The 57364-nt window shown below is 68.1% G+C and carries 48 protein-coding genes and 1 pseudogene (1 of these 49 only partly in view); 21 read left to right on the top strand and 28 right to left on the bottom strand.

What is annotated here, in order from left to right:
• Both MKK65_RS10385 and MKK65_RS10390 read right to left on the bottom strand, forming a co-directional pair.
• On the bottom strand, positions 1-735 hold the 5' end (the start) of the coding sequence (locus MKK65_RS10385; protein ID WP_243957512.1) for a DEAD/DEAH box helicase. 870 nt of this gene lie to the left of the window's left edge; 735 of the gene's 1605 nt are visible here — the first part of the coding sequence; the start codon lies at positions 733-735; its stop codon lies off the left edge, out of view.
• A gap of 184 nt (positions 736-919) precedes the next feature.
• Positions 920-1270 (bottom strand): hypothetical protein, encoded by a 351-nt coding sequence (locus tag MKK65_RS10390; RefSeq protein WP_243957514.1) that lies wholly within the window; start codon positions 1268-1270, stop codon positions 920-922.
• 416 nt (positions 1271-1686) lie between these two features.
• Between MKK65_RS10390 and MKK65_RS10395 the strand changes: the two genes are divergently transcribed.
• Complete coding sequence (locus tag MKK65_RS10395) at positions 1687-2550, top strand: outer membrane protein (RefSeq protein WP_058191982.1); 864 nt, start codon at positions 1687-1689, stop codon at positions 2548-2550.
• Positions 2551-2726: 176 nt separating this feature from the next.
• The gene (locus tag MKK65_RS10400; RefSeq protein ID WP_058191981.1) at positions 2727-3215 is read left to right on the top strand and encodes a PRC-barrel domain-containing protein; all 489 of its coding nucleotides are present in this window, start codon (positions 2727-2729) and stop codon (positions 3213-3215) included.
• Between the two features lie 194 nt (positions 3216-3409).
• On the opposite strand, the gene parE is transcribed toward MKK65_RS10400, so the two are convergent.
• Positions 3410-5470 carry a DNA topoisomerase IV subunit B gene (parE, locus tag MKK65_RS10405; protein ID WP_243957515.1) on the bottom strand — a complete coding sequence of 687 codons (2061 nt, stop codon included), beginning with the start codon at positions 5468-5470 and terminating at the stop codon, positions 3410-3412.
• 342 nt (positions 5471-5812) lie between these two features.
• On the opposite strand from parE, the gene MKK65_RS10410 reads away from it, so the two are divergent.
• Positions 5813-6001, top strand: coding sequence for a hypothetical protein (locus MKK65_RS10410; RefSeq protein ID WP_243957516.1), 189 nt, complete (start codon positions 5813-5815; stop codon positions 5999-6001).
• Between the two features lie 45 nt (positions 6002-6046).
• Here MKK65_RS10410 and topA read toward each other — a convergent pair whose 3' ends face one another.
• From topA to MKK65_RS10425, 3 genes are all read right to left on the bottom strand, one after another.
• Complete coding sequence (gene topA, locus MKK65_RS10415; protein ID WP_243957517.1) at positions 6047-8734, bottom strand: type I DNA topoisomerase; 2688 nt, start codon at positions 8732-8734, stop codon at positions 6047-6049.
• Between the two features lie 356 nt (positions 8735-9090).
• Entirely contained in the window at positions 9091-10041 is a 951-nt protein-coding gene (locus tag MKK65_RS10420) for a molybdopterin-dependent oxidoreductase (RefSeq protein ID WP_243957518.1), read from the bottom strand.
• On the bottom strand, positions 10038-10901 hold the full coding sequence (locus tag MKK65_RS10425) for a cytochrome b/b6 domain-containing protein (protein WP_243957619.1): 864 nt from the start codon (positions 10899-10901) through the stop codon (positions 10038-10040). Before MKK65_RS10425 ends, MKK65_RS10420 begins: the two co-directional genes overlap by 4 nt.
• 167 nt (positions 10902-11068) lie before the next feature.
• Between MKK65_RS10425 and MKK65_RS10430 the strand changes: the two genes are divergently transcribed.
• The 3 genes from MKK65_RS10430 (at position 11069) to coaA (ending at position 13482) form a co-directional block, all read left to right on the top strand.
• Positions 11069-12016: an aspartate carbamoyltransferase catalytic subunit gene (locus tag MKK65_RS10430; RefSeq protein WP_243957519.1), complete on the top strand. Its 948-nt coding sequence runs from the start codon at positions 11069-11071 to the stop codon at positions 12014-12016.
• Between the two features lie 156 nt (positions 12017-12172).
• A complete protein-coding gene (locus tag MKK65_RS10435) occupies positions 12173-12496 on the top strand; it encodes a phosphoribosyl-ATP diphosphatase (RefSeq protein ID WP_058191976.1) in 324 nt (107 codons plus the stop codon).
• A complete protein-coding gene (gene coaA, locus MKK65_RS10440) occupies positions 12493-13482 on the top strand; it encodes a type I pantothenate kinase (RefSeq protein WP_058191975.1) in 990 nt (329 codons plus the stop codon). Before MKK65_RS10435 ends, coaA begins: the two co-directional genes overlap by 4 nt.
• 4 nt (positions 13483-13486) lie before the next feature.
• On the opposite strand, the gene thpR is transcribed toward coaA, so the two are convergent.
• Positions 13487-14026, bottom strand: coding sequence for an RNA 2',3'-cyclic phosphodiesterase (gene thpR / locus MKK65_RS10445; RefSeq protein ID WP_243957520.1), 540 nt, complete (start codon positions 14024-14026; stop codon positions 13487-13489).
• Positions 14026-14625, bottom strand: coding sequence for an arylesterase (locus MKK65_RS10450; RefSeq protein WP_243957521.1), 600 nt, complete (start codon positions 14623-14625; stop codon positions 14026-14028). The genes thpR and MKK65_RS10450 overlap by 1 nt, the downstream gene beginning before the upstream one ends.
• Positions 14626-14826: 201 nt before the next feature.
• Between MKK65_RS10450 and MKK65_RS10455 the strand changes: the two genes are divergently transcribed.
• The 4 genes from MKK65_RS10455 (at position 14827) to MKK65_RS10470 (ending at position 20190) form a co-directional block, all read left to right on the top strand.
• Positions 14827-15528, top strand: coding sequence for an ABC transporter ATP-binding protein (locus MKK65_RS10455; RefSeq protein ID WP_409565401.1), 702 nt, complete (start codon positions 14827-14829; stop codon positions 15526-15528).
• The gene (locus MKK65_RS10460) at positions 15528-18107 is read left to right on the top strand and encodes an ABC transporter permease (protein WP_243957523.1); all 2580 of its coding nucleotides are present in this window, start codon (positions 15528-15530) and stop codon (positions 18105-18107) included. The genes MKK65_RS10455 and MKK65_RS10460 overlap by 1 nt, the downstream gene beginning before the upstream one ends.
• Positions 18108-18424: 317 nt before the next feature.
• Entirely contained in the window at positions 18425-19195 is a 771-nt protein-coding gene (locus MKK65_RS10465) for a Bax inhibitor-1/YccA family protein (protein ID WP_058191972.1), read from the top strand.
• A 98-nt stretch (positions 19196-19293) separates the two neighbouring features.
• Complete coding sequence (locus MKK65_RS10470; RefSeq protein WP_243957525.1) at positions 19294-20190, top strand: dihydrodipicolinate synthase family protein; 897 nt, start codon at positions 19294-19296, stop codon at positions 20188-20190.
• Positions 20191-20195: 5 nt separating this feature from the next.
• On the opposite strand, the gene MKK65_RS10475 is transcribed toward MKK65_RS10470, so the two are convergent.
• Complete coding sequence (locus MKK65_RS10475) at positions 20196-20570, bottom strand: DUF2794 domain-containing protein (protein ID WP_243957527.1); 375 nt, start codon at positions 20568-20570, stop codon at positions 20196-20198.
• 338 nt (positions 20571-20908) lie between these two features.
• On the opposite strand from MKK65_RS10475, the gene bluB reads away from it, so the two are divergent.
• The gene (gene bluB / locus MKK65_RS10480) at positions 20909-21562 is read left to right on the top strand and encodes a 5,6-dimethylbenzimidazole synthase (RefSeq protein WP_243957529.1); all 654 of its coding nucleotides are present in this window, start codon (positions 20909-20911) and stop codon (positions 21560-21562) included.
• A gap of 150 nt (positions 21563-21712) precedes the next feature.
• Positions 21713-22222, top strand: coding sequence for a L,D-transpeptidase (locus MKK65_RS10485; RefSeq protein ID WP_243957531.1), 510 nt, complete (start codon positions 21713-21715; stop codon positions 22220-22222).
• 21 nt (positions 22223-22243) lie between these two features.
• Here the strand turns inward: MKK65_RS10485 and MKK65_RS10490 are convergent, their stop codons facing one another.
• Together MKK65_RS10490 and MKK65_RS10495 are read right to left on the bottom strand one after the other, a co-directional pair.
• Positions 22244-22552: a cupin domain-containing protein gene (locus MKK65_RS10490; protein ID WP_243957533.1), complete on the bottom strand. Its 309-nt coding sequence runs from the start codon at positions 22550-22552 to the stop codon at positions 22244-22246.
• Positions 22553-22614: 62 nt separating this feature from the next.
• Positions 22615-22836 (bottom strand): DUF1674 domain-containing protein, encoded by a 222-nt coding sequence (locus MKK65_RS10495; protein ID WP_243957535.1) that lies wholly within the window; start codon positions 22834-22836, stop codon positions 22615-22617.
• Positions 22837-22892: 56 nt separating this feature from the next.
• Between MKK65_RS10495 and MKK65_RS10500 the strand changes: the two genes are divergently transcribed.
• The 4 genes from MKK65_RS10500 (at position 22893) to MKK65_RS10515 (ending at position 27337) form a co-directional block, all read left to right on the top strand.
• Entirely contained in the window at positions 22893-24272 is a 1380-nt protein-coding gene (locus tag MKK65_RS10500; RefSeq protein ID WP_313902034.1) for an RsmB/NOP family class I SAM-dependent RNA methyltransferase, read from the top strand.
• 988 nt (positions 24273-25260) lie between these two features.
• Positions 25261-26382 carry a histidine kinase dimerization/phosphoacceptor domain -containing protein gene (locus tag MKK65_RS10505; RefSeq protein WP_058193282.1) on the top strand — a complete coding sequence of 374 codons (1122 nt, stop codon included), beginning with the start codon at positions 25261-25263 and terminating at the stop codon, positions 26380-26382.
• On the top strand, positions 26379-26828 hold the full coding sequence (locus tag MKK65_RS10510; RefSeq protein WP_243957536.1) for a response regulator: 450 nt from the start codon (positions 26379-26381) through the stop codon (positions 26826-26828). The genes MKK65_RS10505 and MKK65_RS10510 overlap by 4 nt, the downstream gene beginning before the upstream one ends.
• A 44-nt stretch (positions 26829-26872) precedes the next feature.
• Positions 26873-27337 (top strand): hypothetical protein, encoded by a 465-nt coding sequence (locus tag MKK65_RS10515; protein WP_243957537.1) that lies wholly within the window; start codon positions 26873-26875, stop codon positions 27335-27337.
• Positions 27338-27537: 200 nt separating this feature from the next.
• Here the strand turns inward: MKK65_RS10515 and fae are convergent, their stop codons facing one another.
• Both fae and MKK65_RS10525 read right to left on the bottom strand, forming a co-directional pair.
• Complete coding sequence (fae, locus tag MKK65_RS10520; protein ID WP_007560667.1) at positions 27538-28077, bottom strand: formaldehyde-activating enzyme; 540 nt, start codon at positions 28075-28077, stop codon at positions 27538-27540.
• A gap of 65 nt (positions 28078-28142) precedes the next feature.
• Positions 28143-29387 carry an NRAMP family divalent metal transporter gene (locus MKK65_RS10525; protein WP_243957538.1) on the bottom strand — a complete coding sequence of 415 codons (1245 nt, stop codon included), beginning with the start codon at positions 29385-29387 and terminating at the stop codon, positions 28143-28145.
• An 82-nt stretch (positions 29388-29469) separates the two neighbouring features.
• On the opposite strand from MKK65_RS10525, the gene MKK65_RS10530 reads away from it, so the two are divergent.
• Positions 29470-29685, top strand: coding sequence for a hypothetical protein (locus MKK65_RS10530; RefSeq protein WP_243957539.1), 216 nt, complete (start codon positions 29470-29472; stop codon positions 29683-29685).
• Between the two features lie 37 nt (positions 29686-29722).
• On the opposite strand, the gene MKK65_RS10535 is transcribed toward MKK65_RS10530, so the two are convergent.
• Positions 29723-30175 carry a hypothetical protein gene (locus MKK65_RS10535; protein WP_243957540.1) on the bottom strand — a complete coding sequence of 151 codons (453 nt, stop codon included), beginning with the start codon at positions 30173-30175 and terminating at the stop codon, positions 29723-29725.
• 171 nt (positions 30176-30346) lie between these two features.
• Entirely contained in the window at positions 30347-30844 is a 498-nt protein-coding gene (locus MKK65_RS10540) for a biliverdin-producing heme oxygenase (protein WP_243957542.1), read from the bottom strand.
• A 396-nt stretch (positions 30845-31240) separates the two neighbouring features.
• Between MKK65_RS10540 and lexA the strand changes: the two genes are divergently transcribed.
• The gene (gene lexA, locus MKK65_RS10545; RefSeq protein WP_058193289.1) at positions 31241-31960 is read left to right on the top strand and encodes a transcriptional repressor LexA; all 720 of its coding nucleotides are present in this window, start codon (positions 31241-31243) and stop codon (positions 31958-31960) included.
• Here lexA and MKK65_RS10550 read toward each other — a convergent pair.
• A pseudogene (locus MKK65_RS10550) lies at positions 31954-33375 on the bottom strand (ComEC/Rec2 family competence protein); the annotation flags it as partial. The gene lexA and the pseudogene MKK65_RS10550 sit on opposite strands and share 7 nt — an antisense overlap.
• A gap of 59 nt (positions 33376-33434) precedes the next feature.
• Here MKK65_RS10550 and MKK65_RS10555 point away from each other — a divergent pair.
• Complete coding sequence (locus tag MKK65_RS10555) at positions 33435-35210, top strand: recombinase family protein (protein WP_243957544.1); 1776 nt, start codon at positions 33435-33437, stop codon at positions 35208-35210.
• A 116-nt stretch (positions 35211-35326) separates the two neighbouring features.
• Here MKK65_RS10555 and MKK65_RS10560 read toward each other — a convergent pair whose 3' ends face one another.
• From MKK65_RS10560 to MKK65_RS10600, 9 genes are all read right to left on the bottom strand, one after another.
• Positions 35327-37939, bottom strand: a complete 2613-nt coding sequence (locus tag MKK65_RS10560) for a helicase-related protein (protein WP_409565407.1) — start codon at positions 37937-37939, stop codon at positions 35327-35329.
• 151 nt (positions 37940-38090) lie between these two features.
• Entirely contained in the window at positions 38091-41201 is a 3111-nt protein-coding gene (locus MKK65_RS10565) for an anti-phage-associated DUF1156 domain-containing protein (protein ID WP_243957548.1), read from the bottom strand.
• On the bottom strand, positions 41198-41845 hold the full coding sequence (locus MKK65_RS10570; RefSeq protein ID WP_243957550.1) for a DUF3780 domain-containing protein: 648 nt from the start codon (positions 41843-41845) through the stop codon (positions 41198-41200). The genes MKK65_RS10565 and MKK65_RS10570 overlap by 4 nt, the downstream gene beginning before the upstream one ends.
• A 10-nt stretch (positions 41846-41855) precedes the next feature.
• Positions 41856-44960: a DUF499 domain-containing protein gene (locus MKK65_RS10575; RefSeq protein WP_243957552.1), complete on the bottom strand. Its 3105-nt coding sequence runs from the start codon at positions 44958-44960 to the stop codon at positions 41856-41858.
• A 3-nt stretch (positions 44961-44963) separates the two neighbouring features.
• Entirely contained in the window at positions 44964-45227 is a 264-nt protein-coding gene (locus MKK65_RS10580; RefSeq protein WP_243957554.1) for a hypothetical protein, read from the bottom strand.
• A gap of 348 nt (positions 45228-45575) precedes the next feature.
• The gene (locus tag MKK65_RS10585) at positions 45576-46061 is read right to left on the bottom strand and encodes a hypothetical protein (RefSeq protein WP_243957556.1); all 486 of its coding nucleotides are present in this window, start codon (positions 46059-46061) and stop codon (positions 45576-45578) included.
• A 52-nt stretch (positions 46062-46113) separates the two neighbouring features.
• Positions 46114-47238, bottom strand: a complete 1125-nt coding sequence (gene mcrC, locus MKK65_RS10590) for a 5-methylcytosine-specific restriction endonuclease system specificity protein McrC (protein ID WP_313902035.1) — start codon at positions 47236-47238, stop codon at positions 46114-46116.
• Between the two features lie 3 nt (positions 47239-47241).
• Positions 47242-49464, bottom strand: a complete 2223-nt coding sequence (locus tag MKK65_RS10595) for an McrB family protein (RefSeq protein WP_243957560.1) — start codon at positions 49462-49464, stop codon at positions 47242-47244.
• A 160-nt stretch (positions 49465-49624) separates the two neighbouring features.
• Positions 49625-52666: a DEAD/DEAH box helicase gene (locus tag MKK65_RS10600; RefSeq protein WP_243957562.1), complete on the bottom strand. Its 3042-nt coding sequence runs from the start codon at positions 52664-52666 to the stop codon at positions 49625-49627.
• A 475-nt stretch (positions 52667-53141) separates the two neighbouring features.
• On the opposite strand from MKK65_RS10600, the gene MKK65_RS10605 reads away from it, so the two are divergent.
• Positions 53142-53456: a hypothetical protein gene (locus tag MKK65_RS10605; RefSeq protein WP_243957564.1), complete on the top strand. Its 315-nt coding sequence runs from the start codon at positions 53142-53144 to the stop codon at positions 53454-53456.
• On the opposite strand, the gene MKK65_RS10610 is transcribed toward MKK65_RS10605, so the two are convergent.
• The 3 genes from MKK65_RS10610 to MKK65_RS10620 form a co-directional block, all read right to left on the bottom strand.
• Complete coding sequence (locus MKK65_RS10610) at positions 53415-54665, bottom strand: relaxase/mobilization nuclease domain-containing protein (protein WP_243957566.1); 1251 nt, start codon at positions 54663-54665, stop codon at positions 53415-53417. The two genes, MKK65_RS10605 and MKK65_RS10610, sit on opposite strands and share 42 nt — an antisense overlap.
• Positions 54662-54961 carry a hypothetical protein gene (locus MKK65_RS10615; RefSeq protein ID WP_243957568.1) on the bottom strand — a complete coding sequence of 100 codons (300 nt, stop codon included), beginning with the start codon at positions 54959-54961 and terminating at the stop codon, positions 54662-54664. Before MKK65_RS10615 ends, MKK65_RS10610 begins: the two co-directional genes overlap by 4 nt.
• A gap of 98 nt (positions 54962-55059) precedes the next feature.
• Positions 55060-55572, bottom strand: coding sequence for a hypothetical protein (locus tag MKK65_RS10620; RefSeq protein ID WP_243957570.1), 513 nt, complete (start codon positions 55570-55572; stop codon positions 55060-55062).
• A gap of 759 nt (positions 55573-56331) precedes the next feature.
• On the opposite strand from MKK65_RS10620, the gene MKK65_RS10625 reads away from it, so the two are divergent.
• Entirely contained in the window at positions 56332-57273 is a 942-nt protein-coding gene (locus MKK65_RS10625) for a hypothetical protein (RefSeq protein WP_243957572.1), read from the top strand.
• The last annotated feature ends 91 nt before the right edge of the window (positions 57274-57364 follow it).

Consider the following 57364-nt stretch of genomic DNA (forward strand, 5'->3'; position numbering starts at 1 on the left):
GAGTTCGGCTTCGCCGCGGATCAGGCTGCGCAGGCGCTCGCGCTTGGCATGCCCCTCGGACCCGACCGCGACCAGCCGCTGCGTGATGGTCGACGCCGTGGAGGCCGGCCGCGCGACTTCGATCCGCTGCGGGTTGTGCAGGAACATGTCGGCCAGCCGCTCGATCTCCGGCGGCATGGTGGCCGAGAAGAACAACGTCTGCCGGGTGAACGGCACCATCTTCACGATGCGCTCGATATCGGGGATGAACCCCATGTCGAGCATGCGGTCGGCCTCGTCGATTACCAGCAACTCGACCCCGGTGAGCAGCAGCTTGCCGCGCTCGAAATGGTCGAGGAGCCGGCCCGGCGTCGCGATCAGCACGTCGGTGCCGCGGGTGAGCTTGGCGTCCTGGTCCGCGAAGGACACGCCGCCGATGATCAGCGCGACATTGAGCTTGTGGTTGGTGCCGTAGCGGTCGAAATTCTCGACCACCTGCGCCGCCAGCTCGCGGGTCGGCTCGAGGATCAGCGTGCGGGGCATCCGGGCGCGCGCGCGGCCATTCTCCAGCAGCGTCAGCATCGGCAGCGTGAACGCCGCGGTCTTGCCGGTGCCGGTCTGGGCGATGCCGAGGACGTCCCGGCGTGCCAGCACATGGGGAATGGCCTGGGCCTGGATCGGCGTCGGCTCGGTGTAACCCGCCGTCTCGACGGCTTTCAGGACTTTCTCGCTCAGTCCCAGGTCGGAAAAAGGCATCTGCGTTCAGGAACCGTTGCGCGCCCGGCCGGCGCGATGGACACCGTCGCGGCAACGGCTCGGGAGGGCTCTCATAAGGCGCACGTACGCTCCCGTGGCCGCGGGGCGCATGGGCATGTCAGTTAGGGGCTTGGCGCGGCTTGTCAATCTCGCAATGCGCGCAGCCGGGTCCCACGCACAGGGATCAGGGGTGCTGGCGGTCCAGGGCGGGCAAGAGGCAAGGATCGAGACGCGTCGCCCGCGCGGCGCCCGACGGCGTCACCGACCCGGTCGTCTCCGGATCGACCGGGAGCGCCCGACCGCCCAGGGCGAACTGGGCCGGAGCCGGATCGGTCCGGCTCAGCCGGGCGAGCTGATGCGTCGCGAAAATCGCGAACAGCCCGACAACGGCCGAGATGCGCAAAGCCCAAGCCAGCGATCCCGCGGGCCGGTCCGGCGCCCGCGCGACCCGATCCGACGATGCGGTCATATCCATCGCGATCGGGGGCCGGCGGGTCCCGAACGCTTTCTGGGTCCGCTCGGCGGGCGGGAGCATGGCCAATCCTCTCGGCCGGCCGAGGAGCCGGCGACGGGCGATACAGCTCCTTAAAGGGAACGCAGTTAACCACCGGCTTACGCGAGCCGGGACACGGATGCCCGAAGCGAACCACACTATAACCCCGCCGTCGGCGCCCGATCACGGGATCGCGATCAATGCCGATGCCGAATCGGCCAGTTCCCACGGCCGCGCGATAAAGGAGTCTGAATAATCTTCAGTCTTTATCAGAGTGACGCTGCAGCTTCTGATACACAGTTCCGCGCGCAGGACGGGAATGTGTGCGCGTAACCTTCACCTTTCGTTGACGAGATCGGGCTAGTCTCGACGAGCTTGTTGCAGGAAAGCGACAGACCCGCCGATCCAGAGCGCCTAGAAGGCAGCCGGCTCAAGCCAACCCCAGGACCTATGGCACCATGAAAAACGTTCTTCTTGCATCGACCGTTCTCGCCGGCATGACTGTCGCCGCGTCTGCGGCTGACCTGCCGCGTCGCGCTGCGCCGCCGCCGGTGTTCACGCCGGTGCCGGTGTTCACCTGGACCGGTTTCTACGTCGGCGTGAACGCCGGCTACGGCTTCGACGCCAGCAGCCGCAACACCACCAACTACGCCCTCCCGGCCGGCTCGCTGATCAATTCGCCGACCACCAACGCCATCGTCAGCGTCAACAACCGCAGCAACAACGACGGCTTCACCGGCGGCGCGCAGATCGGCTACAACTACCAGTTCACGCCGGGCTCCGGCATCGTGGTCGGCATCGAGGCTGACGCCCAGTACGTCGACTTCGCCCGCCGCGCCAACGGCACCCTGAACTACGGCGTCACGGGCAACCCGGGTGGCGCTTTCGGGTCCCGCGCCTTCGTCGCCACCAGCGGCAACGGCCTCGACTACTTCGGCACCGTGCGCGGCCGCCTCGGCTACGCCTTCGACCGGACCCTCGTGTACGCCACCGGCGGTTACGCCTATGGCTCGGGCCAGGATGACCAGAACTTCGCTGGCAACCGCTTCCGCGACAGCTTCCGCTCCGGCTACGCCGTCGGCGGCGGTCTCGAGTACGCCCTGCCCACCGACTCGTTCCTGAACTTCTTCAAGTCCTCGGCCGTGACCCTGAAGGTCGAAGGTCTGTACGTGAACCTCGACCGCCAGAAGAACACCGCCGGCGGCGTGTACTACAGCAACATCCTTGCCCCGAACGGCACCGCCTACCTCAACGGCGCCGCCGCGAACACCGAGTTCGCCGTCGTCCGCGCCGGCCTGAACTACAAGTTCGGCTCGTACTAAGACCGACCGGCGGCGCCAGCCCCGCTGGCGCCGCCCCGCTGAAGGGCCCGGCCGCAAGGTCGGGCCCTTTGCCGTTCCGAGGGCCCGGTGCGACAGGAGCGACGGGAACAGCCACCGGCACGGAGGCTTTTCACCGACGGCGCGCGGATGGCTCGGCTGCGCCGGAGCGATCCCCGATGCACAAGACCTTTCTCCTCCCGCTGGCGCTTCTTGCCTTGGGCGGGCTTCCGGCCCGGGCCCAGGACGCCAGCGTGATCGGCAACAAGACGGTGCTGCCCGGCACCGGCCCCGGCACGTCGACCGGTGGCGGTGACGGCGGCCGGCTGATGGCCGCAGCCAGCGCCGAGGCCGCAACCAAACGGCAGGGCCTGAAGCCGGCCTCCTTCATGGCCTCCAAGATGATCGGCGTCGTGGTGCGCAACCCGGCCGGCGACAATGTCGGCACGATCGACGACCTGCTGATCGCCGATGGCGGCGCCCTGAAAGCCGTGGTGCTGGATGTCGGGGGTGTCCTGGGCCTCGGCAGCAAGCGCATCGCCGTGGAGCCTGATGCCCTGGTGCTGCGGCCGGGCGGGGACCGCTTCTCCGCCGTGCTCAACATGAGCAAGGATACGGTGGCGGCCGCCCACCCCTTCGATCCGGCCAAGGCGATGGCGGCAGATTAGCTTGACCAGCACCGGACTGGATGCGGTTGCGATCCAGGCGCGCCGCTTCAAAGTCAGTCCACGATTTCCGCGCCGTCATTGCAAGCGCAGCGAAGCAACCCAGGGTAGCGTGACCTGGAAAAACGTAGCGCCAAACTGGGTTGCTTCGCTGCGCTCGCAATGACGGAGCGCAGTCCCGCGGGCGCCCCGCCGCTTCAGATATCCAGATCCGCCCCCTCGGCGAAGGCCGCGCGCTCGCTGATGAAGGCGAAGCGGGCCTCCGGCTTGTTGCCCATCAGGCGTTCCACCGTGTCGCCGGTCGATTCCCGGGCCTCGTCGAGGATCGCGACCCGCAGGAGCGTGCGCTTCTTCGGGTCCATGGTGGTTTCCTTGAGCTGGGCCGGCATCATCTCGCCCAGGCCCTTGAAGCGCCCGATCTCGACCTTGCCGCCCTTGAACACCGTCTTGGTGATCCGCTCCCGGTCGGCGTCGTCCCGCGCATAGGCCACCTTGGAGCCCTGCTGCAGCCGGTAGAGCGGCGGGATCGCCAGGTAGAGATGGCCGCGGTCGATCAGCTTGGGCATCTGCCGGTAGAAGAACGTGATCAGCAGCGACGCGATGTGGGCGCCGTCGACGTCGGCGTCCGTCATGATGATCACCTTGTCGTAGCGCAGATCCGTCTCGCGGAAGGCCGAGCCCGTACCGCAGCCGAGCGCCAGCGTCAGGTCCGAGATCAGCTGGTTGGCGCCGAGCTTGTCCCGGGAGGCCGAGGCGACGTTGAGGATCTTGCCGCGCAGGGGCAGGATCGCCTGGGTGGTCCGGTCGCGGGCCTGCTTGGCCGAGCCGCCGGCGGAATCGCCCTCGACGATGAAGATCTCCGAGCCGGCGGTGCCGGCGGCCGAGCAATCCGCCAGCTTGCCGGGCAGGCGCAGCTTGCGGGTCGCGCTCTTGCGGGCGACCTCCTTCTCCTGGCGCCGGCGCAGCCGCTCCTCGGCCCGGTCGATCACCCAGTCGAGCAGCTTGTTGGCCTGGGCCGGGGAGCCGGCGAGCCAATGGTCGAAGGCGTCGCGCACCGCCGTCTCGACGATGCGCTGGGCCTCCACGGTGGCGAGCTTGTCCTTGGTCTGGCCCTGGAATTCCGGCTCGCGGATGAACACCGAGAGCATGGACGCGCAGGTCGCCATGACGTCGTCGGTGGTCACCGCGGTCATGCGCTTGGCCTGGTTCACGCGCTCGGCGTGCTCGCGCAGGCCCCGCAGCAGCGCGACCCTTAAGCCCGCCTCGTGGGTGCCGCCCTCGGGCGTCGGGATGGTGTTGCAATAGGAATGCGAGAAGCCGTCCTCCGCGACCATCCAGGCCACCGCCCATTCGAGCGAGCCGTGGGAGCCGGGCTTGGTCACCTTCCCGGTGAACATCGCCTCGGTCACCAGATCCTTGCCCTCGATGTCCCGGGCCAGGTAGTCGCGCAGCCCGTCCGGGAACCGGTGCACCGCCTCGGCCGGCACGCCCTCGAGGCCTTCGAGCAGGGCCGGGGCGCAGCGCCAGCGGATCTCGACGCCGCCGAACAGGTAGGCCTTCGAGCGCGCCATCTTGAACAGGCGGCGCGGGTCGAACTTCAGCGAGCCGAAGATCTCGGCATCGGGATGGAACCTCACCCGGGTGCCACGCCGGTTCTGCACCCGGCCGACGAGTTCCAGCGCCCCCTGGGCATGGCCGCGCGAGAACGTCTGGCGGTAGAGGGTCTGGTTGCGGGCGACCTCGACCTCGAGGAGGTCGGACAGGGCGTTGACCACCGAGATGCCGACGCCGTGCAGGCCGCCGGAGGTCTCGTAGACCTTCGAGTCGAATTTTCCGCCCGCATGCAGCGTCGTCATGATGACTTCGAGCGCCGACTTGCCGGGGAATTTCGGGTGCGGATCCACCGGGATGCCGCGGCCGTTGTCGGTGATCACGAGGGAGCCGGATTCCTCCAGCTCGACCTCGATGAAGCTGGCATGGCCGGCCACCGCCTCGTCCATGGAATTGTCGATCACCTCGGCGAAGAGGTGATGCAGTGCCCGCTCGTCGGTGCCACCGATATACATGCCGGGCCGGCGCCGGACCGGCTCAAGCCCCTCCAGCACCTCGATGTCGGAGGCGGTGTAGCCGGCCTCGGGCTCGGCCGCCGCGATGGTCGGGACCGAAGCCGATTCCGCGAGCCGCCGCCGCGGCTCCGCCGGACGCGCGGCAGGCGGCTTCGCGCCGGGGCCGAACAGCTCGCGTGCCGGATCGCTCACGCGCGGCCTCCGCGAACGCGGCACGCTGGCCGGCTCGGTATCATGCGGACGGGTGTCGGCCGGACCGGCCTGGGAGCGTGCAGCATGCGCCTTCATCCCCGCATCATAGCGGAACAAAACAGAAACATCCAGGGCGTTCGGTGCGTCGCCGAACCGCCGTATCATCGCATGCTGCGCCGCCGCGAGCGAGGGGCGTCGCCAGTTCGGCGCGATGGAGCCGTCATCGCTACGTTGCACAATCGTGGGTTAAGGCTTTCTCAGCTGTCGCCCGGATCGGAACCGCGCGGCCCCGGCCGCGTTTGATCGGGAAAGAGCTTGACCGTGGTCCGGGAGCCGCCGTCGATGAGCAACGCCGCGATCGAGGCCCGCCGCCTCACCCTGATCCGTTTCGAGCACGCCGCCGGCACGGCGTTCGGGTGCATCGAGGAGGCGGTGTCCGTGCCGCCCGCCCGCTTTCTCGTGAACGGCCTGACCATCGCGCTGGCGACCGTCGCCACCGCCCTGGCGGCGACCATCACCTATCTGGCATAACGCGAGGACAGCGCGCCAATTCTTCGCCGGGATCGGGCGCGGCCGTCAGCCAGCGCCCGATTTCTTCGCCGGACTCTTCTTGGCCGCCGGCTTCTTCGCAGGGGCCTTCTTCGCCGCCGGCTTCTTGTCGGCCGCCGCGGCCCGCGCCGGCGCCTTCCGGGCCGAGCTCCGCTTGGCCGGCTTACCCCCGCCCGACGCCCGCTTGGCGTTCACCAGCGCGATCGCCTCGTCGAGGGTCAGGGCCTCGGAATTCATCGTCTTCGGCAACGTCGCATTGACCTCGCCATCGGTGACGTAGGGGCCATACTTGCCGGCCTTGACCACGAGGTCCCGCCCGCTCGTCTCGTCCTTGCCGAGCGGCCGCCCCGGATCGGCGGCAGCCCGGCCGCGGCCGCCGCCCTGTTCCTTGGCGACGATCAGGTCGATGGCCCGGTTGGCACCGACCTCCAGCACGTCGTCGTCCTTGCCGAGATTGGCGTAGGTCTTTCCGTGCTGCACGTAGGGCCCGAACCGGCCGAGATTGGCCAGGATCGGCTCGCCGGTCTCGGGGTGGCGTGCCACCTCGCGCGGCAGCGACAGCAGGGCGAGCGCCTTGTCCAGATCGACCGAGGAGGGCGAGAGCCCCTTCGGCAGCGAAGAGCGCTTCGGCTTCGCCACGTCCTTCTCCGTGGAGGCTTCGCCGAGCTGGACGAACGGCCCGAAACGCCCGTCGCGGATCGTCACCGGCATGCCGGTCACGGGATCGTCGCCCAGCACCCGGACGCCCGGCTGGCCGCCCTCGCCCGAGGAGCCGTCCCCGTCGCCGTCGACGCCCGAGGCCGAGAGCTGGCGGGTGTACTTGCACTCCGGGTAGTTCGAACAGCCGATGAAGGCGCCGAACTTGCCGAGCTTCAACGAGAGCTGGCCGGTGCCGCAGACCGTGCAGGTGCGCGGGTTCGCGCCGTCGCCCCGGTCGGGGAAGATGTGCGGACCGAGCAAGCCGTTGAGCGCCTCCAGCACGTCGGTGACGCGCAGTTCCTTGGTCTCCCCGATCGCCGCGGAGAAGTCCTTCCAGAAGTCGCGCAGCACCGCTCGCCAGTCGATCTCGGCGTTGGAGACCCGATCGAGCTGGCCTTCGAGGTCGGCCGTGAAATCGTACTCGACGTAGCGCCGGAAGAAGCTCTCCAAGAAGCCGGTGACGAGGCGCCCCTTGTCCTCCGGCTGCAGCCGCTTTTTTTCGATTTTGACGTACTCACGATCCCGAAGGGTCTGGAGAACGGCGGCGTAGGTCGAGGGTCGGCCGATGCCGAGCTCCTCCATGCGCTTGACCAGGCTCGCCTCGGAATAGCGCGGCGGCGGCTCGGTGAAGTGCTGGGTCGAGGTGATGCGCTCACGGGTGAGGGGATCGCCGGCCTTCATCGGGGGAAGGCGACTGCCCTCCTCGTCCTCCTCGTCGTCCTTGCCCTCCTGGTACAGGGCCAGGAAGCCGTCGAACTTCACGACCTGGCCGGTGGCGCGCAGGTCGATCCGGCGCGGGCCGACGCTCGCCGTGACGTCCACGGTGGTGCGCTCCAGCTCGGCCGATTCCATCTGGCTCGCCATGGTGCGGGTCCAGATCAGGTCGTAGAGCTTGGCCTGCTCCGGCTCGAGATGGCGCGCCACCATCTTGGGCAGGCGGCTCATATCGGTCGGCCGCACGGCCTCGTGGGCCTCCTGCGCGTTCTTGGCCTTGACGCTGTACTTGCGCGGCACGTCCGGCACGTAGCGGTCGCCGAACTCCTTGCCGATGACCTTGCGGGTGTCCTGGATCGCCTCCGGCGCCATGTCGACGCCGTCGGTCCGCATGTAGGTGATGATGCCGACCGTCTCGCCGCCGACATCGACGCCCTCGTAGAGGCGCTGCGCGACCCGCATGGTCTGCGCCGGCGCCATCCCGAGTTTTCGCGATGCTTCCTGCTGCAACGTGGAGGTGGTGAAGGGCGGCTGCGGATGGCGCTTGGCCGGCTTGGCCTCGACGCTCGCCACCTGGAAGGTCGCGAGTTCGAGGTCGCGCTTGAACGCGGCCGCCGCGTCACCGGTGCCGACATCGAGGCGCTGGATCCGCTTGCCGTCCGCCCCGACCAGGCGGGCCTCGAAGGTCGCGCCATCCGTGGTGGTGAGGGTCGCGACGAGCGACCAGTACTCGCGCGGCTTGAAGCTCTCGATCTCCATCTCGCGCTCGACCACCAGCCGCAAAGCCACCGATTGCACGCGGCCGGCCGAGCGGGCGCCGGGGAGTTTGCGCCACAGCACCGGCGAGAGGTTGAACCCGACGAGGTAGTCGAGCGCCCGGCGCGCCAGGTAGGCGTCCACCAGCGCTTGGTCGATCTCGCGCGGCTTGCGCATCGCCGCCTCGACCGAGGCCTTGGTGATGGCGTTGAACGTGACGCGCTCGACCGGGATGCCTTTGAGCGCCTTGCGGGCGTTCAGCGCCTCCAGGACGTGCCAGGAGATCGCCTCGCCCTCGCGATCCGGGTCGGTGGCCAGAATCAGCTTGTCCGCGCCCTTGCAGGCCTTGGCGATCTCGCTGACCCGGCTGGCGCCGCGGTCCGCGAGTTCCCAGACCATGTGGAAATCCTGCTCGGGATCGACCGAGCCGTCCTTGGCCGGCAGGTCGCGGATGTGCCCGAAGGAGGCGATCACCTCATAGTCGCGGCCAAGATACTTATTGATCGTCTTGGCTTTGGCCGGCGACTCGACGACGACGACTTTCATTCAGACCTCTGCCCCTCGACGGAGCCTGGGCGCGACGGACGAATTCTGTTCGAAATTCGCGTGGGACGAGTGCCCGCCGTCGGGCCGGGGCCGCGCGCCGGGGACAAGTGGGTTACGAGGGGCGGGTTGTCAAATGGCGACGGTCGCCGAACGGCCTGCCGGGCGCTGTCGTCTGCGGCGCGCGAATCCGACAGGATTGCGGATCGAAGGCGATTATCGACGACCCGGCTGGCTTGCCTCGCGCCGTCATTGCGAGCGCAGCGAAGCAAGCTAGGGAAGCGCAACACACGGGGATCGCGCGCCACACTGGGTTGCTTCGCTGCACTCGCAATGACGGCGGAGTGTCCTCGCCCGGTTCAGATCCCCGCGTACCACTCGTAGCCGCGATCTTCCCAATAACCGCCGCCGCCCTGGCCGAAGCCCGCCAGCGACTCCACCAGCTCGACCCGCATCACGTATTTGGCCTGCTTGTAGCCGAGCTGGCGCTCAACCCGCAGGCGCAGGGGCGCGCCGTTCGAGACCGGCAGCGGCTTGCCGTTGAGGTCGTAGGCCAGGATCGTCTGCGGGTTGAAGGCGTCGAACAGGTCGATGCTCTCGTAGTAGCGGATCGGCGTGCGCTTATCCTCGGGCGCCTCCGGCTCCGGCGCGCCCTGGCCCCAATCGTCCTTGGGCGCGTCAGTCGCGGTCGGCGCGCCGCCCCAATCCTCGGCGGCGGCGAGTTGGATGTAGCCGTCACGGACATGGCCCGGATGCTCCGGGCGCCACAGCGAGGCGCCGTCACCGCCCTCGAGACCGCCGCCGGCATATTCCAACGTGTCGGCGCAGTGGAACACGGCGTAGCGCGCCTGCGGCTTGAGACCGGCCCGGTTCAACAGTTCGGCGAGCGGCACCCCGGACCATTGACCGATGCAACTCCAGCCCTCGACGCAATCGTGGCGGGTCACCTGCGTACGACCCGGCAGCCCACGCAGATCCGCGAGGCTGAGTGACAGCGGCGTCTGCACCAACCCGTTGATCGTCAATTTGAAATCCGCGAATTTTTTCGCCGCCAAAGCGCGAAACTCACGGTCCGGCGGGTCGATGGTTCCGTTCGGCTTGAACCAGGGCGAGATCATCGCGGCCGGGAATTCCCGAGCCAGCGTGGTGGGCGACATGAGCAGGCGCTGGACATACAGATTGGCGTCCTCGCCGACCTTGAGGGTACGACGACCGGTCTCCGTCCCGGCGAAGCGATCGCAGCCACCGAGCAGGGCGGTTCCGGCCAAGCCGGCGCCGACGGTGAGCAACTTGCGGCGGTGCAGTGTCATCGCGCGGTCTCCTTCTCGGGACGGCCGAGGCTGAACCAGCCGGTGAGCATGCCGCGCATATTGTTGGCCAGGCCGGAGACCAGCACGAGCAACACGTGGACGACCACGAAGAGCACCAGCAGCCCGGCGGCGATGAAGTGAATGGTGCGCGCCGATTGCCGCCCGCCGAACAGGTCCGGCAGCCAGTGCCAGGCCGCATCGACCCCGGGGGACATGGCGAGCCCGGCCAGCACCATCGCGGGCAGCAGCCCCAGCACGACGACGAAATAGGTGAGCTTCTGGATGACGTTGTAGCGCTTGGCCTCCTCGCCTTCCGGGAAGCGCAGCAAGAGGTGCTCTTTCACCGAGCCGCCGAAGTCGCGGATCTGATCACCGTCCGGAATCAGGCGGCGCCGGAGCTGGCCGCTGAACAGCCCGTAGAGCAGATAGACCGCACCGTTGATCACCAGAAACCACGCGAACAGGAAATGCCAGCGTCGTCCCGTCGTGAGGTCCTGATCCGCCGGGAGGGTCGCCCAGGACGGGAAGGCGCGGTCCACGGCGGTGCCGCCCTCCCGGGACAGGCCGAGCACCCCCGTCGTGTCGAAGCTGTGCGAGCCGATCGTCACGACGCCGCGATTCGTACCGTCGCGGCCCTGCTCGCTCGTGATCGCCAAAGCGGGATCGTCGAAGGTCGAGACCGCCCCCCAGTACAGGGCCGGGTGGGCGTTGAAGATCTGCAGGCCGCTCATCAGCAGCACCAGAAGCACCACGGCATTGATCCAGTGGGCCAGCCGGATCACCACGGGGTGGCGGTAGAACCAGCGGCGCCCCGAGGCGTCGACGGTCTCCGGAGCTTCGAGCGCGGGGGCGGCGGCCAAGCTGTCAGTACTCAAGCGTGCGTCTCGCGAGGATGGCGGCGGGCGGAAGTCGCCGGATCTGGCTGATACGTGGAGCGGACGCGCAAGTTACCAACCGATGAAAAAAGGCCGCAGGGGCAGCCGCGCCTTGCCGGAACGGCGCGCCGGACCTACACCCCGGTCTCATCATGACGACCCCCGCGCCCCCGGCCTTCCCGCACCGGCACCTCCTCGGCATCGAGGGGCTGACCCGGCCCGACATCGAGGGGCTGCTCGACGCGGCCGATGCCGCCGTCGACATTTCCCGGCAGGTCGAGAAGAAGCGCACGACGCTTCGGGGCCGCACCCAGATCAACCTGTTCTTCGAGCCCTCGACCCGGACGCAATCCTCCTTCGAGCTGGCCGGCAAGCGGCTCGGCGCCGACGTGATGAACATGTCGGTGGCCTCGTCCTCGGTGAAGAAGGGCGAGACCCTGATCGACACCGCGGCGACGCTGAACGCCATGCGGCCGGACATCATCGTCGTGCGCCACGAATCGGCAGGCGCCGTGCACCTCTTGGCCCGCAAGGTCGATTGCGCCGTGGTCAATGCCGGTGACGGTGCCCACGAGCATCCGACTCAGGCCTTGCTGGATGCGCTGACGATCCGCCGCAACAAGGGCCGGATCGAGGGCCTTCAGGTGGCGATCTGCGGCGACGTCCTGCATTCGCGGGTGGCGCGGTCGAACATCATTCTGCTTCAGGCCATGGGCGCGCGGGTGCGCCTGATCGCCCCCTCGACCCTGTTGCCCGCCGGAATCACCCGCTTCGGGGTCGAGACCTTCACGGATATGCGCAAGGGCCTGGACGGTTGCGACATCGTGATGATGCTGCGCCTCCAGCGTGAGCGCATGAACGGCTCGTTCGTGCCCTCCGTGAAGGAGTATTTCCGCTATTTCGGCCTCGACGGCGAGAAGCTGGCGCTGGCCAAGCCCGACGCCCTGGTGATGCATCCGGGCCCGATGAACCGCGGTGTCGAGATTTCCTCGGAGATCGCAGACGGCGCGCAATCGCTGATCCGCGAGCAGGTCGAGATGGGGGTGGCGGTGCGTATGGCCGTGCTGGAGGCGCTGGCACGGCACCTGCCGAACGGCTGAAACCGCGACCCGAAGCGATCGAAATCAAGCATAAGTCGGACAAAGCCGGGCCGCTTTCTCACCTGCGGCTTGCCCGCGGGGCGGCCGTAGCGCAGTTTCCTGCCGAATACGGCCTCGGCCGAACCATCAGGGCCGATCTCACATGCAGACCGCTTCATGACCGCCTACACGCTCGCCGATCTCGCCAAGCTCGTCGCGAGCCGCGCCGGGACCGATCCGGAGACCTCCTACACGGCCAAGCTCCTGTCCGAGGGACCCGCCAAGGCGGCCAAGAAGCTCGGCGAGGAAGCCGTGGAGGCGGCCATCGCGGCCGTACAGGGGGACAAGACCGGCCTGCGGAACGAGGCCGCGGACGTGCTCTACCACCTCATGGTGCTGCTCCGGGCCGGGGGCGTCGAGCTCGATGCCGTCATGGCGGAGCTGGAGCGTCGCACCGCGCAGAGTGGGCTTGCCGAGAAGGCCGCGAGGCGCCCCGCGTGAACGCAGCCGCGCTGCCGGGCTCGGTCGAGGCGATCCTCGATGAATCGGACCGGCTCTCGCCCTACCGTCGCTTCAGCCGCGAGGAATGGGCCCAGCTGCGCGCCGACACGCCGCTGACGCTGAAGGCCGAGGATATCGAGCGGCTGCAATCGATCAACGACCCGATCTCGGTCGAGGAGGTGGTGGCGATCTACCTGCCGCTGTCGCGGCTGCTCTCGCTCTACGTCGCGGCGACACAGGGCCTGTTCAAGGCGACGCAGCGCTTCCTGCTGGCCGAGCGCGAGACCAAGGCCCCCTACATCATCGGGCTGGCCGGCTCGGTGGCGGTGGGCAAGTCGACCACCGCCCGCATCCTGGCCGCGCTGCTGGCCCGCTGGCCCAACACCCCGAAGGTCGACCTCGTCACCACGGACGGTTTCCTCCTGCCCAATGCCGAATTGGCCGAGCACGGCCTGATGGAGCGCAAGGGCTTTCCCGAGAGCTACGATACCGCCGCGCTGCTGCGCTTCCTCCACGACGTCAAGGCCGGCCACAAGCGTGTGACCGCGCCGCTCTACTCCCATCTGGTCTACGACCGGGTGCCCGGGGAGGAGCGGGTGGTGGAGAGCCCCGACATCCTGATCGTCGAGGGCCTGAACGTGCTCCAGCCCGCCCGCCTGCCGCGGGACGGCACCGCGATCCCGTTCGTGTCCGACTTCTTCGACTTCTCGATCTACCTCGACGGCCACGAGGACGACCTGCATCGCTGGTACGTCACCCGGTTCATGCGCCTGCGCCAGACCGCCTTCCGCGACCCCCGCTCCTACTTCCGCAAATACGCCGAGGTGCCGGAGCCCGAAGCGCTCGACATCGCCGACCGGCTCTGGACGACCATCAACCTGCCGAACCTGCGCGAGAATATTTTACCCACACGCCAGAGGGCGAGCCTGATTCTGACCAAGGGCGCGAGCCACCGGATCGAGAGCGTGGCGTTGCGGCGGCTTTAGTCCATCACACGAACGGAAACTCCGCCTCCGCCAGGTACGGCCCGCCCCCGGTCGATTCCTTGGCCGAGAACAGCGTCACCCGGTCGGCGGTGAAGGCCAGGGGCGCGAAAGCCGGAGCTTGCGAGAGGTACATCGCCACCGCCTCCGGGCTAGCCTCGCGCTTCAGGCGCGCCAAGGTGACGTGCGGGGTGAATTTTCGGCGCTCCGGCTCGACGCCGGCGCGCCGCACCAACCGCTCCTGCTCCGCCTGGAGATCGATCAGCTCCGGGCTCGGCACCACCGAGGCGTAGAGCGCCCGCGGCCGGTCGCCGCCGAAGATGCCGAGCCCGTCGAGCGTCACCGGGAAGGCGGCGCGCACCCGCATCTCGGCCATCGCCTCCAGCACGTCCTCAGCCATGGACATCGCGACATCGCCGAGGAACCGCAGCGTGACGTGGTAATCGCCGGGCTCGATCCAGCGCGCGCCCGGCAGGCCGCCCCGGTAGAGCCGCAGCGCCTCCGCGACCTCGGGTGACACGGCGAGCCCGGTGAACAGCCGCGGCATCAGCGCGACGCTCCCTCCCGGAGCTCCCCTAGAAACGTCTCGACGGTGGGGAGAATCCGGGTCGCGATGGTCTCCACGCCCTGCCGGTTCGGGTGCAACCCGTCGTCGAGGTGCTGGGCCCGGTCGCCGATGATCCCGTCGAGGAAGAACGGGTAGAGGATCAGGTCGTAGCGCTTGGCGAGGTTCGGGAAGATCGCGTCGAACCGCGCCTTGTAGTCCGGGCCGAGATTGGGCGCGGCCTGCATGCCGGTCAGCAGCACCGGGATCCCCCGGGCCTTCAGCCGCTCGATGATCGCCGCGAGCGCCCCCTCGGTGACCTTCGGGTCGGTGCCGCGCAGCATGTCGTTGGCGCCGAGTTCGAGGATCACCCCGGCGGTCCCGTCCGGCACCGACCAGTCGACCCGGTCGAGCCCGCCCGTGGCGGTATCGCCGGAGACGCCGGCATTGGCCACGGTCACGTCCGCGCCCTTGGCCTTGAGCAGGCGCTCCAGCACGGTCGGGAAGGCGGCGTCCGACGGCAGACGGTAGCCGGCGGTGAGGCTATCGCCCAGGGCGACCAGCTTGATCGGATCGCCGGGCGCCGCGTGCGTCGCTGTCATGGAAGGGACCATCAGACCCGCTAGCGCTGCGACAAACAGGGCGGCTCGCCGCGCGCGGCGGGCGCCGTCATGGCGCGGCCCCAATGCGCCCCCCATATCGCGGTGCATCAACGGCCCGTGCAGCCAAGTTCGCAGCCAAGTTCGAAGCCAAGTCAGGACCTCGCGCGCCATGCTCGTCATCGTCCACAGATCGTCCGCCCCGTGAGCCACGGCAAGGTGCTGCGCGAGCCGGCGATCGCGTTGTCCGACATCGATCTCAGCCTCGGCCGCGGCGCCGCCCGGGTCCACGTCCTGCGCGGCATCTCGCTCAGCGTCGATCGCGGCGAAGCGGTGGGGCTGGTCGGCCCCTCGGGCTCGGGCAAGTCGACCCTGCTGATGGTGATGGCCGGCCTGGAGCGACCGGATTCCGGCGGCGTCGTGATCGAGGACACCGATCTCGCCCGCCTCGACGAAGACGCGCTCGCCCGCTTCCGGGGCCGGCGCATCGGCATCGTGTTCCAGGCCTTCCACCTCGTGCCGACCATGACGGCGCTCGAGAACGTGGCGTTGCCCCTGGAACTGGCCGACCGGCCCGGCGCGCTGGAGCGGGCCCGCGCAGAGCTGGAGGCGGTCGGCCTCGGCCATCGCCTGCACCATTACCCGGCGCAGCTCTCGGGGGGCGAGCAGCAGCGCGTCGCCATCGCCCGGGCGGTCGCTCCGGATCCGGCGATCCTGGTGGCGGACGAACCCACCGGCAATCTCGACGAGGCCACCGGCCGCCAGATCGTCGACCTGCTGTTCCGGCTCAAGCGCGACCGGGGCGCCACCCTGGTCCTCGTCACCCACGACAACGGCCTCGCCCGCCTGTGCGACCGCACCGTGCGCCTGCGCTCGGGCCGGATCGAGGAGGCGGTGAGCGCCTGATGCACGGCACGGTCTCCCGCCCCGAACCTTCCCCCCGCCGCATCCCGCTCACGTTGCGCCTGGGCGTGCGCGAATTGCGCGCCGGCCTATCCGGCTTCGGGGTATTCCTCGCCTGCATCGCGCTCGGCGTCGCGGCGATCGCCGGGGTGGCATCGATCTCGCGCTCGCTCTCCGACGGCCTCGGCCGCGAGGGGCGGCGGATCCTCGGGGGCGACCTCGCCTACAATCTGATCAATCGCGAGGCGACCGACCCGGAGCGGCAGGCCCTGTCGCACGAGGGTCGGGTCGACGCGGTGGCGTCCCTGCGCGCGATGGCGGTGGCGGGCAGCGGAGACGCCGCGTTGGTCGAGCTGAAGGCCGTCGATCCCGCGACCTATCCGGCGGCCGGCGAGCTCGTCACCGAGCCGCCGGGCCGGCTCGCCGATTTGCTGGCAGCGCGGGACGGGGTGCCGGGCGCCCTGGCGGATCCGGCGCTGCTCACCCGCCTCGATGTGAAGGTCGGCGACCGAATCGCCCTGGCCGGCCATGATGTCGCGATCCGCGGCACGCTGACGTCCGAGCCCGACAAGATCGCCGGCGGCATCGGCTTCGGCCCGCGGCTGATGATCTCGGAGCCGACCCTGCGGGCAACCGGCCTGGTCCAGCCCGGCAGCCTCAACCGCTGGAGCTACCGCATCGTCCTGCCCAAGGACGCCGCCCAGGATTCCGACCTCGACGCCGCGCAGGCACGGATCCGCGCCGCGACCCCGGAGGCCGGTTGGGAAATCCGGTCGCGCAGCAACGCCGATCCACGCTTTGCCAAGAGCATCGAGCGCTTCACCCAGTTCCTGACCCTGGTGGGTCTGACCGCGCTGATCGTCGGCGGCGTCGGCGTCGGCAACGCCGTCCACGCCTTCGTGGAGCGCAAGCGGCCCTCGATCGCGACGCTCAAGAGCGTCGGCGCGCCGGGCTCGCAGGTGGTCGGCCTCTATCTCACGCAAGTGATGCTGATCGCCGGGATCGGCACGCTGATCGGGCTCACCGTCGGGGCGAGCCTGCCGTTTCTGCTGGACGCGCTGTTCTCCGCCGACCTGCCCCTGCCGCTGAACCCGACACTCGCCCCGGGTGAGTTGGCGCTCGCCGCCGCCTACGGGCTGCTCACCGCCTTCGCATTCGCGATCACGCCGCTCGGCCGCGCCCACGACGTCCCGGTCTCCGGCCTGTTCCGCGACACGGTCGATCCGGCCCGGGTCAGCCCGCGCTGGCGCTACCGGGTGTGGCTCGCCCTCAGTCTCGCGGCCCTGGTCGGCCTGTCGGTCGGCACGGCGTTCGACCGGCGGGTGGCGCTGATCTTCATCGCAGCTGCGGCCATCGCCTTCACCCTCCTGCACGGGGTGGCGCTCGGCCTGATGGCGCTGGCGCGTCGCCTGCCGCATCCGCGCTGGCCGGCGCCCCGGATGGCGCTGGCGAATCTCCACCGGCCGGGGGCGCTGACCCCCGCCATCGTCCTGTCCCTGGGCCTCGGCGTGACGCTGCTGGTCACCCTCAGCCTGATCGACGCCAATGTCCGTCGGACGATCAGCGCGACCCTGCCGGCGAAGGCGCCGAACCTGTTCTTCCTCGATATCCCATCCCGGGACGCCGCCGAGTTCCGGGCGTTCCTGGCGCGCTCGGCGCCCAACGGCAAGATCGAGGACGTGCCGATGATGCGCGGCCGGATCGTCGCCCTGAACGGCGTGCCGGCCAATAAGATCCGCCCCCCGGAGGACGCCGCCTGGGTTCTCGACGGCGACCGCGGCATCACCTACGCCGACATGGTGCCGGAGGGCTCGACCCTCACGGAGGGCGCCTGGTGGAGCCCTGAGCAGGGGGCCAAGCCCCTCGTTTCGTTCGAGGCCGAGCTTGCTCGGCAGCTCGGGCTGAAGGTCGGCGACAGCGTCACCGTCAACGTGCTCGGCCGCGACCTCACGGCGACGATCTTCAACCTGCGTCGGGTCGAATGGCGCAACCTCGGCATCAACTTTGTGATGGTGTTCTCGCCCGGCACCTTCCGGGGCGCGCCGCATTCGGACCTCGCCACCCTGTCGCTCCCGGGCGGCACCGATGCCGGCGCCGAGAACCGCATCCTGCGCGATGTGGCCAAGACGTTCCCGTCGGTGAGCGCCGTGCGGGTCAAGGACGCGCTCGACGCGATCGGCGACCTCGTCGGCCGGCTGGTCCTGGCGATCCGGGGGGCGAGCGCCGTGGCGGTGCTGGCGAGCCTGTTCGTGCTGGCCGGCGCCATCGCGGCGGGTCACCGGGCCCGGCTCTACGATGCCGTCGTTCTCAAGGTGCTCGGCGCCAGCCGTGCCCGGCTGCTCGCCGCCTACGCGATCGAGTACGCGGCTCTGGGATTGGCCACCGCCCTGTTCGGCCTCGCCGCCGGCAGCGTCGCCGGATGGGTGATCGTCGCGAAGGTCATGCACCTCGACTTCCGCCTCGACCTGTCGGGGGCGCTGATCGCGGCGAGCGCAGCGGTGGCACTGGCGATCCTGCTCGGTCTGACCGGCACATGGCGCATATTGGGACAGAAGCCGGCACCGTATCTCCGGCAGACCTAGCGCCTGGTCTTCGCAGAGCTGCGATCGGCCGCGGCGGATGGTTAAGACTTCGCGGCCGAGACATCGGACTGGCAGGATCTGGGCAACCACCAGTCGAACGGACGCCCGCGATCGCAGGAATCGCTTTTAATCCCTGACTTTATGGACAAAAATACATCGTCGAGGCCCCGAAAAGCGACGTCGCAACCGTGGCCGGGGACTTGTGTGGGCGGCGGCCGCGCAACATATTCCTGTTCGAGGTGCCAGCCTGGCGCCAGAGGTCCTGCGTGGGCCTCGCCCGAACACCACGCTGAGAGAGCCTCCGCAAGGAAACTCCCATGGCATTCGAGAACTCTCCCTTCCGGTACGGCGCCCAGCAGCCGTCCGGGTACGCCGGCACACAGGTCGATGTCGACCAGGGCCTGCGGACCTTCATGCTCGGCGTCTACAACAACATGGTCGTCGGACTGGGCATTTCCGGCCTCGTCGCCCTCGGCCTGAACATGGCATCTGTCGCGGCCTATCAGGGCACGCGCCCGATCCTGACCCCCTTTGGTCAGACCCTCTACACGAGCCCGCTCAAGTGGGTTCTGATGCTGGCCCCGCTGGCGTTCATCTTCGTCTTCTCGATGCGGATGGACCGGATGTCGGCCTCCTCGGCCCGGACGATGTTCTGGGCCTTCGCGGCGGTGATGGGCGCCTCGATGTCCTCGCTCCTCCTGGTCTTCACCGGGGCGAGCGTGGTGCGGGTGTTCTTCATCACGGCAGCGGCGTTCGGTTCGCTCAGCCTCTACGGCTACACGACCAAGCGTAGCCTGTCGGGCATGGGCTCGTTCCTGATGATGGGCCTGATCGGCATCATCCTCGCGTCGCTGGTGAACATCTTCTTCGCATCGTCGGCCCTGCAGTTCGCCATCTCGGTGCTCGGCGTGCTGATCTTCGCGGGTCTGACCGCCTACGACACCCAGAAGCTGAAGGAGATGTATCTCTCCAGCAGCTTCGACGGTGAGATGGCGGCCAAGATGTCGGTCAACGGCGCCCTGACCCTCTATCTGGACTTCATCAACATGTTCCAGTTCCTGCTGAGCTTGGTCGGCGACCGCCGCTAAGCCCCTCACGGATTGGGAACGAGCAGGCCCCGGCGGGCAACCGCCGGGGCTTCTTTTTTGGACTGCGCGTATTGGAGGAGGGCGGCTATCATGCCGCCATGCCCGACGCGATCTCCGGTCTTTCCGCCTTTCCGATCACCCCGAGCGACGCCGACGGCCACGTCGATGCGGCGGGCCTGAATCGGCTGCTGCAACGCCTGATCGATGCCCGAGTCGATTCCATTGGCTTGCTCGGCAGCACCGGAACCTACGCCTACCTGTCCCGGGACGAGCGACGTCGCACCGTGGAGATCGCCGCCGGAACGGTGGCTGGCCGGGTGCCGATCCTCGTCGGGATCGGGGCGCTCCGCACGGATGAGGCGATCAAGCTCGCCCGGGACGCCCGAGCCGCGGGCGCCGACGCGGGGCTGCTCGCGCCGGTCTCGTATACTCCGCCTACGGAGGAGGAGGTGTTCCGGCACTTCGAGGCCGTGGCCGGGGAGGGCGGTCTGCCGCTCGTGATCTACGACAACCCCGCAACCACGCATGTCCGGTTGTCACCGGCTCTGCTCGGCCGCATCGCATGCCTGCCTGGGGTTGTGGCGGCCAAGTGTCCGGCGCCGGAGCCGTCCGCGGTCGAGGCCGGATATGCGGCCCTGCGAGCGGCCGTCCCGCCGACTGTCGCCGTCGGGTTCAGTGGCGACTGGAACGCAACCGAAGCGCTGATCGCGGGCGGTACGGCCTGGTTCAGCGTGGCCGGCGGTCTATTCCCCAAGACCTGCCTGGCGATCGTGCGTGCCGTCGAGGTCGGCGACGCCGCAAGGGCGCGGGCGCTGAACGCCGAGCTTGCGCCGCTGTGGGATCTGTTCAAGGCGCATTCGAGCCTGCGCGTGGTCTACGCGCTGGCTGACCATCTCGGCCTCTGCCGGGCCGAGCCGCCGCGGCCGATCCTGCCGCTGGCGCCGGAGATCCGTGCCGAGGTCGTCGCAACCGTCCAGCGCTTGAACCTGACGTGAGAACCTCAGATCGCCCGGGGCGGCGGCTCCAGCACGGCGAGCACCCGAGCCAGCTCGGTCCCGCGCTTCATCACCAAGCCGCTGGCAGCGATGACCGCATAGGCGCCCTGGCGGCGGGCGAGCTTCGGATCCTTCTCGATCCGGTAGAGCGGCATTTCGGACGCGCGGCGGTAAATCGAGAACACTGCTTTGTCCCGGCGAAAATCCATGGCGTAGTCGCGCCACTCGCCCGCGGCGACCTGCCGGCCGTACAGGTTGAAGATCGTGCGCAGCTCGTCCCGGTTGAAGGCGATCTGCGGGGGTTCCGCACGGGCGGGGAAGGGAATGACATGGCCCACCGCCTCGTCGGGTCTCGACCCCGCGCTCGTCCGCTCCGTCATCGTCGCTCCGTGGCACTCTTGCTTTGCCGGATGATGGCCTCCGCGGCCGCGCCCCGCAAGGGCGACCGCGCTGGGGCTCCGTGTCGCTCACGACACATCCAAGCGACAAAAAACATGGTTCCGCCCAAATGCCGCCTTTTGCGAGCCGCGTTGCGCCGGCACAACAGACGCTGAACCTCGCCGGGTCCTGCCCGGCCGGCGACCGTAACCCAGCTCCCCAGCCTTCGGTCACCGGTCGGGAGTCCAGAATTCGGCACTCCGAGGTTTCGAGACCCAATGACTTCAGGCCGCCCCTCCGGGCGGCCTTTTTTGTCTCCCGTTGACCGCAGGATCCGGGTATGGCCAGCCACATCATGGGTCCGCCCACCTTCGACCACGCCTTCATCCAGACCCTCGACACGCTGTTCGCGTGGCGCCGCGACGTGCGCCGCTTCCGGCCGGACGCGGTCGATCCGGACAGCTTAAGCGCCTGCCTGGCCGCGGCCCACAGGGCGCCGTCCGTTGGCAACAGCAGGCCCTGGCGCTTCGTCCGCGTGTCCGATTCCACCCGCCGCTCCGCCATCGCGCACGACTTCGCCCGCTGCAACGAAGCCGCCGCAGAAGGCTTCGACGCGGCGCGGGCCGCGCGCTACAGGGCCCTCAAGCTCGCCGGCCTGACCGAGGCACCGGAGCATCTCGCGGTGTTCTGCGACGACGCCACCGAGACCGGCCTCGGCCTTGGCCGGGCCAGCATGCCGGAGACCCTGGCCTACTCGGTCGTCGGGGCGGTGCAGTGCTTCTGGCTCGCAGCCCGCGCGCGCGGGCTTGGCGTCGGTTGGGTCTCGATCCTGGAACCGGCCAGGGTCACCGGGATCCTGGCCGTGCCGGAGACCTGGCGACTCGTGGCCTATCTCTGCGTCGGCCATCCGGTGGAGGAGCATCGCGACCCGGAACTGGAGCGCCACGGCTGGCAGCCGGAAGACCCGCGCGGGACAGAGTTGTTCGAGCGCTGAGCAGTCGAAGCGGCGGATTTACGCTACTCCTTTACCCTCCCCAAGACTTCCCGGGATGGGTGGTTCGTCAACCATAGCTTTTCCTGGAACGGCAAGCGCGGCCGTGGATTACTGGCTCGCATACGCTCACGCTTGTCGAGGACCATAGAGATGTCGGGTCGGGTGGCGGCTTTATTCGGGGTGGCCGGCGCGATGCTGGCGGGTTGCTCGGGGGCGGCCCAGGCGCGGGAGGTCGTGCCGTTCGAGAACGGCGTCGCCCCGGGCTCGGTGGTGATCAGCGTGTCCCAGCGCAAGCTCTACCTGGTGAACGGCGACGGCACCGCGATCCGCTACCCCGTGGCGGTCGGCCGGCCCGGCAAGCAATGGTTCGGCACGGCGTCCATCGACGGCAAGTACGTCGCCCCGGCCTGGTCGCCGCCGGCCGAGGTGAAGCGCGACAACCCGCGGCTGCCGAACCTCATCGCCGGCGGCTCGCCGAGCAACCCGATGGGGGCCGCCGCCATGACCTTAGCCGGCGGCGAATACGCGATCCACGGCACCAACCGCCCGAGCTCGGTCGGCACCTACGCGTCCTATGGCTGCATCCGGATGTTCAACCAGGACGTGGTGGATCTCTACGCCCGGGTCGATGTCGGTACGCAGGTCTACATGACGCGGTAGACCTGCCGATCGGAGCCGTCCTTACTGGGCCGGCGGCGCGGTCGCCTCCACGGCGGTGAAGGTCTCGAGGATCCGGTAGGTGTGCTCGGCGCCGGCCGGGACGCAGTAGGAATCGCCCGCCGCGAGCGCAACGGTCTCGCCGCCGACCACCAGTTCGGCCCGGCCGCTGATCACGTAGCCGACGGTCTCGTGCGGCGAGGACGTCATCGGCTTGTCGGCGTTCGGCTCCTCGGCGCGCCACATCCGCATTCCGAGCCGCTCGCCCCGCGCCAGGGCGATCTCGCCGTGCGGCCCCGCGGCCGCGCTGTGGGCCGATACCTTCGTGGTCATCGTCGTGTCTCCCTGTCCGTGAGGCAGGGCAACGACGCGTGGACCGCCGCGTTCCGGATCGATCAGAAGTCGACCGCGAGTCCCTTCACCTCCCAGTCGTGGTAGCGCACAGGCTCCAGGCCGCCCCGGCCCATCCGCTCGGGCGCAGCACGGATCGCGGCGGCGCGGGCGTCGATGGCGGCACGGCGTTCGGCCGCCTCGGCCAAAGCCCGCTCCGCCGCGGGGCTGAGCTTGCGCGCGGTCGCCGCGCCATCGGGCACATCATGTCCGTTCGGGTCTTGCATCGCGATCGCTCGGGTGTGAGGGCGTTGGCCTGAGGGCAACGGGTTCAGGAGTTAAAGTGGCATCGCGGGACACAGGCCGCAACACGCGGGTCGAGACGGCGACGGGTGCGACTACGCCCGACAGCGCGGGCCTCGGCGCCCGCCGGGCTGCCATGCAGGTGGTGGCCGAGATGATCGGCCAGCAGCGGCCCCCGGCCCTCGATGAGTCCCTCGCGCTGGCGATCCGGGCCGAAGCGCTGAACCCGGGCGACGCCGCCCTGGCCCGGGCCATCGCGGTGGCGACCTTCCGCCGCTACGGCCTGATCCGGGCCGCCCTGGCCGCCCGGCTGGAGCGCGGCCTGCCGGTCGAGAAGCCGCGGCTCACGGCGCTGCTCGCCACCGCCACCGCCCAGATCCTCGACCTCGCGGTCCCGGACCACGCCGCCGTCGATTGCGCCGTCCGGCTCGCCAAGGGTGACAGCCGGACAACCCATCTCGCCGGCCTCGTCAATGCGGTGCTGCGCCGGGTCGCCCGGGAGCGCGACGCGATCCTGGCCGAATCCGCCGACGCCCTCCGCATCAACACGCCGGCTTGGCTGGCAAGCCGCTGGGCCGCCGCCTACGGGCCGGAGCGGGCGGCCGCCATCGCCCAAGCGCATCTTGCGGGGGCGGCGATCGACCTGACCCCGCGCGGGGATGCGGCCGCCTGGGTCGAGCCGCTCGGCGCGGTGCGATTGCCGACCGGTTCCCTGCGCTTGCCGGAGAACGGCCCGGCGATCCCCGACCTGCCGGGCTTCCAGGAGGGCGCCTGGTGGGTGCAGGACGCCGCCGCGGCGATCCCGGCCCGGCTGCTGGCGCCCGAGCCCGGCACCCGCGTCCTCGACCTCTGCGCCGCCCCCGGTGGGAAGACCATGCAGCTCGCCACCACGGGCGCTCACGTCACCGCCGTCGACCGCTCGGCGCCGCGACTGGAGCGCCTGCGCGAGAACGTCGCCCGGCTCGGCCTCGACGTCACCATCGCGGTGGCCGACGCCCTGGCGCTGGAGGCGCAGGACCACGATGCCGTGCTGCTCGATGCCCCGTGCTCGGCCACCGGCACGATCCGGCGCCACCCGGACGTGGCCTGGACCAAATCGGAGGCCGACATCGCCCGGCTGGCCATCCTTCAGACCAAGCTCCTCGACCACGCGGCCGGGCTGGTCCGTCCGGGCGGCCGGTTGGTCTACTGTACCTGCTCGCTGGAGCCGGAGGAGGGCGAAGCGCAGATCGCGGCCTTCCTCGCCCGCGACAACCGCTACCAGCGCGTGCCGATCCGGCCGGACGAGGTCGGCGGCGCCGCCGAGATTATCGACGGCAACGGCGATCTGCGCACCCTGCCGTGCCACCTCCCCGAGATCCCGGGCGCCCGCGGCGGCCTCGACGGCTTCTTCGCGAGCCGGCTCGAACGGGTGGGATGAGGAGGGGTTGCCGATCGCGGCGTGCGCAAAGGACTGGATGGAGGGCTCCCCCGGGGTCTCGACCGTCCTTGCGGGCGAAGCGAAGCAACCTAGGGCTCCGTGCGCTCCCAGAATGTAGCGGATCCCTGGGTCGCTTCGCTGCGCGCGCAATGACGAGGCCATCCGAGCACACGACATTACCCTTGACAATGTTCCTATTTTGTGCTCATTAGCCGTCACCTGTCCCTCGGTGCTTCGGGCGCGATCCCGCGGCACGCTTCGGGGTCCGTCCGGGGGCTGACCGGCGGGCTCGGGGGATGGGGCGGTGCCCGCGTCGGTGGCTCTCAGCCGCCATCGCCCCGGGCGGCGAACCGATGCGGGGCGTGTCTCGGATGCGGGCGTGAGGTCGGGCGGCAGTTTGCCCGGCGGGGGCGGAAAAATGCTCCCGCGGCGACCCGGGTCTGGGCTGACCCTGAGCAACTTGCGGACCCGCCCACTACGAGGCGGAGGTCGGGTGAGAGACCACGGCGGTGAATACGGGTTCCGGGGGCGTCTCGGCTGCGAAGCGGCTTGGCCGATGGTTTGGCCGAAGGCTTGGCCGTGCAGCTTGGGCGCCATGGGCAGTGACCGCTGGCATTGGAGTCGCAGGATCGGGGCGCTGACAAGACATCGCGACGAGAAAGACGGCAGCGGCCGGGGGTGATGCCCGGCCGGTGCCGCGGGTCGCCGCGGGGATCGGATCCCGCGCGTATCTGGCCGACACCTGGGTCCCCGCGGCGTCCCGCGTCCCTCGTGGTTGGTTTCTTGGGCCATGCCCCCGGCGCCGCGAGGCGGGTGGGGACGATGACGCGTGTGCGGGTGCGGCATCCTGTCTGGCGGAATCGCGCTGCAAAATGCACGGCCCCTGAACCCTTCGCGGGAATCGGCCGTTTAGGTCCCGGTCTGCGCGCCCGCAGGCTTGAGCCGATTGCCGGAGGTGACGAACGCCGGGCATGGAAGAGCAGGTTCGATGGAACAGCCCGACGCCTGGCACCAGACCGACCGGCTCGATACCGAACACGGCAAGGGCGATCCGTTCGCCGCCGCAGTCCGCGCCACGCGGATGGCCATGATCATCACCAACCCGCGCCTGCCCGACAACCCGATCGTCTTCGCCAACGACGCGTTCCTGCGGATGAGCGGCTACGAGCGCGCGGACGTGCTCGGCCGCAATTGCCGCTTCCTCCAGGGCGAGCAGACCGATCGCGGCGCCGTGGCGCTGATCCGCGAAGCCGTGCTGGCGCAGCGCGACATCGCCATCGACGTGCTGAACTACCGCAAGGACGGGGCGCCGTTCTGGAATGCCCTGTATCTCAGCCCGGTCGCCAACGAGGCCGGCGAGGTGCTGTTCTTCTTCGCCTCGCAGCTCGACGTCACCGACCGGGTGGATGCGCATCTGCGGGTCCAGCAGGAGAAGGACCATTTCGAGGCCGAGGTCGCCCGCCGGACCCGGGACCTGACCGAGGCTCTGGCGACGCAGACCATGCTGGTTCACGAGGTCGATCACCGGGTCAAGAACAACCTCCAGATGATCGCGGCCCTGCTCGCCATGCAGACCAAGGCGATCACCGACCCCGCGGCGCGCACCGCCATGGAGGCGATGCTGACCCGCGTGGAGGCCCTCGGCACGGTCCACCGCCGGCTCTACCAATCCAACAATGTCGAGCGCTTCGACGTCGCCGAATTCGCCCGCGACCTCGCCACCGACTTGGTCCGCGGCTCGGGCCTCGACCGCATCCGCCTGCACCTGGACCTTGAGACGGTGGAGATCCCGGTCGCCAAGGCCCCGCCGGTGGCGCTGATGATGAACGAGCTGATCACCAATGCGCTCAAGCACGCCTTCCCGGACAACCGGGCCGGCCGGCTGTCCGTGACGGTGGCGCCGGACGAGCGTTACTTCACCATCAAGATCGTCGACGACGGGGTCGGCATGCCGGTGCAGGTCATGGAGCAGCGCTCGTTCGGCAAGCGGCTGATCGGCACCCTGTGCCGTCAGCTCAATGCCAGCATCGCCTGGCAGGCGAACGACCCGGGCACGATCGTCAACGTCCGCTTGCCCCGCGAGATGGCGACCGGTCTGGAGGCCTCATGAGCGAGCCGATGCGCATCCTCGTCGTCGAGGACGAAGCCCTGATCCTGATGCAGATCGAGATGATGCTGGAAGAGGCCGGCTATCGTGTCGTGGGCACCGCCATGACGGCGACCGAGGCCATCGCCCTGGTCCACGAGACCCGGCCCGAACTGGTCCTGATCGATCTGCGCCTCGGCGACGATTCCTCGGGGGTGGACGTGGCGCATGCGGTACGCGCCATCGGCGGCATCACGGCCGCGTTCATGACCGCCAACGCCCGGGCCCTCTCGGACGACCTGGAGGGCGCCACGGCGGTGATCGCCAAGCCGTTCACCGGCACAGTGCTGGAGGAATCCCTGGCCTATCTCGAGGATTGCGTCCGCCGGCCGCCCCCGGCCGAGCTGGTGCCGACGGGGATGCGTTTGGCCCCGGCCCTGCTCAAGACCTTCGCCCAGATGCGGGCCTGAAGCCTGCTCTCGACAGACCGACCGCCCTGGCTAGAGTGCCGGCCATGCCACGCTTCGCCGTTCCACGCCCGTTTCTTGCCGCCCTCGCGGGTCTGCTGCTCCTGCCCGGTGCCGCACGGGCGGAACCGTGCGACGACCTCGCCCGCCAGATCGCCGGGGCGATCGGCGGCAAGGTCGGGAAGCGCTCCGGGCCGAGCATCGACATCCGCCTGGCCGGACCGATCCGGTTCGACGTGACCTGCCGGGCCGAGCCGATCGTGCAGGCCACCTCCGCAGAGCCCGCCCCCTCGGCGGCCTTCTTCCGCGACCTTGCGACAGCCTCCGAGATCCTGATCGGCGAGCCGGCCGCCCGGGTCGAGTCGATCATCGCCGACGCCTACCGGACCGCCCTGGCGGAGCGCCGCAAGTCCTTCATCCAGCAGAGCGGCTGGTCGGCCTCCTGCTATACGGACCCCGGCAGCAGCACGATGCGCACCCTCTGCTCGGTCGGGCGCATTCCGCCCCGCTGAGGCCGGCTTGACCGACGCTCTGGCCGGTTCGATCCCGGCGTCAAAGAGCCGGACGGAGTCGACCCTGACGGAGTGACCCGCGGCGCGCGCCGCTCGATCGTCACCAAAGCCTCCGGGCGTTCGTCGTCTCTCGGCCGGGCTCCAAAGATCGGCCGGGCAAAGTCTGCGCCCGCACCACGCTGGCGCGGGCGCAGGGCTGATCAATACTCGATCACGTCCTCGAGCGCGTAGTGCTTCACGGTCTTCCGGTTGGCGATCAGTTCGTCGACGGTCGGCTCGCCCTTCAGGGCGCGGGCGATGGCGAGTTTCGTCGCCTCATAGTTCGTCCGGTACAGGTCCTTGCGGTCGAGATTGTCGTCCTCGGCGCAGCGGGGGTCGAGCCAGATCATGATGATCATGCACAGCTCGTCGAGCCCGTCTTTCGGCAGAACGCCCTCGATGATGCAATCCACGATCGCGTCGCCGGTGGCGGCCTGGACGACGCCACCGAGCAGCTCGACATACTCGGCGGTGTGGATCGTCGCCTTGGTGGTCATCATCGTGGCCGGGCGCACCAGCTGGTTGAGATCGCGCACCACGAACATCCGGGTATGGCCCTGGACCTGCCCCATCATCGAGGCGAAGGCCTGACCCACCGGCCCGCGCACCGAGCCGATCAGCACCTCGGGCATCGCATCGGTGTACTGCCCTTCGGCCGCCAGCACCGTGGCCTCGCCCGTGCGGAACCAGATCTCTTGCATGTGTCGCGACTCCCCGTGTCAGGTCGCCCGGGGGAGACATCATCGGGGCGGCGGCGTCAATCGGTTCAGAGCAGGCCGACCCCGTCGAGGACGCCGACCATCGCGAACGCCACGGTCAGGCCGGACACGCTGTAGACCACCCATTTGTAGGCGCCCCGCACCCGCCGATCCTCCGGAAGGGCCCGGGTGGCCAGCAGGATCAGAAGGCCTAGCGCCAGCGGCAGCAGCAGCGCGTTCATCACCTCCACGGCGATGTTGAGCGCCACGAGATTCGTCACCAGCTCGACGGCGACCGCCCCCGCCACGACCACCAGCGCGAAGGCACCGTAGAAGACCGGCGCCTCGCGGGGCGACTGTTCGAGGGAATGCGGCCGGCCGGTCACGTCGCCGAAGCCCCAGGCAAGCGCCAGCGCGACGACGTTGAGGGCCACGAACGCGGCCGCGACGATGCCCACCCCGAACACCACCTGCCCGAGCCAGGGGCCGAGCGCGGGCGTGAAGGCGCCGGCCAGGTCACCCACGGTCTCCAGGCCGTTCTTGGTCCCCTGCCCGGCCTGACCGATCGTTGCGGCGGCCGCGATCAGGATCGCGCCCATCACGCATTGGGAGACCACGGCCCCCACGAAGGTGTCGAGCCGCGCGTTCCGGGCATGGTCCCAGCCGAGGCCTTTGTCGACGATCGCCGATTGCTGGTAGAAGATCATCCACGGCATGATGACCGCGCCGATATTGGCGGCGATCAGCACCCGGTAGGAGCTGTTCCCGAGGGGGATGTGGGCAAAGGAGGCGACGATGTCGCCCGGGTTCGGCCGGGCCACGACGGCGAGCCCGATAAAGACGAGTTCGAACAGCCCGACTGCGATCGCCACGACCTCGACGCGCCGGTAGCCCCCGGTGAACACCAGCCCGAGAAGCAGGGCAACGGGCAGTCCGAGGCTTGCGATTCGCGGCACCCCGAACAGGTCGCCGATCCCGGCAATGCCGGAGAACTCGGTGACGATCGCTCCGACCCCGGCGATCACGAGGCCGGTATACGAGACCCAGGCCCAGACCGGCCCGTAATGCGCGCGGATCAGCTCTCCGTGGCCACGACCGGTCGCGGTCCCCAGGCGGACCGTCAGCTCCTGAACGATGTACAGGATTGGTACGAGCAGGATCTGCAGCAGCAGCAGGGAGTAACCCCACCGGGCACCACTCTGTGCCGCCGTTATGAGGCTGCCGACATCCGTATCGGCGAGCATCACGACGAGACCGGGGCCGGCGGTCTTGAGGAAGGTGGACAGGCGAGGCAGGGAAGCGGCGTTCGGCACGGCTCAGGAACAGTCCCGAGCGAGGGCCGTTCCGGCGGGAGCCTGCGGCGTTTTTTCAGGTCCGGCGGGCGGGAGAGAAGTGATGGCGGAGAGCACGGATCGAGGAGGCGGCTGGAGCCTTCAGGCGAGCGCCGTGCCGGACGGGGTGCGGCTCGAACTGGCCTTGGCCGATCTCGGCGGCGGCCCGGTTACGGCAGCGATCGTGCTGGATCGGTCGGAGGCCCGCGCCTTCGCCCGAGCCCTGCTGGCTGCCGCCGGCGACGCGGCCGAGCGCACCTTTCCCAAGCCCGGCTCTTGACGATCGATCTCAGGCCGGGCGCCGCTGGCTCGGATCCCTATTGGACGAAGCCCGGATTGCGGCCGGGCAATCGCGGCACCACCGTGCCCCGCTTCTCGATCGGCCCGTCGCAGGCATAGGCGAATTCGCTCTTCTGCGGATCGAACACGGTCTCGCCGGTGATCCGGCAATCCTCGCGCACGGTCTCGTCGAGATAGGCACGGGCAGCGGTGCGAAACCGCGTCACCCGGCTTGCCGCCGGATCGGGATCGATCCGCACGTCGCTCAGGTTGCAGCCGGCATATTCCCGCAGGGCGTTGGAGACGATCAGCATCCGGCGGATCTGCCGATTGTCGTAGACTTCGTAGGGTTCCTTGCAGCCGATGGTCACGACCTGCGGCGTGAGTGCGACGTAGTTCCGCGAGATATACGAGAACCCGGTGGTGCAGCCGGCCAGCCCCAGGCCGACGGTCACCAAGCCGATGGGCAGCAGAGCCGCGCGCCGTCGCATCCTCGTCATCCCAAGCCCAATTCCAGCCCCGTCGCGAAGCCGACGCCCGGCGGAAGCACCGTGGTGCATTGAAACGGCCCCGCTTGACCAGTCAATGCGTTTGTCGCCCCGAACGGCTTGGCGCACGCAAGCGGTCCGCGTTGTTGCGACGGGCCATTGGATGGCGCAGCCTCAGTCGCCGAACGCATCGCCAACCAGACGATGCACGTAACGGAACGCCTCCGTCGCCCCGGCTGCGGCGCGTGCCTCGCCGTCGGCCGCGAGCGCGATCCGGTCGAGGGCCGTCGTGAATTGCCGCCAGTGCAGCCCCCGGCCATCCGGATGCCCGGCGAGGTGGCGGGCGCCGTGGGTCTCTGAAAGGCCGAGCTTCCGGGCTTCCTTGAGCAGGATGGCCGCGCCGAGATTCGAGCCTTCGGCGACATAGAGCCAACCGAGGCCGGCCGCGGGATCGATCGCGTCCCCGCGCGGCCCGGGCTCGTCGAGGACCCGGCCGGTTACGTCGCACAGGTCCTGCGTGATCAGCGCAAGACGGCGCCTTCCGTCGAGGTCGGGCAGGACGGGCCCGAGCGCGCCGTCGTGATAGAGCGGATCGACCCGTGCGTGAAAGCGGTATTGGACCTGGAGGAACAGCGCGTACCGCTCGAGACTCGCGAAAGGCTGGCCCGCCATGACGCGCCGGTCGAGCTGATCATGGGCCGCCGCGGTCGCAGACCGCAGGCGCTTTACGCGGCTACCTGCTTCGACCGTATCGGATGTTGAAACGTCCATGCGACCCATGTCTTGCATTCGGCACCCGGTCATCCACCGTGGTCGAGGCGCATTCTGCCCAGGTTGAGGGGGCCCTTGCCGTCCGGCGCGAACCTTCATAGCGTTCCGACTATCCGATGCGATTCAGGTCACCGTGAGGCCGAGTGGCAGACTGCGCAGGCTCGCGCGTCGGAGCGCCCCGGCCCATCAAGCTTGGCCGGATGAGGCTTGCAGAACACTTGCGGAACGTTTAACGTGTTCGTGATTTGTTTCTGAGGCCGCGTCGATGCGGTCCGCCAAGCCGCGAGTCCCCCGTCGATGCTCACGCGCAAGCAATTGGACCTCCTGCGTTTCATTCAGAGCCGCATGCAGGAATGCGGCGTCCCTCCCTCGTTCGACGAGATGAAGGATGCCCTCGATCTGAAGTCCAAGTCGGGCATCCACCGGCTGATCACGGCCCTGGAGGAGCGCGGCTTCCTGCGGCGCCTGCCGAACCGGGCTCGGGCCATCGAGGTGATCCGCATCCCAGAGAGCCTGTCCCAGCCTGCCGCGCCGCCCGCAGAGCCCCGCCGCTTCACCCCCAGCGTGGTCGAAGGCGGCAAGTCCAAGCTGCCGGCCCAGCCCCCGACAACCCGGATGATCGACGACGGCGGACGCGCCATCTCGATTCCCGTGATGGGCCGGATCGCGGCCGGTACGCCGGTCTCGGCGATCCAGAACCAGAGCCACGCCATCACCATGTCGCCGGACTTCCTGGCCGGTGGCGAGCATTACGCCCTCGAAGTGCGTGGCGACTCGATGGTCGATGCCGGCATCCTCGACGGCGACCTCGTGGTGATCCGCAAGCAGGACACGGCCAACACCGGCGACATCATCGTGGCCTTGATCGACGACGAGGAGGCCACGCTGAAGCGCCTGCGCCGTCGCGGCTCCTCGATCGCCCTGGAGGCCGCCAACCCGGCTTACGAGACCCGCGTTCTGGGTCCCGACCGCGTCCAGATCCAGGGCCGGCTCGTCAGCCTCGTCCGCCGCTACTGAAGGGGCTCGGCCGGGACGTCGCCGGGGGTGGCATCGCCGCTGGCTGCGTCCGCCGTCGCTGGGATGGGGTCGCCGGGGCCCGCAGGCGGCTCCGGGCGCGGCGGCGGCGATGCCCCGGCCGTGGATGAAGGCCGCCACGGCATCGCGCGTCCTTGGCCACTTGCATAGCGTGCCGTGAACCCCGCGTGTTCGGCCCGAAGGGCGACAGCGCCATGGACGGCGAGAACACGCCGGTCGATCACCAGCGGCCCCGTGCAGGTCGGTGGGGCGGTAAGCCGTGTGATCAGCACGGCTGCCCGGGCGCAATCCTCCGCGAAAGCGCGCCGATCGCGGACCAGGGCGACGGCGCGCCCATCCGGCAGGCGCGTGGTGCATCCGAGCCTGTCGCATTGGCCGCCCTTCGCGGCACCGCCAATCACCGCTTTGGCCGGCCGGCCGTCGCCATCCGCCTTCAGCCATTGTTCCAGCACGAAGGCAGAGGGGCTGCCCAGCACCGACAGAGAACCGTTCGGTCCGCGGATGGCTGCGCCGCCACCCTGCCGGTCGATGTAGAGGTCGAAGCGCTCCGGCATCGCGGCGAGGCCGAGCCCGAGCAGGGCGGGCGGAAGGGCGAGCCAGCGCAGCCGTGAGACCGGGAGGGTCGCCAGGAGCAGCCCGGCCGCCAGCAGCGCCAGCGCGCCGGTGCCGAAGGCCGGCAGCACCAGCGTGGCGCGATCGAAGCCGGCGATCCATTCGGAGATCGCCAGCATGCCGCCCACCGCCTGCCCCATCAGCCACCAGACGGGTCGGTCGAGGGCGAAGGGATAGGCCAGGATCCCGATCACCGCCGCGGGCATCACCACCAGCGATACGAGCGGCAGGGTCAGGGCATTGCCGATCAGCCCGAACGGCTGGATCGTCTGGAAATGATAGGTGGCAAACGGCGCGGTGGCGATCTGCGCCACCAGCGTCGTCGCCAGGGTGCCGACCACGGCCGAGAGGCCCGAACCGACGATCCGCTCGACCCGCCCTGCCCCGGGGCGGCGGAACAGCCGTCCGTCGATCAGCCGGGCGCAGGCGATCAGCCCGGCCACCGCCCCGAACGACATCTGGAAGCTCGGTCCGAGCAGCCCCTCCGGCTCCCGCGCCAGGGCGATCAGGGCGGCCAGCGCAAGGTTGCGCATCGACAGGGCCGGCCGGTCGACCAGGATCGCCCCCAGCATGATCAGGGTCATGATCAGCGAGCGCTCGGCGGCGATGTCCCAGCCCGAGAAGGCGCAATAGGCGGTCACCCCCAGCATCGCGAACCCGGCGGCGATCTTCTTGATCGGCCAGACGAGCGCGCAATACGGCACCAGGGCGAGCAGCGCCCGCACCAGCCAGAACACCACGCCGGCGGCCAGCACCATGTGGAGCCCGGAGATGGAGACGACATGCTTGCGTGTTTACCGGCAACCGCCTAGCACTGGCAAGAGGTACGAGGCCAGGGAACGGCATGGAACGTTGGGGCACTCAGGCGGCGGAGGCCAAGCCGGCCCTGGCGTTCTCGTATCTTCGGCTGAGCTCGAAGCGTCAGGCGAACGCCGACGACCGTAAGAAGTACCGCGACGGCTTCCGACGCCAGGTGGACCTTCGAGACCGGTACCTCGCCCAGAACCCACACCTTACGCTCGACACCCGCCTCAACCTGCACGACATCGGGGTGTCCGGATTCCGAGGAGCCAACGCGGTCAACGGGCAGCTCGGCCTGTTCCTCGCCGAGATCGAGGCTGGCAGGATCCCCAGGGGCAGCTACCTGCTGGTTGAGAGTCTCGACCGGATGTCCAGGCAACAGGTCAACCGGGCCCTTGCCGTCCTCCTCGCGATCGTCAACGCGGGCATCGTCGTCGTGTCCCTCGTGGACAAGCAGGAGTTCCGCGAGGACGCACCCGCCGACCAGTTCCTCATCTCCATCATGAGCCTGTCACGGGCCCACGAGGAATCCGTGATGAAGTCGTTTCGGCTTCGGGAGACCTGGGAGCGCAAGCGCGGCAAGGCCTCGACGGAGCGGCTGACCGATCGCGTGCCGGCGTGGCTCACGGTGATCGACGGGAAGATCGGACCGAACGGCAGGAGGCCGGACGTCGTCCGGGAGATCTTCGGTTATCTCGCCGACGGATGGGGACGGGACAGGATCGCGGCGCTCCTCAATCGGCGGGGCGAGGAACCGTGGGGCCATGGGGCCCGGTGGCACGGCGGGACGGTCCAGAAGCTCACCGACAGCCGCGCCGTCATCGGGGAGTTCCAGCCCCACCGCCTGATATACGTCGAGCGAAAGGGCGCGATGGTCCCCAGGCGGGTCCCCGTGGGCGACCCGATCGCCGACTACTACCCGCGCGTCGTCGACGAGGATCTCTGGGCGCGGGCGCGGGGCGTCGCGGTCAAGCGCAGGTTGGGCAAGGCGCCGAACGCGGGTGGGCGCCTCGGCACGGTGGTCTCCAACCTCTTCGGGATGGTCGCCACGTGCGGGTCGTGCGGGTCGGCGATGAACTTCAGGGACCGGGGGCCGCGGTCGCACACCGTCCTGCGCTGCTCGGCCGAGCGCGGCGGCGATTGCCACAACGCCTATCGCGTGCCGTACCAGGACACGGAGAACGCGATCCTGTCTTGGCTGGTCCGCCTGGATCTGTCCGGGGGCGTCCCCGGAGAGCGCGCCAAGATCGACGAGGCCATCCGCACGAAGGTCGCCCGGCGGGACTCCCTCCTGTCGGAGGGTGACGAGGTTGCCGCCCGGATCGGCGCGGGCAGCCGCTTCGGCGCGCGGGCCATCGCACGCATCGAGGCCGAGCTCGCCGAGATCGAGCCCGAGATCGTCACCCTGAAGGATCGGCTCATCGCGCTGGATGCCGCCGGTAGGCGGGACGAGCGCGAGATGGCGGTGGCCGCGCTGCTGGGCTTCGACGAGGGGGATCTCGACCCCGACGAGGCCCGGGAACGGCGGTTCGCCCTGCGGTCCCGAATCCGCCAGGTCATCCGCGAAAGCTTCACGTCGATGCGGTGCATGCCGGACGGTCACGTGGAGATCGGGACGATCGATGGCCGGCATCACCTCTTCCGCGATGGGTATTGGTGGTGCGAGGAGGCCATCTACTGGGTGCCGTGGGCCGGATCGATGTTCGGCATGGGCCACTACGCGACGAAGGCGGAACTCGCACGGCGCCGCGCATGGCTCGACGAGGCCGAGAAGGTCAACGAACCGCGTCGACGCGCTGCCGGCATGAAGGGTGTCTGACGGCCGCTCGCGCGGGTCGGCATGCGTATCGGGGCGATGCGCCGCCGGCGCCGCGCACCCACGCCGCGAGCGAGGCGATCCCCGCTCCGTCGAGCCATCCGGTCCCGCGGGCCCGGTCACCACCCTCGACGCATGAACTCCTCGATGTCGCGGGATGACAGGATGCGCTCGGTCCCTTCCCAGTCGAGGCCGTCGTCGTCGGCGACGTCCTTCCAGTAGCGCCGTTCGAGCGGGGGCCTGATGGCCTCCACCCGCGTCGGGAACAGGCGCACGGCGTCGCGATCCTGGAGCACCGCATCGACCCAGTCGTCCTCGAAGGAGTCGGGCAACTGGCCCAGCACCTTGAAGATGTCCGCGAACCGGCTGGACAACGCGCCGTACACGTCGTCCTCGCAGGTCCCGGCGTAGCGAAGGTTGGCGACGTGCACCTCGGGGCGCGCCTGACCGATGCGCTGGATACGCCCCTTGCGCTGCTCCAGCCGGGACGGGTTCCAGGGAAGGTCGACGTTGACCTGCGAGCCGAGCCTCTGCAGGTTCAGGCCCTCGCACGCGGCGTCGGTCGCGGCGACGAGCTTGATGTCGCCGGTCCTGACGAGCTCCTTGATGACGTTGCGATCGGTCCGGCGCCGCTCCCGGCCATGCAGGACGAACGAGCGACCGCCGCCGGCGTAAACCGCCACCGGCTGGTGCGGGAACCGCGCCGCCAAGCCGTCCGCCACGAACTCGGCGGTGTCGAAGAACTGGCTGAACGCGATCATGCCGTGATCGGCAAGCCAGCGGTTGTCGTCGAGGTAACGGATGACGACCTCGACCTTGGGGTCGGGGCGGGACCTGTCCCTGACCGCCCGAAGGTTGTCCTCGACCTCGCGCAAGGCGGCGATCTCGTCCGGCGTCAGCGTGGCCGTCTCGCGGTCGCCCGCGTAGAGATCCTCGTCGTCCTGCGCGATAGAAAGGCCCGAGGCCGGCCCGGCCAAGAGTTTCTGGGTCGTCGCCAGGCCGGCCGCCACGGACGAGCCGATCCGGCGCAGCAGGATTGTCTTCATGAAGCCCGCCGCGGGCCGCTGGCGCGCGTAGAGCTTGCAGAACCGGATCGCGGCGTCATAGGCCTGCCGGAAGGCGAAGCCCATCTCCAGCCCCTCTCCGGTGAACAGCTCGGCGGGCAGTCCGTCCTGTGGCCTAGGGTGCACGACCACGCCAATACGGGGCAGGAGCCCGGCCTGTTCTAGCATCGGCCGCGACCGCCGGATGACGCGACGAATGATCGGGTTCGTCTGTTCGACCAGTTGCGCGAAGTCGACCTTGACCTGCCCTTTCTGCGCGCGGGATAGGTCCTCGTACCTTGGGCCATCCACGCGATCGTCGGCCATGCCATGGGTTCGCCGGACGTTGCGATAGAGGGCGTGCTCCGACGCCGGCGGTAGCGGGTTGCGCAACAGTCCCCACCGTTCGGTCGGGTCTTCCGGCCAGGGGCGGACGCCCATCAGGTATTCGATCGAGGTGTCCGAAATCCAGGATCGGCTGCCCTCCTTGCCGAGCACGTGCCTGGTTCCCTTCGCCAGCATCGCGACGAGGTCGTGTAACTCGCTGGCCCGCAACTGGATGGGCGTGGCGGTACCGATGATGACGTGTTCGGCGTTCGCCGCCACACGCTCCATGAATTCGAGCAGCCGCTTGGGCCCCGTCCGCTTCCCGTCCTTGCCGGGGCGATCGGCTCGCGCCTTGTGAGCCTCGTCGAGAAGCACCACGCCGAAGCGCTTGTCACGCAGGTGCTTCAGCTCGGCGTCGTCGTCGCCGCTGACGACCAGTCCCGTCGAGACGATACCGATACGCATCGGGCAGCGCGCGACGGCGCTCGGGTCCCCCCTCGGCGAAATCGGGAACTCCTTCGCGTCCAGCCACTGCTTCCGGTTAGTAGACCAGATCGCGGAGGGGAGCCCAAGCATGTCCTCCAGCTCGGTCTGCCACTGGCGCGTCAGTGTTGCCGGCGCGAGGATCAGGACTCCTCCGTCCGACAGGAGGGACAGCACCAGGGCAGCGGCCCCCATGGACAGCGTCTTGCCGAGGCCGACGTCGTCGGCGATCAGGAACCGCGCCTTGCCGTACAGCCGCTGGTCGTCGACGCACGCCTGCACGAACCGCTTTTGCCATGGGCGGAGGATCTGTCCGGCCCTATAGACAGGCCGCTCGACCAGCGCCGCGGCCGGATCGATCAAACCGCCAGCCGCGCGAGCGGCCTCGATGGACGCGTATTCCATCCGATTTGATACGGCCCCGATGTGCTCCACCACGGCGTCCGGCAGGTCGATGCCCAGTGCCCAGAAATGATCGAACTCCTCGCGCACCCACGCCGTCGCCTCGGGGGCCTCGTCCTCCCAGACCAGCTCGTAGGAGTGCAGCAGCCCGGTGGCGCTCTCGTTCATCGAGCCGACGAAGGCCGTGGATCCGCCGTCGCGGAACTCCATGATCCCGGCCTTGCCGTGCACGAACACGCCGGTACCGTCCCGGGGGACGACTCGGACTTTCATGCGCCCGGATCTGAGGAAGTCGTGGAGGAGGCTGTACCGGTCCTTTGCGAGCAGCTCGCCGATGCTCGACTGGTCGGACATCCACGCGGCGACGAGGGCGCGCGAGACTGCCTGCGATCCCTCCGCCGAGGCCTTGGCTACGCGGACGTCGTTGGGATCGACTTCGGCGTTGCAGACGACGAGGATCTCGTCCACCCCGGCCATCTCCTCGCTCACCAGCTCTAGGAGCGAGGAGCGGAAGTAGCCGGCGATGCGGAGGTATCGGCGCGAACGGGACAATCGCTCGCCCAGCATGTCACGCAACGGGGCGCGGCGCGACGAGTGTCTCAATACCCCCACGGGCAGCCTCTAACTCTTAAAGACGATCGACCTCTACACGCTGCGCCAGCAGGTCGGCCGCCGAGGCCTCCTTCGGTCGCGTCGTAGCGGTCTTTAGGGCGACATACTTGGCAAGTTCGAGGTAGCGCCCCCGCATAATCCAATAATCCTGTCCGGATTCGGTTCTCAAAAATGCGATGCCATCCTTGGGATCATCGATCTGCATGGTCTTGAACACGGCGAACAGGACGCGGCGGAGTGGCGATCCACCGAAACCCTTCGTACCGAGCAGCTTGCCCTTCAACGTCCACGCTCCAGCCAGCGATGCTGCGTTGGCCTTCGTCGAATCCATAAGGTCGGTGTAATCCACCACCGAGAAGGTCCTCGCGAAATCCTGGTAATCGGCAAAACGGGTCGTTCCCTTGGCCTCCATGTCCAACATGCGCACGTAGAACCGTGACGCGGGGTCGATATCGCGCCATAGTGCGACGGGAAAACCCTCGGGTACCAACTTGTTGTTTGCCACGGACGCCGCGTACTCAATAAGATCGCGGATGACGGTTTTCTCTCCCTTCGCGAGCTTGCGGTAGACGTCGGCGCCCACCTCCTTGCGGTCGATGGTGGCATACCCGGTGATGACGCGCAGCGCTGATGCGTAAGCTGCCAGCTGCAAGTCTCCATCGGTATACAGACGCTCGGAGGTCCAATCTTCGTCGATATCATGTAGAGCAGCGAGCTGATGGTCGACAGCGTCCTCGATCTCGCCCTCAATATCCATTTTCTTGATGTTCCGGACTGCGATCCTTTTTCTTAAAACGAGGAGGATCGTTCCTTGAACATAGTTGCCTTCCTTGAGGGCGCTCTCGGTCTCGGTCACGACGTTCCAGGCCGCCGTGACCCGCAGGCCAGCCGCCCACATAATGGAAGCGAGATCGGCCCATACGCCCGCGTCCTGGTGGGTGAACATCACCACCTGCATGCCGTCGTCAGGCATGTGAAGGGCCATAGCGCGGTAAGCGGCCACCATATCAGACCGGAACTTCTCATCCACGCCCTTCACGGCCCTGGATCTTTGGGAGCTCCAGACCCAGCCATCGAATCCTTTCGGTGGGTTCGCTTGAAGCCAGGATATGAAAAACTCGGTGATCTCGTGGTAGTTGACCGCGTCCGCGTAGGGCGGATCAGTGACGAACAAGTCAGCCTCCCGCTTGATGCCGTCACTGCTGAACGAACTCACCTCGCCATGACCGGCGAGCACGCCGTGGCTCGATTGAATCTCGAACGCCGGGGCGAGGTCCAGGAACGAACGCCCGGAGTAAGTGGCCAACGTGTTGAGCGCCTGGTTACTGAACACCATTGCCGTGAAGTCGCCGTTCGGGGCGACACCCGGTCGACCCTTGCTACCCACGGACCATCTCGTCAGCTTGGATGCGAAATTAAGGGCGGCACAGAACGACAGCGCGAGCGGTCCGTCGTTCACCCGGGCCCTCAGGAGGGCAAGGATCAGGAGATGTCGTGGATTGAACAGGTGATGCCAATGCGTCCAGCCCCGCGTACGGATAGGCTCATCCGTCTTCTCTCCTGGCTCGATCCTACCGCTCGGGACGATGCCCGCGCTCTGCCATTCGTCGAGTTTCGAGGAAACGATCTCCTCCACGATAGCCTCGCGCGCCATGTCCTCATCGGTCACGGACGCGAAGAAGCTTTCTGGGCGAGCTTTGCCTAGGCTGTCCTTGTTCGCCCACTGGATGCAGTACAGGCGCTCTTGGAAGATATCGTCCGGTCGAGGCTTGAAATCCTGCAGGGCCCAGCGGCGAAGCCGATTACGGTTCTGCCCGGCCTCCTTGTGATCGCCCCTGATGACGGACAGTGATACCCCGTCCCGTTCAGGGTTGGCCGGATGCACGAGCCTGCCTGAACGTAGCGTGCCGTTCTCGGCCTCCTTGATCTCCTCATCGCTGGCCCCTGTGACAATCTCGATGTCGTAGCGTTTGCGTGCCTGATCCGGAATGAGGCGAGCAATCACGTTCTTCGTCCGGGAGATTACCCAGGATGGTGCCATGGGTACCATCCAACCGGTCTTCGGGCATTTCGTCTCCAGACAGTACAGAAATGCCTTCGCTCGGTTGCCCAGCGCGTCGTGTTCGATCCCCAGTTCGCGAATCTCTCGATCGACCTCCGAGACCACACGTCTCTGTTGCCCTTCAAAGGCGGACCTATCCTCGGGTGTGGCCCCGACGACGTTGAAGGCGCCCCATCCGAGGAGGCACGCGATGGGATTGAGGTCGGAGGCGTAGCTGCAGCAGCCCATGCGCGCGGCCTCGAACGGAATCGAGCCGCTACCCGAGAATGTGTCGGCCACGATGGGGGTATGCCCGAACCGCCTTATCCCGAGTTGACGGATTACGTCGGGGAACGACGAGGCATTGATCCCGAGATGGGCGTTGATGATCTCCCACGAAGCCGAGCTGATGAGGGCGTCCCCGGCCTCCTCCGGTCGTAACGAGAACGAGAGGCGCTTGTCGTACGGTAAGGTAGCTAGCCAGTCAGCTATCAGCTCGTTCCGCCGATTCTGATCCAGGTTGTCATTCCAGCCAAGATGAGGGCGCACCTCGACCAAGCGCGTACGCCCCGGCCAGTCGGAATCGACGTCACCGGGCTCTCGGGCACGTGCACCGAGGGATGTACCCTTCAGCTGCCGGTAGCGGTCGAGCTCCCCGAGCAAGTGTTCTTTCTCCGAACGCGTCAGGCCTTTCCGCCAGACCGTGCGAGGGATGCAATCGACCAGTTCCTCGTACCGCTCATAGGATGACGGTACATCGGCCGGCCTGACGTTCTTAATCCGCCCGGCGAAGCTCTCGTCCGCCATACCCATGAGCAACAAAAACACTCGGAGATCAGCCGATGCGTCCTCACTCGCGGGCATCAGGCAGCCGAGTATGCACGCGCGAACCAGGAGGAGCGGCTTGCGCCCCTTCCAATACGATCCGAGCACAGTTAGCGTTTGACCGGCGCCCGCCTTCCGCTCCTTGTAGGCCTCCGCAGAGACGCGTCCCACGGGGAACTGCGTCTCGATGAAGGATGGGGCCCCCGCGAGGGACAGCGGGATCGGGCCGGTGATCGGTGCCATCGGTGCGTGGATGTTCATGCGAAGACGCCCGTTCCCACCGCGATGGCGCGGAGCGCCGCGAATTCCTGCCTCCTGCGCTCGACGCCACCCTCGGCCGCGAAGCCGTCGTTCCTGCGCGCGGGCAGCTGACCGCGACCGGCGATCGAGCCGAGCGAGAACACGTCGTGCTTCGTCCCGAAGCACAGGGCGCGCCGGAGCGCGTCCCGCCACCCCATGCCCACCTGGTGGGCGTGCCCCGTCGAGGCGGCCGTCATGGTGTGGAGCCACCACCGCTCCTCGGGCTTGAGCCCGAGCCAGTTCCGCAACGCCACGTCGCACTGCTCGACCGACACGTCGTCCTGCTCGACCGCCCAGACGAGGACGAGGAGTTCCTTGCCGAGCAGACGCTGCACGGCGTTGTTGCCCTGCGCCCAGGACCCCGTCCGCTTCCGGTCAGCCTTGAGGCGGCGGTTGAACTCAAGCCTGAGCTCGCCCGAGATCGCGTCCCACTTGGCCTTCGGGAGCTGGGCGCGAAGCGTCACCTCCGGAGCCCAGCTGGGCTCCGTCGGCTGCGGCGGGCGGCCGTAGACCTCGAACACGTCCACGGTCTCGCGCACCGAGCGGGGGACCTGAACGAGGTAGCACTGTTCCAGGTAGTGATCCGGGCAATCGAAGTCGGCCATGGCGCTCTCCTCAGATGCCCTTGTCCTGGGACCATCGCATATCCTCAAAATCCAGGCCGACCGCGTCCGCGAAGATTTTGTAGTCCTTGCCGGACGCGAAGTGGGTCTGGTTGAAGCCGGCGATCGCGCGGGTCGCCGCGAACCCGGCCGCCGTCGATACGCCGGCCATGAGTGACGCAATCGAATCGGCGCCCATCGCGACATGGTCCCCAAAGGTCACATCCGCGAAGGTCTCTCCGTCCTCTGTCCCGATCTCGACTTGCCCACCCCGCACCGTGGCCCCCACCGCCACCTTCAGCGCGGCGAGCGCGTCGGTGAGCTTCGTGATCGAGTCGAACTTCAGGCGGTCCAAGAGAAGGAGGGGCAGGTCGTCCCGGACCTCCCGGCGTATGGGTCCGATCGGCCCGCCGACCTGGATCCGGACCTCCTCGCCGACGCGGCCGCCGAGCGCCGGCAGCAACCTGACCTCGACCGTGCCGTGCGGCGCCAGGACGGGGCTCGCCATCGCCCCCGCCGCGATCGGATCCGACCCGTCGAGGGAGACGCGCACGTCCGCCGATCGCGGCAGGACGAGCCAATCGACGCTCGTCCCGCCCGACACGGAGGCCGCGCTGGCGACGAGCTTGATCGGCGCGTCCCATTCGAGGGCGGGCCCGGTCTTCGCCTCGCCCCGCGAGTCCACGGGAAGGAACCAGACCTTGGCCCCGCTGGTCTCGTAGCTTCGGCCGACGACCTTGCCGGACGTGGCCGGGTCCGGGAGGCCGTGCTCGGAGTGGTACACGACGTCCGCCTCCTCCGGCACCACGACGAGGCGGTACACCCCCTTCTCGACCATGGCCTCCAGCGGGCCGTCGAGACGCGCGGTGACGGACGTCGTGCGATCGAACCGCTTCTCGACCAGGCCGTCCCGCTCGCGCCAGTGCTTGGTCCTCACGCTCTCGTCTATGAGATGGTCCAGGCCTCCGATCGGCAGCCAGTACCAGCCGCTCTTCGCTGCCGCCTTGCGCCGCAACTCGCTCCGCTGGACCGCGTCGGCGTCGAACAACTCGTGCTCGGCATCCTCACGAAGGGCCTTGATCTCGGTCTCCAGCTTGGCACTCGGGTAGAACTTGGCGCGGGCTTCAAGGGCCTTCAGGACCTGCTCCTCGCCCTTGTAGTCGTTGTTGTCGAACTCCATGCGGAACTGAGTATAGTCCCGCAGTCCGGTCTCGGTCGGGAACACCAGGGTGGTGAAGGTCTCGCGGACGGCGGACGTGAAGCTCGTCGCGGCCCGATCACGGATCGCGGTAAGGTCGCGCATCTGGCTCGACTCCTTGCCGTGCCGGGACAGGATGGCCCGCTCGACGACCGTGATCGCACGCATCTGCCGGGCGCAGCCGCGCAACGTCCCGAGCGAATTCGGGTCGGCGGTCAGGATCAGGACGCGGTTCTGCCTGTCGAGCTTGCGCCACCAATCCACGAGATCCGCGGGGAGGTTCTTGGCGGCACGCTCGATCACGATGAGTGTGACCTCGTCCTCCGCCACGGGGATCTGGTCGAGCGAGGGCAGGATGGCCAGGTGGCGATACAGCACCTTCGTCTTCGGCTCGAAGACCTCCTTGAGCTTGGAACGCAGCTCCTCGTCGACGATCTCCTCGACGAGGCTGTTGGCCGTGTTGTTAATCTCCGACACGACGTTGGCCGTCTGGCCGAAGTAGATGCGCTCGTCCGGTCCCTTGAAGAGGTACTCGGCGCTGCCGGTCAGCTTGTCGATCGCGCCGGAGATCGCGGGTGTCCGGGTCAGCGGGTCGACGAGGAACTCGATGATCTCCGAACGCCGCAAGCCCAGGATGGGCTGCTCGGCCGTCGATAGGGATGACATCAGGATGAGCTTGGCGACGGCCGAAGCAGTCGACGACCCCTCGATCGCATCGACCTTCTCGGCCAGGGCGTTGCCGCGGTCGGCGACGTCCTTCGAGATGGCGTTCGTGAACTGACCGTTGATCTTGCGGATCTCCTCGGTCGTACCGGAATGCTGGAGGTCGAGGTGCTGAAGCCCGATCAGAAAGACCTGGTCGGGCGACTGCCACGCGTTGCGTACCGCTAGGCGGAGCAGGCGGATCAGGGCACGCGTCTGCTGGTACCCCGGGTTCTCCTTGAACCGGGCGACGATGTCGCGGATGGACGGATGGAAAGGATAGGTCTCGCGGATCCGGGCGATATAGCTCTCCGGGATCGCCGGGACGTCGTCGACCTTCTTGGCGCGGTTCAGCTCGTCGACGTAGGCTTGCGCGATCTCCTCGACGGCATCGTCGCCGGGCAGCTCATCGAACAGCTTGCGCCGGATGATCTGGAAAACCTCACCGGAGTTCTGCTGCACGGGAGTGATAGCCTGGGCGTACTTGCCGTACTGCTTGTTCAGGGTGTTGATCAGGGTCTTGAGCTTGCCCGACCCGTCGGCGAACACGTCGTCTATCAGGTTCGTGACGACCACGCAGGCCCGCGGCAGCTGCGTAAGGGCATTGAACAGGCGCTCCAGCGCCCCGATCGTGATGTCGGCGAGCGTCGAGTTCCCGACCGTCTGCCCCTCGGCCATCTGAAGGTAGCTCGGAAGCTCGTCCAGCAGGATCAGCACGGGCCGAGTGCCGAGCGCGGCGACCCAATCGTCGACCCCGGGCGATTTGGCGCCGTCCTTCCAGAACCTGGCCATGGTCTCGGGACGGCCGAGCCGCTCCGCGATCTCGCCCCAAAGGAAATGCGCGGGGTTCTGGTGCCCGTTGAAGACGACGACGTCGGCGGAGCCGAAGGTCGCGGACGGGGCGATCTTCGGGATGATGCGATGGCGCAGGCCGTCGTCCTGGGCGAGCAGGGCGAACGCTATGAGGGAATGGGTCTTCCCGCCGCCCATGGATTGGGACAGGTAGAATGCTCCCCCGTCGGATCGGCCGGACAACCTGTCGAAGCCGTTGCGGACGAGCGCGCTCAGCCCCTCGGTGAAGTGGTTGCGCCGGAAGAAGGCGTCGGGATCGATGCGCCCCTTGTGAAGATCCTCAAGGTTGGCGATCTGATCAACCAGGCCATCCTGCTCGACGAGGTCGGAAATCTGGCAAAGTTGCCGTACGGTCTGAATGGCCATGGATCAGGCGCTTCTCACCGAAGTGGCGAGACGGTCCTTCAGCATCCTCGTCACGGCTTCCTCCACCAACTCGTATGCCGGGCGCTCCTCGTCGAGGGCCGCCTTCTTCAGGTCGCGTATCAAGGCGGGCGGCAGATAGACGTAGAGTGCCCTTCGACCGTCCCTCCGTAGCGCCGGCACGGTCGGATTGCGAGCCATCGCAGCCATCCAGATATCAAGCTCGGGCATTGTGCCGAACGCGCCGGATTCGGCAACGGGTCGGATCACCTGACGTCCACGGTATAGAGTGGAGATCGGGGACCGATGCAGCATGGGCACGGCGTGGGGCACCCATGGGTGAAGAAACGGCAGGACGTTCCGGACCGGGTCGGCCTCTTAAGTGTCAACAGGGATCGGCGTCCCCGGGTTGTCGACCGTGACGCGAATGATGGCCACCAAGCGCTATCCAACGGCGATCCGGTATAAACGACCTGTCTCTCCCGGCGCCGACCGTCTCAAGACGGATTGTCGTCGGATCACTCAACGACGGAGATCCCGCATCCCGTACGGAATTTGCTTATGCCGGGAGGCTACCGGTGGCTGCGATGAGCAGACGCGGAGGGCTGGCCCACGGTGCTACGAGTCGTCCATGGTATAGGATGCTTCGTACCAACCACGGCCGTCGCCGCTCCCCTCGAACGATATCTCGTGGGTCTTTATCTTCGTAAGTTGCTTATTGAGGATCGGGGTTCCGTTCTCCACGGCCAGCCTGATCATCATTTTCTGTACGATTTGAATGCACGTCTTGGCGTCCTGCCGAGATTTACCGACGAAATAGCCATAGTGGAAATGTCGCGATCCCTGGCGTATCCTGTCGTCTTCCTTCGACACGCCGCGAAGGACGTCGACGATGGAGACCGAGTTGAGGTGGCTTTTCAACCGGCTCCTGATCGTGAGGGTCTCGCCTATGTAGAAGGGCGTATATTCGGGCCCATGACGGCGGGAAAAGTAATACACGCCCGGAATGTTCTCGATTTCCTCGGGCAGGTCGTCGGCGTCTATGATCAGGGTCTTGGCCTTCGTGAGCTGGACCGGGGGCTGCCAATCGATCGTGATGTCCATAGCCGGATCGCCCCTCCAAAGGTCATGTTCCCGGCAAGGGCCGGGAGCCGGATCAAGAATTCGTAGTTTGCACCGTCACCGAGGCGGAGGCCACGATTTCGAGGAGCCTGGCGCGGACGTCCGCGCCCGGCCGTGCGAGGTCCACGGTGGCGAAACGAATGCGATGCCCCTGTATAGTGACGCTCTCGTCGACGTGGCGATGCAGTGATGGATGGAGCAGCACCCCCCGGGCGGAGTTCGCCAGGGCGTCACCCCTTCCCGCCTGGGAGCGGAGGTAGGAATACAGCTGGTAGAGATGCGCGCTCTTGAACGAGTCGCCCCCGTACGGGCGGGCCGTGAGGATGCCGGTGAACTTGGTGTCGATCACCGTCCGGCCTCCCTCGTTCTCCAGAACGACATCGGCCTGCATGCCCGGAAGGAGGGATCCCAGACCGGGCGTGGCGGCGGACGTGTGCCAGCCGAGGCCGAACTGAACGCGTACGCCGTGCGCCCCCCCGAGTTCGTGGCGGTAGAACCCGGCGATGGCCTTCTCGAAGATCCGACGCAGCAACCGTTCGTCGCGATCGAGCCGCGTCAGGTGAACGTCACCCGCGGCCTCCGCCGGAACGAGGAGATCGAGGGCCATCGTCGCTACCGCCACCATGAGGCGATCGTCGGCATCGTGCCTGGCGATTTGATCCGTCGAGGATTCCGTGCGGCTGGGCCGGCCGCCCCCCACCCCCTGTACGGTCATGGCGCGGGCGAGTCCCCGGCAGCGTCGGGAAAGGTCGGGTTTCGGTACGATAGCCGCCATGCGTTCGAGTGCGGCCCGCACGAGCCTGTTACGGTACGTGTCGTGGGTGAGTTCCTCGAAGCGGCAGGCGACCAGTCCACGTCTCAGCAGCGCGTTGCTTTCGGTCGCGAGCCAGTCGATGCGGCCACGCACCCTCGGCAGGGTGGCATCGCTCATCCTGTAGCCGCGCGAAAGGCTTCGTCTCAGGCGACGCTCGACCACGGTCGCCAGTAGCGTCGCGAGCAATTCGGGCAGCTCGGTCTCCTCGTCGACGTCCGCATCGGCTCGATCGAGGAAGCCGGCCAGGTCGGCGGCGTAGACGAGCAGCATCCAAAGGTTGCGGACCGGTATGCCGACGTGGCTATGCCACGTCGGCCCGTCGACTCCGTCCGTGGCGGGTCCCACCGGTCAGACCGCGAGCCGGAGCGCGGCCGTGCGTTCGCGCGCCTTGCCGGCATCGTCGAACCAATACTCCGCCAACAGCGGCGCGATCTCGGTGTCGACGGTCTCGTCGTACCACCGACGCCAGTCCGCCTCCGACAGGGCCGCATCCGCGGCGGGCGTCACGAAGCTGTGGCCCACCTGGAACTGAGGGCCGAGCGCGCGGTCCTCGGCGATAACTGCGTTCAGCGCGTTCATCCTAGCCGCGATCTCCGAGATCAGCGGCGCCGGCATCCCCCGATCGGAGCACCATGCCTGCCATGCGGTCCCTAGTTCGGGACAGAGCGTCACGAAAGCGAACCGTCGGCGCAACGCGAGATCGACCAACGCCAAGGAGCGATCGGCGAGGTTCATCGTGCCGATGATGAACAGGTTCTCGGGGACGAACACGCGCTCATCGAGGGACCTGGGGTATGCTAGGCGCAAAGCTTCCTCGGAACCGCGCTTCGTGGCCTCGACGAGCGTCAGCAGCTCCCCGAGGATCTGTGCCGGATTGCCCCGATTGATCTCCTCGATGACGAGCACGAAGGGCCGTCCCGGCTCGGCCGCGGCGGCCTGTACCGCTTCCAGGAAGGCGCCGTCGGCGAGCCTCAACCCGCCCCGCCCGTCCGGGCGCCAACCGCGCACGAAGTCCTCGTACGACAGGGAGGGCTGGAACTGCATGGCCACGAGGCGCTCGGTGTCCTTCGCGCCGATCAGCACGTAGCCGAGCCGTTTAGCGAGCCAGGTCTTGCCCGTGCCGGGCGGTCCCTGCAGGATGAGGTTCTTCCGGCGCCTCAACAGCTCGACCAGGCCCCCCACGCGCGCCTCTTCTAGGAAGCAGCCCTCCTCGCTGACGGATCGCGCGTCGTAGGGCGCAGCGGTCACGGGCTGCTGCATAGGCGCGGGCGCGGGCCCCTCGCCCGATACCGGATCGACCTCGACCTCGACCTCCGGCGCGATGCGCCACAGTTGCTCGAAGTCCGCGGGCAGCGCCGCGGCGTAATCCTCGCCGTCCTCCGTCAACGTGAGGCGGCCGCCCCCCGGGGACGCATCGAGATGGACGAGCCCGACCAGCCGCGCCCACGAGACGATGTGCGATCCGGGCTGCAGGGTCGTCCACGACGGCACCAGATCCTGCAGCCGCTTGGCGGCGTCGGCAGATCGCAACACGCCCGGCTCACGGCGAACCATGAGGAGGAGGTGTCCCATGCCGAACACCCGTCCCACCAGGGGAGGCCGCAGGACCTGCACCGGCTCGCTCGCTAGCAGCAGCTCGTGACCTCGCTCCGTCGGACGATAGCTGCCATCCTCAAGCCTGATCAGGCCGAGGCCGCCCATGGCCTGCGAGATGATGTTGGGCGCCGACCTGGCATTGAGTTGCGGGGCCTCGGTGAGGATCACGTCGACCAGGTCCTCCCTGGCGATGCCGAGCTCCGCCTCGCGCACCATCGTGACGAGCAGGTTGACGTTGTCCTTGACGGTCGAGAGGGCACGCCGTTGGGCATTGGCTGGCAGGATGGAGAGCGGGGGGATGGCATCGGCCTCGCGCTGGGCCTTCGGCAGGGCCACCGCACCTTCCTCGACTCGGTCCACCAAGGTCTGCCACAGGAACCAACAGAAGATGGATTGATCCACTTTCCCTTCGATCGTGTCCGCCGGACCGATCGCCTCCCGTATCCGTTCCCTCAAGCCGGGATGTTGCGCGACGTACCCGCCAGGTAAGCGAGGGGCGCTCAGCAGTCGTTGCACGCCAAACACCCGACCCGCATCCATCAGGCAGGTCATGTCGTCCGGGAACATGGCGGCGAGGAGCCGGATGAGGCGAGCCTTGGGTCGACGCGGGGTGTAGCGGGGGTAGACCCAGCCGAGGACCTCGTCGAAGATCCCCTGGAGGCGCTTGCCCCGATCCTCGACGCCGAGACCGACGAGCGAGCCGCGCGCGTCGAACAACAACTCCGCCAGTTGCGTGTCCGGGTAAGCACCGACCAGGGTGACCGCCTTGCCGGGACCGATGCCTGAGACGTCCGACGCGTCCCATAGCATCCTTTGGAAATCGGGGGCGAGCCACGTCGCCCGATCGGCATTAAGCACCTTCTTGACCTGATCGGAGTAGTTTCGGCGCCACCCCACGGCCCAGTCCTCGTCTCGGTAGCGAACGAAGTCTCCCGCGTAGAGCTCACGAAACTTGGCTGGTTCGAGGTTGTGCATGCCGCCTCCCGTTTTCCGATGCCTAACGCGCCCTCCTCCCATCGCCAACACCGGGCCGGGTTCTCGGAAGAGACTTACCGTGCGACGTGGCCGGTATCGGTTCGCCGACCCCTACGCCTCTCCGCTTCCATTCACGGGGAATGGAGCTGTCCGCTCGACATCAATCATCGCAGAAGATCCGTAGCTCGATGCCGAGCGACTGACAGGCCGCGTAGACCGACAGCAGGAGATGAAAGGCCTGCAGGGCATGGGCCGGCGGCACCGCGGCCCTGAACGCATCGTCGAGCGCGGTTCTGGAGAGGATGCCGCCGCCCAGCACGAGCCAAACCTCGCGCCTCGCGGCCGGGTTGGACCGTACGCGCTGGTACATCCCTCGGAAGGCCATGGAACCCGGGCCGATACGCCGGCGCGGTACGCGACCGTCTTTGAGCTTCCAATCACTATCGAACCGCCTCTTGCTGCCCGGTAGCGGCTGGCCGTCCGCCTTGAGGTAGGGGAGGTTCTTCAGGGCCTGTCCGGTCACGTCGTACAGCTTCGACGCACCGGCGCCGCTGGCGCCGGTGGTCCATTTGGCGGGGATGAGGACCACACGTGGGTTGGTCGCCTCATCCACGCCGATGAAGTCAGCGACTTCCCACCCGATGTCGTCGCATACCAGCGCCTCGAACGTAGGGCCGAGCGGCCGGTCCGGCGCCGCGACGGAGAGGGCTTCGTCGATGAAGCCGAACAACGAGCCGGCTGGCCATGTCGCCGCGGCGGCTGCGAGATCTCCCTTCTCGGACGTGATCGCGCCCAACGCGGCGACACCTGTCAGCAGCCCCAGGACGAGGCGCCCCGGCCCGTCTTGCGCACCGAGCCGCAAGTCGACTGCGTAGAACCGCCCGTACGCGTAGACCGTTCGAGGATCGATGATGATGCGGAACGGTTGGCGCCGGTTCAGGCGGTTGAGCAAGGTCACCTTCGGGTTGTCGCGGTCATGCAGCGCGCTCAGTTCGCGCGACGAGAGCCAATAGCGACCCTTCTTCGTGTCCCAGCGGATCCAGACGGGAACATCCTGTCCATCGATCACGATCTCGAACGCCAGAGCGTATCCGGCGGGGCCGTCGGCCCTTTGGGTGATGTCAACGCACGCGCTGTCCAGATCGAACCGAACGGGCTCGTTCCGGGCATTCAGGAACACGTCCTGATATTGATCGAGTTCGACGAGGATGTTCAGCGGCACCGGGTCCGCCGGCGGGCCGACCCCGACCGCGAAGCGCCCGAACAGCGTCGCGGCCGGCGGCCGGTTGTCGAGTGCCGTTCCGATCTCGTCGCACCATGCCGAGAACTGGTCGAGCGTGTGGGTGGGCCCCTCGCTCTGGCGTACGAGGGCGCTCGTGAAGCCGAGGGTGCGACGGACCCCGACCCCGGGCCGCCCGGTCGCTCTGGTGACCACATGGGTCTGCTCGCCGAGAAATACGCCGGCCTGCGCGAGCGAGGCCGCCTGGAGTGTCCGGCCCCGCAGCACGAGAGGACCGAGATCCGTATTGCGCAAGGTCAGGGCGGAGACGCCGGTGCCGGACTCGGGCAGGAGGCTGCTCAGCTCGTCGGGGCGTAGGCGCGGCCCAAGGCCATCATACTCGTCGACCCACAATCCGCGCGTGTCGTAGAAATATAGCCGGTCGCCTCTATGAGCATAGACCGTGATCTCAAGCGACGCGGTCTGAAACAGCGTTTCCGCCAGCAAAGGGGTTTGGTGCAATCCGACGGATAAGTGGAATCGACAACTCGGGTCTTCGGCTGGCATGGCGAGCATCTCGACGCGATCCTCGTCGTCGAGTCCTTGCGTCACGGCCTCCCCAAAAGCGTCGAGGTCGAACCCGTCCCGTGTCTCGTAGATGCGGGCCGCGAGCGGCACCCGCAGGTCCGAGGCGATGGCGGGGTCTTCGAGATCGGCTTTGCGACGGAAGTGCCCGTCGACGTAATCCAGGTTCGGCAGGGCCGCGAGGATCCGGTCGACGAAGGCCCGGTCGCGCAACGGCGGCCGTCCGCCGTTCTCGACGCATGCATGGTCGTAGGCCAGGAAGCGGCGCCACATGTCCGACACGCCATCGCCGTTCCGAGCGAAAACCAGCGCCGGCGGGGCCACAACGCCATCCGGCCCCGGATGACGCGTGAGTCGGCCTACTTGCTGCACGAGCTGCCGCTCGTTCCGGAACCGGCTGAAAAGGGCGAGCATCGTGCAGGCGGGATCGTCGATGCCCTCGGTCAGCATGTGCTGATGGACCAGGAAGCGCTCGTTCCGATCCCCCAAGCGCGGCGGAACCTCGTCCCACTTCCATGCCCCTTCGGAGCCTTCCTGCGAAAAAGTGTCGTGAACGGCCAGGACACCATCGTCGCGCCCATCCCCGATCAGCTGCGTCCGGAAGGCCTCGAACAAATCCTCCACCTCGGACGCATGGTCGGCGCGAACTATGAGCTTATCCCCAGGTCGGGCCCGGCCCGCGGCGATCGCATCGTCCCTGAGCGCGATGACTGCCGCAACGAAGGCAGCGGGGGCGAGGGGCATGTCCCGCTCCTCGATCTCCACCGGACGGATCAATGCAGCCTGTACCGCGCCCTGGAAGGACAGGAAGCTGGTGTAGTCCTGGTTCACCTCGAAGATCTTCAGGTCGTTGCGGTAAGGTGTGGCGCTGAAAAGGACCACGGGGGCGTCGAGACCGCGTGCCGCACGGCCCCACTGGGGTGCCGGCTCCCGGTGTCCCTCGTCGAAGAACACGGTCCCGAAAACCTTGGTGAGCTTGCCGTATTCGACCGGGTCGGCGTGGATCTGCTGAAGCGCCTGGATCGTTGCGAACACCGCCATGGGTTCCGCCGCCGCCCCCGCCGCCGCGATCGCCCGTACGACCGTATCGACCCTTGAGATGGTCAGACGCTCCGTGCGCGTGAAGTGCCACTCCGCTGGCGCCTTGATCCGGGCCCAGAAATCGAAAATGAACTGGGCTTGCAGCTGACCGACGAGCGCAGCCGATGGGCAGACGACCAGCACCGGTTGACTTCGTGCCCTTAGTCGACCGACGGCAGCCATGATGCCGGTCTTTCCGGATCCGGTGGGATGATGGATCAGAACGGCGCGTCCATCCGGCTGTAGGTGCAGATAGGCCAGCGTCCGGTCGACGGCCTCGCGCTGATGGGGCCGAAGCCTCAACTCATTCAAGTCCAATGGTGCAAGCCCCCGCGCCCTTCTCACGGTGCAGCTTGCCACACGAGCGCGAGAAGGTAGAGGGTCGGTCGCCGATCATGGTCGGCCTCTCAGGTCGCAGTCGGTGCGCTTTGCACGAAAGCGTGCCCGTCTCCTCGGGCATGCTGGGACTTGCCGAAGACGAGGAACGTATAAGGTATTGCCCAGCCGAAACGTCGCCTTCAGTCGCTCGGGTACGTCATGGCCACGCTCAGGAGGGTAATCCCCCGTCCGGGCAGGTAGAATTGGGAGCCGATCCCGCCTACTCGTCGAGGGGATCGCGGACCTCGAACGCTGGGAGGCGAAGATCTACGGGGGCGGCCGGACGTCCCTGATCGCAGCGGATGGGCCTCGAACGGCACCATACACGTCGGCGAGCCACGCCTGGCATGCGATGGTTCATCGACCTCGTTGAGCCGCCTGAGCCTTAGACTGGCTCAATAGTCCGAACGCCTGTTTGAGCCCGCCCCTGAGACTGCAGGAAGCCTACGAGCTGCTTCCCCCCGAGGGCTCGCGGTCCGCGGGTTGGATCCTGTCGAAGCTCTCGGCAGGGACGATCCGCATCGGCCGTTTCGTCAAGGAACGCCTGGACGAGGCGACGCTTCGGAAGAAGGTCGAGTTCCGGGCGGGCCGCCTCCGATATTTCGAGATCGTCGGCAACGACGACTACACTCGGCTGCCCGGCTGGAACGGCCCTCTCGGCCTGAAGGTGCGCAAGGGTGACCGGGCGCTACAGAAGCGGGATGCCCCAGATGTCGGTGCGCCCCCATAACGCCCACGCGCGGTCCCGCTCATAGAGGCTTTCCTCTTCCATGCGCGACACGGCCGCGCGCGCCCGCTCCGCGGCCGCGAGGTAGGCGTCCACCGAGGGGTCCAGGGAGAACAACCTGCGGCGCAGGATCATGCGGCGCCCGGGCGGCAGCGAGCGCAGCCGTCCGAGCGCAACGCGCGGACGGCGGAGGTCACATCCGCCACGGCCTCCGTCATGTCGGCCAGCACCTCCACCAAATCGGAGAGGCCGGTCCCCTCCGACCCATCCGATTCCGGGGCCAGCGCAGACACGATCGCGTGCAGCAAGCGGTCCTGGGCGTCCAGACGCCGCGTGATCTCGGATTCGTTCATGTTCCAGGTCCTCCAAGGTCATCCCGGCGAGACGCGCCCTCACCGTCGCGGCGGTGATGCGCTCTCCTTCCAACTCACGGGCGGCCGCGCCGATCACCCGCGCGGCGAGGTGGGCACCCCCGGCCGCGTCGACGACGACCGGGCCGCGTCGCCCCTGCCGTAGATCGAGCCCGCGGGCGCGGAGCGCGGCTATGAAGGTCGCTCCGTCTTCGCCCGCCCGCCACGCCGCCAGCGCAGCCCGGCGCACGTCGCTCAACGGGACGCCGGTGCGTTCCTGTTGCAGTCGCTCGGTCGGTGTCAGCGGGGCGACCGGCCGCTCCGCCGACGTAGCCCCTGACCGCGCCAGCCAGTCGGCGGTCCCGGTCCGCCCCTCCTGCCGGAGGCGGCGCTCGATCGACCGGGCATGCCGCGAGGCGACCGGCCGCATGCCGAACCGCTGCTCGACGATACGGGAGCACTTCTCCCTGCGCGGGTAATCCCAGGCGAGATCCACCACCGCCCCGGAGGGGCGCACCAGGGAATACACGCGATGTTCGTGCCTCCGTCCCGCCTTCTGGTGTTCCACCCCGCAGTACGGTTGCCCCGCGAGGCCGAACTCTTTTTCGAACAAGCTCCACCAAAGAGCCCGGGCCGCGGCCTCGTCGGCGATGCCCGGGTCCGGGTCGAGATGAAGGTGGTACACCGGGCGATCGGTACGGCCGCCCACGGACTGGGCGACGAGCTCGCGGAGCTGCCCGACGAGGTCGGCGCTACCGAGTCCGCGCGCGGGGATGACGGTGACGACGTCGTTCTCGGCCTTCAGGAGGTGTTTCGCGAGCGCGTCGCCCGAGCCGCGGCCGCGCGTGGCGCCCGAGATCATCTGCGGGTCTGGCGCATGAGGATTGGGATCAGCAGGGCCCGCACACGGTCGAGGCCGGCCTTCGCGGCGGTCGGGTCCGCGGTGGCGATGGCCGCGTTGACCGAGGCGAGCTCGCGCACGGCCGTCGAGATCGCCTCGACCTGCTCGGCGGGGAGATAAATCGGTCTCCCGCTTCGAGCGTCGAGGTCGGAACGCAGGTCGAGGCGCTCCAGTAGGAGGCGCCTGACCCACGCCCCGGCGGTGAGCCCATCGCGCCTGGCCGCCGCCGCGACGGCGTCCCCGAGGGGACGGCTCATCCTGGTTACGAACCGAAGCTCCAATGAAGGCCGCCTGTCGCCCGCGACGATGTCGAGATCGGGGGCCTGCGGGGTCGCGGATAAGGGGATCGTCGCGTTCACGGATGCACCTTCGTCAGGGATCGGGGGGAGCCTGCGGTTAAGGTCGGTCCCGGCGGCGGGGGCACGGGCCGGACCTCCGCCGGCACGGGTGCTGGCCCGCCCGATCCGCCCTCGCGCGCATGTCGACGCGCCACCCGTTCGAGCGCCGCCCTGCGGCGCTCCTCGATCGCGGCCCGAACCTCCGACGGGAGGGCGATAGGGTCGGGCCGACGGTCTCCGAGGGCTTGCGCCCTGGCGGCGATCGCGTCGAGCCGCGCCAGGGCGCGTTCCCAGGTCTCGATGTCCTTCGTCATGTCGAGATGCGCCACCGTGCGTTCCCGACGTTCGTCGGCGCCGGGTCGCGCGCGCCAAGCGGCCTGATCGGTCAGGCGCCGCGCGTACTGCCAGGCCCATATCTCGGGGCCCATGGCCTCGAACCAGGGGGCGAGGTCCCGATCGCGGGTGGCTGCGAAAGTTCCCGCGTCGATGGAGCGGGCGTAGTCCCGCGTCGCGGTCGCAAGATCGAGCATCCTCGTCATGGCCGGAAGGCGGGGCGGCCCTTGGGGTGCGGGCGCAATTCGTACAGGCACCTCAATGATGGGCGGCGTGGTCCGGAAGCCTAAAAGTTTAGTAAAGATTGCGCGCATGCCAAGTCACCGAACGAATCGCTAAAGAACTCGTTCGACGCACAGTGAAGCACTCGGGAGTTACCGCTTTCAATGGGATGACAAATAAGAGGAATGACAGACCGAGCCTGGCGTACCCCGAACGGGGTTAGACGGCGTCTCCGAAGCGGACACGACGCAACACAAAATCATGTCACGCCGATACGCTCGCGACCTCGCCGCATGCCCAGAAGCCGCGACCGATTCGGTATTTTCGGCGGCCCGGTGCGTGATCGTGGATCGCGCATGGGATTACACCCATGGCCTGTGCGACCTTCGATCCGTGCCGGCCGGGACAACGATTTGGCGAAGACGAAAACCGATGGGAATCATCAGGCTTCCACGCAACGGAGCCAGCCAATGCTTGCAACCCTCGCCCGTATCCTCGGTCTATCCGCCAAACCCGCGCCCAAGCGCGTCCCGCCGGCGGTGGGTCGGCGAGGCAGGGTCTCTCATCCGGCCGTCGGCGAACCCCATGTCAGCCGTCCCGGTGCGGGGGATGCCGAGCGGCCGGCGTCGATAGGTCAAATCAGGGAAGGTGAGCCAGCCATGGCCGGCATCCCGGATGCCCGCCAAAGGATGCCGCCCAAGGCGTCATCCCCAGGGCTCCCGCCCGTGGACCCGGTGAAGGACACCACCGTCCGGGACGCCGACCTGAATTGTGACGCGGCACCCGCCCGGAGTGTCGACGACCGAGGGGCCGGCTCGGCGTTCCCTGGCAAGCGGCCGGGACCGTCGGCGGGACTCGTCGCCGAGGGGGTCATCGGGGACAGTCCGTACCCGGCCGGGCAGGGATTTTTCGGCCTCGACCTAAGTCAGATTGTCGCACCTGTGGACGATTTTGTGGGCAAGGTGAAAATGGACGATCCTTGCGATTTCACCCCCGCCATGGCTGGCGTTCGTGCCGCTCTCCCTAGGAGGGCAGCCGAGACCGAGACCGAGTTGACGTCGGGCGAAAACACGTCCCAGCAAAGCATTCCCTCCGATGCGGCAATGACTTACGAGCATTCCATGGAAGCAGTTGGCAAGGAGAATGGTGTCTTTCCTTGCTCGAACATCAGGAATGCCGTGGGTCCGAGCGTATTGGACCGGGTAACTCAGGCAACGTCGGCTTCGCCGGCCCTGGACTCCCGGCCCGAAGTCGGCTCACCTTGCGCGAGCCAGCCGACCGGTACGTCCAGGGTTCCCCAGCGGATCGCCGACCGGCCCCGCGTGGAGGAATGGGCCGACGACGAGCTGCTGACCTTGCCCGAAGCGGCAGCCCTGTTCTGGCCGGTCGGCCCGATCAAGGTCGCCACGCTCAGGACCGCGGGTCGTGACGGGACGCTGGCGATCACTCGGGTGGCGGGGAAGTTCTTCACGACCCCGCTGGCGATCCGAAGGATGGGGCTCGACGCGGTGGGTGGGGGGCCCGCTCCCGGAGCGGCCGCCTCCCCGGCGATCTCGCCCCGGACCCTGTTCGAGGCGAAGCTCGAAGAGGCGCGGCGTCATGGCCGTGACAGGAAACGGCGCCAGCGGGCGGCGAAGAGATCCGTCGCGCCCTCCGATGCGGGGGCGGGACGGTAAAACGGCGGACACGGGGCGCGTTAACTTGGCGGAAGACCCGCCCCGCGTCCGCCTCCCGAAACGCCCGCACGTGTGCGGGCACAGGATGCAG

This window comes from Methylobacterium sp. J-001 (assembly GCF_022829565.1).
Classification (GTDB): Bacteria; Pseudomonadota; Alphaproteobacteria; order Rhizobiales; family Beijerinckiaceae; genus Methylobacterium.

Excerpts from the sequence above, each read along its gene's own strand:
- MKK65_RS10565 (WP_243957548.1), bottom strand. The coding sequence starts at position 41,201 with ATGAACATCCACGCACCGATGGCACCGATCACCGGCCCGATCCCGCTG.
- MKK65_RS10560 (WP_409565407.1), bottom strand. The coding sequence starts at position 37,939 with ATGGCCGGGGTGGACGAGATCCTCGTCGTCTGCAACGCCGAAGTCGAT.
- MKK65_RS10585 (WP_243957556.1), bottom strand. The coding sequence starts at position 46,061 with ATGGACATCACGATCGATTGGCAGCCCCCGGTCCAGCTCACGAAGGCC.
- MKK65_RS10535 (WP_243957540.1), bottom strand. The coding sequence starts at position 30,175 with ATGCGACGGCGCGCGGCTCTGCTGCCCATCGGCTTGGTGACCGTCGGC.
- thpR (WP_243957520.1), bottom strand. The coding sequence starts at position 14,026 with ATGCCGCGGCTGTTCACCGGGCTCGCCGTGTCACCCGAGGTCGCGGAG.
- MKK65_RS10540 (WP_243957542.1), bottom strand. The coding sequence starts at position 30,844 with ATGGCGGGCCAGCCTTTCGCGAGTCTCGAGCGGTACGCGCTGTTCCTC.
- MKK65_RS10470 (WP_243957525.1), top strand. The coding sequence starts at position 19,294 with ATGCCCGACGCGATCTCCGGTCTTTCCGCCTTTCCGATCACCCCGAGC.
- MKK65_RS10485 (WP_243957531.1), top strand. The coding sequence starts at position 21,713 with ATGTCGGGTCGGGTGGCGGCTTTATTCGGGGTGGCCGGCGCGATGCTG.
- MKK65_RS10555 (WP_243957544.1), top strand. The coding sequence starts at position 33,435 with ATGGAACGTTGGGGCACTCAGGCGGCGGAGGCCAAGCCGGCCCTGGCG.
- MKK65_RS10515 (WP_243957537.1), top strand. The coding sequence starts at position 26,873 with ATGCCACGCTTCGCCGTTCCACGCCCGTTTCTTGCCGCCCTCGCGGGT.
- bluB (WP_243957529.1), top strand. The coding sequence starts at position 20,909 with ATGGCCAGCCACATCATGGGTCCGCCCACCTTCGACCACGCCTTCATC.
- MKK65_RS10420 (WP_243957518.1), bottom strand. The coding sequence starts at position 10,041 with ATGACACTGCACCGCCGCAAGTTGCTCACCGTCGGCGCCGGCTTGGCC.
- MKK65_RS10595 (WP_243957560.1), bottom strand. The coding sequence starts at position 49,464 with ATGCACAACCTCGAACCAGCCAAGTTTCGTGAGCTCTACGCGGGAGAC.
- MKK65_RS10465 (WP_058191972.1), top strand. The coding sequence starts at position 18,425 with ATGGCATTCGAGAACTCTCCCTTCCGGTACGGCGCCCAGCAGCCGTCC.
- MKK65_RS10495 (WP_243957535.1), bottom strand. The coding sequence starts at position 22,836 with ATGCAAGACCCGAACGGACATGATGTGCCCGATGGCGCGGCGACCGCG.
- MKK65_RS10570 (WP_243957550.1), bottom strand. The coding sequence starts at position 41,845 with ATGGCCGACTTCGATTGCCCGGATCACTACCTGGAACAGTGCTACCTC.
- MKK65_RS10575 (WP_243957552.1), bottom strand. The coding sequence starts at position 44,960 with ATGGCCATTCAGACCGTACGGCAACTTTGCCAGATTTCCGACCTCGTC.
- MKK65_RS10410 (WP_243957516.1), top strand. The coding sequence starts at position 5,813 with ATGAGCAACGCCGCGATCGAGGCCCGCCGCCTCACCCTGATCCGTTTC.
- MKK65_RS10510 (WP_243957536.1), top strand. The coding sequence starts at position 26,379 with ATGAGCGAGCCGATGCGCATCCTCGTCGTCGAGGACGAAGCCCTGATC.
- MKK65_RS10490 (WP_243957533.1), bottom strand. The coding sequence starts at position 22,552 with ATGACCACGAAGGTATCGGCCCACAGCGCGGCCGCGGGGCCGCACGGC.
- MKK65_RS10390 (WP_243957514.1), bottom strand. The coding sequence starts at position 1,270 with ATGCTCCCGCCCGCCGAGCGGACCCAGAAAGCGTTCGGGACCCGCCGG.
- MKK65_RS10400 (WP_058191981.1), top strand. The coding sequence starts at position 2,727 with ATGCACAAGACCTTTCTCCTCCCGCTGGCGCTTCTTGCCTTGGGCGGG.
- fae (WP_007560667.1), bottom strand. The coding sequence starts at position 28,077 with ATGCAAGAGATCTGGTTCCGCACGGGCGAGGCCACGGTGCTGGCGGCC.
- MKK65_RS10475 (WP_243957527.1), bottom strand. The coding sequence starts at position 20,570 with ATGACGGAGCGGACGAGCGCGGGGTCGAGACCCGACGAGGCGGTGGGC.
- MKK65_RS10450 (WP_243957521.1), bottom strand. The coding sequence starts at position 14,625 with ATGACAGCGACGCACGCGGCGCCCGGCGATCCGATCAAGCTGGTCGCC.
- MKK65_RS10620 (WP_243957570.1), bottom strand. The coding sequence starts at position 55,572 with ATGCTCGATCTTGCGACCGCGACGCGGGACTACGCCCGCTCCATCGAC.
- lexA (WP_058193289.1), top strand. The coding sequence starts at position 31,241 with ATGCTCACGCGCAAGCAATTGGACCTCCTGCGTTTCATTCAGAGCCGC.
- MKK65_RS10530 (WP_243957539.1), top strand. The coding sequence starts at position 29,470 with ATGGCGGAGAGCACGGATCGAGGAGGCGGCTGGAGCCTTCAGGCGAGC.
- topA (WP_243957517.1), bottom strand. The coding sequence starts at position 8,734 with ATGAAAGTCGTCGTCGTCGAGTCGCCGGCCAAAGCCAAGACGATCAAT.
- MKK65_RS10395 (WP_058191982.1), top strand. The coding sequence starts at position 1,687 with ATGAAAAACGTTCTTCTTGCATCGACCGTTCTCGCCGGCATGACTGTC.
- MKK65_RS10615 (WP_243957568.1), bottom strand. The coding sequence starts at position 54,961 with ATGAGCCGTCCCCTCGGGGACGCCGTCGCGGCGGCGGCCAGGCGCGAT.
- MKK65_RS10505 (WP_058193282.1), top strand. The coding sequence starts at position 25,261 with ATGGAACAGCCCGACGCCTGGCACCAGACCGACCGGCTCGATACCGAA.
- MKK65_RS10430 (WP_243957519.1), top strand. The coding sequence starts at position 11,069 with ATGACGACCCCCGCGCCCCCGGCCTTCCCGCACCGGCACCTCCTCGGC.
- MKK65_RS10460 (WP_243957523.1), top strand. The coding sequence starts at position 15,528 with ATGCACGGCACGGTCTCCCGCCCCGAACCTTCCCCCCGCCGCATCCCG.
- MKK65_RS10435 (WP_058191976.1), top strand. The coding sequence starts at position 12,173 with ATGACCGCCTACACGCTCGCCGATCTCGCCAAGCTCGTCGCGAGCCGC.
- MKK65_RS10610 (WP_243957566.1), bottom strand. The coding sequence starts at position 54,665 with ATGATCTCGGGCGCCACGCGCGGCCGCGGCTCGGGCGACGCGCTCGCG.